Source organism: Streptomyces sp. NPDC001927, assembly GCF_053594455.1.
Window position 1 is genome coordinate 1 of the sequence record NZ_JBSFEN010000002.1, and the last position, 57,671, is coordinate 57,671.

A 57,671-nucleotide genomic window follows, 5' to 3' on the forward strand; every position below is an offset into this window, starting at 1 on the left:
GCAGAAGGTCAAGGCGAACCTCGCCCGATTCTCCAACCGTGAGGCGGTGGCCAAGTGACTCTCATGGTGAAGGCCGAGGGCGTCCACAAGTCCTATGGCCCCGCGCACATCCTCAAGGGCATCGACCTCGAGGTGAACAACGGCGAGGTGTTCTGCCTCATCGGCCCGTCCGGCTCCGGCAAGTCGACCTTCCTGCGGTGCATCAACCACCTGGAGAAGATCAACGCCGGCCGGCTCTACGTCGACGGCGAACTGGTCGGCTACCGGCAGAAGGGCGACAAGCTCTACGAACTGAAGGACAGCGAGGTCGCCGCCCAGCGCCGCGACATCGGCATGGTCTTCCAGCGCTTCAACCTCTTCCCCCACATGACCGCCCTGGCCAACGTCATGGAAGCCCCCATCCAGGTCAAGGGCGAATCACGGGCCGTCGCCCGCGAGCGCGCCGAGCGTCTGCTCGACCGGGTGGGTCTGGCCGACAAGGCCGGGAACTACCCCTCCCAGCTCTCCGGCGGCCAGCAGCAGCGCGTCGCCATCGCCCGCGCGCTGGCGATGGAACCCAAGCTGATGCTCTTCGACGAGCCCACCTCCGCCCTCGACCCGGAGCTGGTCGGCGACGTCCTCGACGTCATGCGCGACCTCGCCGAGTCCGGCATGACCATGATCGTCGTGACCCACGAAATGGGCTTCGCCCGCGAAGTCGGCGACAACCTGGTCTTCATGGACGGCGGCGTCGTGGTCGAATCCGGCCACCCGCGCGACGTCCTGACCGACCCGCAGCACGACAGGACCAAGGCATTCCTGTCCAAGGTCCTCTAAGCGGGCTCGGGAAGGGGCGGTACGAGAGCCTCCGTACCGCCCCTTCCTCGTTCGAGGCTCCGGTCGGCTGAACGGCGGTATGTCGCCTTGCGGCGGCCCGGCCGGGGCCGGACCGTTTTCTCGCCGCGACCGTGCGCCTGATCGGAGACCCTCTGTGGACGCCCCGCCGACGATGACGCTCGGGCCGGACCGGTCGGCCGAGCGTGTCGTGCGGCCGCGGCGCGCGCTCCGCGCGGGGGCCTCGCAGGTGCTGGCCGCGGCCCTAGGGTTCGTCCTGGGGCTGCTGCTGCCAGGGATCGACGGCGGGTACCAGGTGGCCGCGGAGCGGGCCGTCGACGTCCTGAAGGTCGTCGGCCTGGGCGTGCTGAGCGTCGCGACGCTGATCTTCTCGGTACTGTTCCTGGTCGTGCAGTGGGCGGCGGGGAACTTCAGTCATCGGCTCGTCCTGTTCCGGACCGATCCGGTGGTGTGGCGGCTCTTCGCCCTCGTGGTCGGCGTGCTGGTGTTCTCGGTCACGGCGACCCTGGCGATCGGCTCGCACCGCACCGTGTCCGTGGCCGTGCCCGCGACGGCCACGGTGCTGGCCGCGACCGCTCTCGTACAGGTCCGGCGGCTGCAGTTGAAGGCCCTGAAGTCCATCCAGCTCGCCCACGTCCTCGCCGATGTACGCGACCGGGGGCGGGAGGTCCTGCGGGCGATGTACCCGTCGCCGAACGGCACGGACGGCGCCGTGCCCGACGCTCACGAGGCGCGCGCCCTGCCGGAGGTGACGTCGACCGTCGTCTGGGCCGGTGACACCGTCCTCGTGGCGCAGGTGGACTGGCTGCGGCTGGTAGGGGTGGCGACGGGGGCGGACGCGGTGGTGGTCGTGAAGGTGGCGGTGGGGAGCACGCTCTACCCGGGCGACCTGGTGGCCGAGGTCCGCGGTGCCCGTGTGCCCGACGCTGAGGTTCTGCGGGCGGTGGTCGGCGAGATCGAGCGCACCTTCCACCAGGATCCGACGCTCGCCTTCCGGCTCCTCGCCGACATCGGGCTCCGTGCCCTCTCCCCCGCGATCAACGACCCCGCGACCGCCGTCCAGGTCCTCGACGCCGTCGAGGGCCTGCTCCGTCCGCTCGCCTCCGCGGAGCTGGGCGACCGGTCGATCGCCGATGGCACGGGTGCCGTACGGGTGGTCATGTGCCTGCCTGGCTGGGAGGAGTTCGTGCGGGTCGGGTTCGACGACGTGTGCCGTGCGGCCTCGGACGCGCCGATGGTGCTCTCCCGCGCCCGGCACCTGCTCCTTCGGGTGCGCGAGGCGGCGCGGGAGGAGCGCCGGCCGGCCCTGGAGGAGCGACTGGCCTGGGTGGACGAGGAGCTCGCGGGCAGGCACCCGGCGTTCCTGCGCGAGGCCGCCGACTGACCGCTGATCGCCCTACTCGACGGGCTTGTCCAGTCGGCCGAGGCGACGGCGGCCCGTCCCCTCCGGTACCGCCGCGCTCTCCCGCAGTCCGTCGGGGGTGGTCTCCGAGGCGCGCCGGTACCAGCGGCCGTACCGCCCGGCGAGCGCCGGCGCGGAGACGCCGTGCAGCAGGACGCTGAGGGCCACCGTGAACGCGACGACCCGGCCCAGCAATGTCGTACCGGGGACGTGCTCCTCCACCATGAGCAGGCCGAGGACGACCGAGGCGAGTCCTCGTGGCCCGAACCATCCGATGTACGCGACCGTCGGGGCCCGCAGCCCGCTGCCGAGGAGCGAGAGGGCGACGGGCACCATGCGGACGACGGTCAGGCTGAGCAGGGCGTAGACGACGATCTGCCAGGTCAGGTGTTGCAGGGTAGGTCCGAGGAGCACGGCGCCGAAGAGCATGAGGCTGATCGAGGCCAGCAGCCCGCCGAGGTTCTCAGCGAACTCGGGCGTGTCGTCCCGGCCTTCCCGCTTCTCCTCGGGGCCCGTCCCGAAGTGCCGGAGCGCGTGTCCGAAGGCGAAGCCGGCGACCCAGGCGGCGATGAAGCCGCTGCCGTCGACGACCACGGCCAGTTCGTAGGAGGCGACGGCCACGGCGAGGACGTACACCTGTCCCCACTCCCGCGTGACCCAGCCGCGCGCTCGGGCCGCCGCGAGGAGCCGCCCGCCGACGCCGCCGACCAGCAGCCCAAGGACCGTGCTGAGCACCAGCGCCCGCCAGAAGGTGCCGGCCACGCCTTCGGCGGCGTAGGAGGTGCCGGGGATCGCGGCGAGGAAGACCACGAAGAACGGCAGCACCATGCCGTCGTTGAGGCCGCTCTCCACGTTGAGGCCCTGCCGGACGAGCCCCGGCACGCGCGGGTCGGACATGGCGCTCTTGCCCAGCGCGGCGTCCGTGGGCGCGAGGATCACGCCGAGGAGCGCGAGTTCCCACATGGTGAGCCCCGGCAGCAGGGGCCAGGCGAGCAGCCAGCCGACGGCGATGCTCAGCAGGAGCCCGATCCCGAGCAGCCGACGGGGCAGGAAGCCTCCGGTGGTGAGGTCGCGGCGGCGGACGGTCATGGCGTCGGTGAACAGCACGAGCGTCAGGGCGGCTTCGAGGAGCACCATGATCGGCTCGGCGTCCGGTGCGAGGCTCACGAGGTCGAGGACGGCGGGTCCGATGAGGATGCCGAAGCCCGTGAACACGATCGCCGACGAGACCGGCGTCGACGCCAGGCGCCGCGATCCGAGGGCGTACGCGGCGGTGACGCTCGCCACCGCCGCCACCGTCCACGCGCCGCCGCTCATCGCTCCGCTTCCTTCGCGCCGTCCGGCCGCTCGTCCCTCACGTTCCCGATGATGCCGCCCCGGCCGCCGCCGGCTGGTCGGTGTCGCCGTGCCAGGTGGGCCAGCCGAGCAGCCGGGGGCGTTCGGTCACCCAGGCGCGGGTGTCCGTGCCGATCTCCGCGGAGATGAGCGACTCCAGGAGCTGGGAGTAGCGCAGCAGGAGGTCGCGGTGGGCCGGGTCGGCGGCGAGGTTGTGGACCTCGGCCGGGTCCTCCTGGCGGTCGTAGAGGACGACGTCGTTGTCGGCGAAGAGGGCGTCCAGGTCCTCCGGGCGGTTCGGTCGGAGCGGGGAGAAGTACCGGCCGAAGGTGTAGCGCTCGTCGGTGTAGCCGCGGAGGAAGCCGCGCTTGGTCCAGTCGGGGCGCAGCGCACCGGACTGGATCCGTTCGTTGGCGTCCGGGTCGGCGAACTCGAACCAGAAGTTGGCGTCGAGGGTCGTGATCGACTCGACGGCGGTCAGGACGCCCTCGCGTACCGGGGATCCGTCGAGGACGGACAGCAGGGAGTGGCCCTTGAGCGCGGGATACCGGTCGGCGATCTGTGCCTGGTCCACGCCCGCGCAGGCGAGCAGGGTCGGTGCGAGGTCCACGGACGACGCCAGCGCGTCGGTCCGGCCTCCGCCCTGGACATCGGGGTGGGAGAGGAGGAAGGGGACGTGGAAGTTCTCGTCGTAGACCAGGTTCCCCTTCTGCCGCAGGCCGTGGGAGCCGGCCATCTCGCCGTGGTCGGAGGTGAAGGCGACGACGGTGTGGTCCGCCTGCCCGGAGGCCTCCAGCGCGTCGAGCACCAGCTCGACGCTGCGGTCGACGTCGCGCAGCGCGTTGAGGTAGAAGTTCAGGCCGTCGTACCAGTGCGCGTCGTCGGCCACTGGTCCGAAGACGGTCTCGAGCATCCGCGCGAACTCGGCCACGGCGGGGGCGGCGCCGGACAGGTCGTCGTGCAGGCTCGGGGGCAGCGGGAAGTCCCAGCGCTTGCGGTACACGGGGATGTCGGCGGCCGCCTTCGCGACCACGGCGTGGGCGAGCCCGAACGGCAGCTGGACCTGGGGGGAGCCGCCGTAGTCGAAGCTCATGATGTCGTGCGGGTTCACGAAGTTGACGGCCATGAACCACGGGCGGTCCTCCGCCACGACCGGTGCGCGGTTGCGCAGCCAGCGCACGGCCTGCCCCGCGATGACCGGGTCGATCTTCAGCCCGGCCCAGGCCCCGCCGTCGATGTCGCCCCAGTCGTTGAACTCGCTGAACCCGTACGGCTCCAGGGCGTCCGTCGTCGGCTCGGGACGGTCCGGAGTGATGTAGGCGTTCGAGAGGTGCCACTTGCCTTGATAGGTGCAGTAGTAGCCGGCCTCGCGCAGCATCGTGCCGATCGTGCCCAGGGCGGGGTCCAGGGGACGGATGTACGGCATGTTGTCGTTGTCGTAGATCTCCGTGATCGGCAGGTGCTGTCCGGTGTAGAGCACGGAGCGGGCGGAGCTACACATCGCCGAGGCCGAGTAGAACCGGTCGAATACCGTCCCCCGCGCCGCCAGCCGCTCCCGGGCGGGCAGCGAGAACCCGTCGGGGCGTGGGACGACCGCCCGCTCCTCGTCCGTGACGATCAACAGGATGTTGGGGCGACGCGTCATGGCCACCTGCCCTCCGACGTGGTCCGCACCCGTGCGACATGGCCGGACGGCGCAGATGCTCGATCATTGGCCCTCGCCCGAATCTACGGCGCCCCCCACTCCCCCGCCCGCGCGGCGCGGCCACGTGCCGCCGTCCGGGTGACGCCGGAGGGGGTGGCGCTAGCCGCCCAACTCCCGCTCCGCGACGGAACGGAAGCTGTGTGCGGGGCGGCCGGTGACGCGCTGGACGGTGTCGGTGACGCGGTCCTCGGCGCCTTCGGCGATGGACCGGTCCATGGCGGCGAGCATCGTGGCGAACTCCTCGGGCATGAAGGCGGTGAGCCGGTCGCGCAGCTCCGCGTGCGACAGCTGCCGGTGGGTCACGGCGCGCCCGGTGACCTCCGTGACGATGGTGGCGATGTCGTCGTAGCCGAGAGCCTCGGGTCCGGTGAGGACGAGGTCGGTGTCGGGGGCGTGGACGTCGGTCAGGGCGCGGACGGCCACGGCCGCGATGTCCTCGGCGTCGACGAAGCCGACCCGGCCGGTTCCGGTGGCGGTGCTGACGACGCCGTCGGTCCGGATGCTCTGTGCGTGCACATGGTCGCCGGTGAAGTTCTGCATGAACCAGGACGGCCGCAGCACCGCCCATTCGTCGAAGATGCCCGGCAGCGCCTTGTGGACCTGGCCCACGGCGGGCCCGCCCTCGGGGATCGCGGAGGAACTCAGCAGCACCGCGCGCCGAACACCCGCGGCGCGGGCCCTGCGCAGGAAGGGCAGGACGACGCCCGCGGGGTCGGGGTCGCCCACGGGCGGGATCACGTAGACGCGCTCGGCGCCGTCGAGGGCGTCGGCGTGGCTCGCCGGGTCGTACCAGTCGAACCGGACCGGCTCGGCGCCGGCGACGGGCGTGCCCCGGCGGCCGGCCGCCCGGACCGCGTGGCCCGCGGCCGTCAACTGGGCGCACGTGCGGCTGCCCGTGGTCCCGGTGGCGCCGATGACGAGGGTGGTTCCGGCGGCGGTCATCGGCTGCTCCCGGCGAGGTCGACGCCGGCGTCGAGGACGGCGAGCGGGTTCCAGTAGTCGCGGTAGGAGGTGAAGCGCCCGTCCTCGACGGTGACGACGGCGATGTACGTCATGTCGAAGGGGCGGTCGCCCTCCACGAGCCGGCCGACGCCACGCATCTCGACGACGATGGTCCGCGGCTCGGTGGTCTCGTGGATCCGCAGGTCGGCTTCGGGGAAGTCGTGCACGTCGATGCTGTCCGGATAGGGACGCATGTACGCGGCGATCGCCTCGCGTCCGTCGAGCCGCGACGGCATTCCCGGGGGCGCGAAGGGGAACTCCATCACGCCGTCCTCGGCCCAGAGGCCGACCCAGCCGGGGATGTCCTTGTCGAGCAGGAGCCGCAGGCTGTGGCGGTACAGATCCGCGGGTGAGGCCGATGCGGGTACGGACATGGGTATGCTCCGTTCTCAGAGAATACGGACCGGGGGTCCGCTTGCAGAACGATACGGACCAAGGGTCCGCTTTTCAACCGGAGGAGCTCGTGACCCTGCCCCAGCCCGAGCGGAGGACCCGCAAGGACGCGGCGCGCAACCGACAGGCCGTCCTGGAGGCCGCCGACGCCCTCTTCGCCCGCTCCGAGCGCCCCGAGGACCTCACGATGGCCGACATCGCGGCGGCGGCGGGCGTCGGCAAGGGAACGCTCTTCCGCGCCTTCGGCGACCGCGCGGGCCTGCTGCGGGCCCTGTACGAGGCCCGCCTGGAGCCGGTCGTCGAAGCCGTCGAGACAGGCCCGCCACCCCTGGGCCCGACCGCCCCACCCCAGGACCGCGTCCCCGCCCTGCTCGACGCGATCCTCTGCTTCAAGCTCGACAACCGCCCCCTCGCCCTGGCCCTGGAGGAGAGCGGGACGAGCAGCAGCCCGTACCAGGCCGGGCACTACGCGCACTGGCACGACCGGCTCCGGTCCGTCCTGGAACAGCTCCCCGCCCTGCCCAACCCCGCCTTCACCGCCCACGCCCTGCTGGCCGCCACCCGCGCGGACCTGGTCGAACAGCTGGCCGGGAAGGAAGGCGTGCCGCGCGAGCAGCTCAGGGCCCAACTGGCGGAGTACGCAAGCAGAGTCGTCACCACGTGTTAGCGGCACACCCGGGCCTCGGGCCCGGGGCCGTCAGTGGTCCGTATGGACTCGACCGGCGCCATCAAGGTCACGTCAAGGAAGGGACGCAGGCGGGTGGGGGCGGGGATAGCTTCGAGTGCGCGCCTCGGGTGCTTGGTGCATCCGGGGCCTCAGTTGCCGCTCGCGGTCCCTATGGAGGGTCCCATGTGTCTGTTCCAGTACGACGACGATCCGGAGCCTGAAGAACCTGAGCCGGCCGGGCCTCTCTACGTGCCCGTCCGGCCGGGGCGGGCGGAAGTGGTGGTGCGGCTGTTCCGCACCCCGCTCGGAGCCCGTACCGCAGTTGGGTTCACCAGCCAGGAGCGACTGGCCGCCACCCTTGGCGCCGACCAGCCCTGGATCCGGCTCACCGAGTCCGCGCTCCGCGCCATCGCCGAGCCGATCGGCGCGTCGATACTGACCGTCGACCCGACCCTCACCGCACCCGCGGTCACCGTCGGGGCGATCGGATCCCCCGCCACTCCGGTCCTGCCGGCCCCCGGCACAACCACCACCCAGGCCGCCTAGGCCGTCGACACCCTCCGAGGGGTGGGGCGACCTCACCCTTCAGAGATGGTGAACTGTCGAAGAAATAGGGACCGCCCGGCCTTGCCCCTCGCTCGGCCGGGCGGTCCTCTTTTGGGACGACCGTCTCTGTGGCGGGTTCCTCACGCCCGTCCGGGCCCCCGCTTCCGGACTGGGCGTTTTCTGGTAGTGATGGTCAATCACCCACCGACCCACGCCACGGGCGGTCGTCCGCCCCCCATGCCGATCATTCTGCGATCCGTTTCGGTCAGGATCCGCCCTTGCTGACGCGGCCCTGACGGTGTTCGGGTCCGGATTCACGCGTTGTTGACAGCCGACCTGCCGGGTCGCCCGCCTCCCCGACTTGCCTGGAAGGAAAGTCGGGGTTAGCTTTCCTGGTAGGAAAGTAGAGCGGGGACGCGGGAGGGCATGCGACGTGAGCACACCGGTGAGCGCCGAACAGGCATGGAGGGACCTGCAGCGCATCCGCGTGCCGCAGGAGCGGGTGTACGACGAGGTCGAGCGGTCCGCCGCCGGCGGGCGGGGCAGCACCTGGGCCACGGCCGGGCTCATGTGGCTCTTCCTGGCCGGTCTGGGCCTGGACCTGCCCGGGTGGGGCGTGGCGCTGGTCATCGCCGCGTACGCCGCGCTCCTTGCCGTGGTGGGCACGGTCCAGAACCGCCGGAGCCGGGTGCGCCTGCATCACACCCGGTGCACGTGGCGGATGTTCGCCGCGTTCGGCGCCGGGGCGTTGGTCACCGGCGGCACGACCCTGCTGTCCGGCCGTCTGGTCGACTCGCTGGATCCGATGGCCGGCAGTCTGATCCAGGCCACGGTCTCCGCGACGGCGTTTCTGCTGTTCGTCGGGCCCACGAGCCGCTGGGCCGCCCGATCGGTGCGGGGCCGAGGCGTACGGGCCGTGGGCGCGGCGGATGCGGGGGCCGAGCGATGAGTATTCCCGCCGGCTTCGACGAGCTGATCCATCCCGCCACCCGGCTGTCCGTGGTCTCGTTGCTCGCCGCCACCGAATGGGCGGACTTCGCGTTCGTCCGCGACAGCCTCTCGCTCAGCGACTCCGCGCTCTCCAAGCGGCTGCACACCCTGGAGGAGGCCGGCTATCTGGAGCTCCAGAAGGACGGCGGCGGCCGCAAGCGGCGCACCCGGGTACGGCTGACTGACCGCGGCCGCTCCGCCTTCGAGGGGCATGTGGCGGCTCTCCGGGCGATCGTCGAGGGCGCCGGGTTCCCGGCGGCGACCGACGCACCCGCACCGGCACCCCATGCCTCCTCGGGGGCCGGGCGATGACGCTACGGAACACCTCCGCCGAGCCCGTCGTCCACGCGCGCGGCGTGCGGATGGCGTACGGCGACATCGATGTCCTGCACGGCGTCGACCTGGACATCGACCGCGGCGAGGTCTTCGCGCTGCTCGGACCCAACGGAGCCGGGAAGACGACCACGGTCGAGATCCTGGAGGGCTTCCGGAGGCGTTCCGGCGGTGACGTGAGCGTCCTCGGTACGGATCCGGAGCGCGGCGACGACGCGTGGCGCGGCCGGATCGGGCTTGTCCTGCAGTCGTGGCGCGACCACGGCCGCTGGCGGGTCGCCGAGCTGCTGACGCACTTCGCCACGTACTACCCCGACCCCCGCGACCCGGCCGAACTGCTCGCCCTGGTCGGTCTCACCGAGCAGGCCGGCCGGCAGGTGGCCCGGCTGTCCGGCGGGCAGCGCCGGCGTCTCGACGTCGCGCTCGGCATCGTCGGCCGCCCCGAACTGCTCTTCCTGGACGAGCCGACCACCGGCTTCGACCCGGAGGCGCGGCACGAGTTCCACGTCCTGGTCGAGCGGCTGGCCCACGACGAGGGCGTCACCGTGGTGCTCACCACCCACGACCTGGTGGAGGCCGAGCGGCTCGCGGACCGGATCGCCATGCTCGTCGGCGGCCGGATCAGGGCCTGCGGCACGCCCGAGGAGCTGGCCCGGCGGGCCGCCGCCCGGGCCGAGGTCCGCTGGACGGCCCTCGACGGGACGTCCCACCGCCAACGCACCGAGGATCCCTCGCGGTTGGTCTGGGAGCTCCACCGGGACGCGGAAGGGCCGATCGCCGGCCTGGAAGTCCGCCGCCCGACGCTGGAGGACACGTACCTGCACATGGTGCACCGCGAGACGGACGACACGGCCGAGGAGGCACAGGTCGCATGACGAAGACCCCCAGGACGAACGCCTGGCGTGCCGGGCTCCAGCGCGGCCGCATCGAGCTGCGGCACCTCCTGCGCAACGGCAAGGAGATGTCCGGCCACCTGTCCAACGTGGTCGTCGCGGTCGTCATCGCCACGTACATCGACGGCGACGTGGACGGCACCGCGGCCCCGATGGCCCACCTGGTCCTCGCGGGCTTCGCCGCCTATCTGCTGTTCCAGATCGGGCTGATCAACCTCCCGCAGATCCTCGTGACCGAGCGCGAGGAGGGCGTCCTGCTGCGGCTGCGCGCCACGCCCGGCGGGATCCCGGCCTACCTCGTCGCCAAATGCGTACTGATCGTCGGTGTGGCGGTCGGCACCCTGGCCCTGCTCCTGGCGGCCGCCGCGCTCCTCGCGGACGGGCCGCTGCCGCACGGGCCTGGCGGCTGGCTGACGCTGCTGTGGGTGACCGCGCTCGGGCTGCTCGCCGTCGTACCGCTGGGCGCGGCCATCGGAGCCGTACTGCCCAATCCCCGCGAGGCGTTGGCGCTGATCATGCTGCCGATGCTGGGGCTGCTCTTCACTTCGGGGGCGGTGTTCCCGCTCTCCGCGCTGCCCGGACCGGTCCAGCAGGTGGCCTCGGTCTTCCCGCTCAAGTGGACGGCGCAGGGGCTGCGTTCGGCGCTGCTCCCGGACTCGGCACGGACCGCCGAGGCGGCCGGCTCCTGGGAACTGCCCATGGTCGCCCTAGTCCTGACCGCCTGGGCGGTCCTCGGGTTCCTCCTCGCGGTGCCCCTCCTGCGCCGCGCGGCCCGCCGCGAGACCGGCTCCCGGCTGTCCGCGCGGCACCGCAAGGCGGCGCAGAGCGGCGCCCTGCCCGCGTAACGACGGAAATGCCGCCGCCGGTTCCACGAAGCCCATGGGCCCGTGGAACCGGCGGTCGGCGGGGGTCGTCGCTAGAGCAGTCCGTCCGCCACCGCTCCGAGGGAGAGGGCGGGCAGGAAGTTCAGCAGCGCCAGGATCACGGAGGCGGCCGTGGCCAGGACGACGAAGCCGGCGCCCTGCGCGCGCAGGGTGCCCACCGTGACGACACCGGGCTGCTGCTTGGCCAGTCGGCCGGCGAGTGCCAGGACGCAGACCATCGGCAGGTAGCGCCCGGCCAGCATCGCGAACACCATCAGCAGGTTGTGGAAGTCGGTGGCGCCGTTGAAGCCGGCCATCGCGCTGCCGTTGCTGTTGGTGTTGCTGGTGTACGCGTAGATGAGCTCGGTCAGGCCGTGCGCCCCCGGGTTGCCCATCGAGCTCTGGCCGTGCCCGAGGGCGAGCGCCAGACCCACGCAGGCGAGGATCACGGTCGGCGGGATCAGCGCGTAGGTGACGACCCAGCGCATCTCGCCGTAACCGATCCGCTTGCGGAGGTACTCGGGCGTGCGGCCGACCATGAGTCCGCCGATGAAGACGGCCACGAGGACCACGATGATCAGGCCGTACAGACCGCTGCCGGTGCCGCCGGGGGCGATCTCGCCGAGCATCATCGCGGACAGCAGCACTCCGCCGCCGAGGCTGGAGAAGCTGTCGTACGACGCGTTGGCCGCGCCGTCCGCCGAGCCCGTGGCGGCCACGCCGAAGAGGGTCGAGGCGGGGATGCCGAAGCGGGCCTCGGTGCCCTCGTACGGTCCGCCGACCGCCTCGGTGACCGTGCCGGTGTGGGTGGACTGGGCCAGCGTGCCGGCCGCGAGCAGCAGGCCGAAGAGGATGCCGACGACGGTGAGCAGCGTCCAGCTCTGCTTGAGGCTGCCGATCATCCGGCCGAACATGCGGATGCAGGCCGTCGGGATGAGCAGCATGAGCACGATCTCGAACGCGTTGGTCCACGCCGAGGGGTTCTCGAAGGGGTGGGCGCTGTTGGCGTTGAAGACGCCGCCGCCGTCGCCCGAGAAGAGCTTGAGCGCCTCCCACGAGGCGGCGGGCCCGCCGAGCAGGGTCTGTTCGCCGCCCGCGACCGTGGAGACGGTCTGGCCGCCGCCGAGGCTCTGGACGACGCCGCCGGCCATCAGGACGAGGCCGCCGAGGACCGCGATGGGCAGCAGGACGCGGAAGACGGTGCGGGACAGGTCGACCCAGAAGTTGCCGAGGTCGGCGGTCGAGCGCCGGTTCAGGCCCCGGATCAGGACGAGGGCCACGCAGATGCCGACGGCCGCGGACGCGAACGCCTGGACGCCGAGGCCCGCCATGACGGCGAGGTGCCCGGTGGTGGACTCACCGGCGTAGTTCTGCCAGCTGGTGTTGGTGGTGAAGGAGACCGCGGTGTGCAGCGCGAGCCGCCACGGCATGCCCTCGTGCCCCGTGGACCAGGGCAGCTTGTCCTGGAACGTGAAGAGGGTGAAGAGCGCCGCGATGCTCATGACCGTGAAGGCGAGCAGGGCGGTGAAGTAGTGCCGCCAGGTCTGCTCCCGGTCCGGGTCGACGCCGCAGACCTTGTACAGCACCTTCTCCGTACGGCTGTGTCTGCCGCCGTCGAGGACGCGCGCCATGTAGTCGCCGAGCGGGACGTGCAGTCCCACGACCACGGCGAGGATGATCGATGCCTGGATCCAGGCCGCCATGATCAGGCTCCCTGCTTCGGATACGTGCGGTCGAGCGCGATGTTGAGCTCGACGACATTGACGACGGGCTCACCGAGCACGCCGAGCGTGCGGCCGGTGGTGTACTTCTCGATCAACTCGCGGACCTCGGCCTCGCCCGTGGACCGCTCGCGCGCGACGCGCGGCGCCTGCAGGGCGGCGTAGGCCGGGCTGATGTGCGGGTCGAGGCCGCTGGCGCTGGCGGTCACCGCGTCGGCGGGGACCTTCGGGGCGGCCGGGGCGTCGCCGCGGACGGGCGTGGCCACGGCCGTGCTGTAGTCCTCGCCCTCCTTGGCGCACTCGACCGTGACGCCTTCGTACGCGGCGCGGAACGGCTTGGCCGGGCAGACCTGGTTGAGGCTGACGACCCGGGTGACGCGACCGCTGGTGCCCCCGTCGCGGAAGACGCCGAGGACCGCGCCGACGCCGTCGTCCGTGCAGTACGGACGCGAGCCGTCGACGCCCTCGAGTGCGCCGACCGCCTTGCTGCGGCCGCACACCAGGGTGAGCAGGCTCGGCTTGTCCGGGGTGTCGACGATGGACTCGGGGCCCTGGTTTCCGGCGCCCGAGGACGTGGCGTCGTAGCCCGTACCGGCGTTGGACGGCCGGGACTGGAAGTACCGCTCGATCGGGTTGCCCTTGTCGTCGGTGAAGGACTGGCCGATCAGGGACGAGCCGGCGAGCTTGCCGTCGACACCCTTGACCGTGGAGCCCTCCGCCTTGTCTCTCAGCCCTGGCACGTGGGCCGCGGCCGTGAGGGCCAGGGGGTAGAGCAGGCCGGTGAGCACCGTGAGGACGAGGACGACCCGGAGTGCGGCGATGTGCTGGGCGAGCCAGTGCGGGATGCGTGTCATGGTCAGATCCCCGGAATGAACTGGACGAGGGCGAAGTCGATGAACTTGATGGCCAGGAACGGGGCGATGACACCGCCGAGTCCGTAGATCCACAGGTTGCGGGTGAGTAGCGCGGACGCGGACGACGGCCGGTAGCGCAGGGCGAGCGGGATCAGCGCGACGATGACGACCGCGTTGAAGACGACCGCGGAGAGGATCGCGGACAGCGGCGAGTGCAGGTCCATGATGTTGAGCCGACCGAGACCCGGGTACACCGCGGCGAACATCGCGGGCAGGATCGCGAAGTACTTCGCGATGTCGTTGGCGATCGAGAAGGTGGTCAACGCCCCACGCGTGATGAGGAGTTGCTTGCCGATCTCGACGATCTCGATGATCTTCGTGGGGTCGGAGTCGAGGTCGACCATGTTGCCGGCCTCCTTCGCGGCCGACGTACCCGTGTTCATCGCCACGCCGACGTCCGCCTGGGCGAGCGCGGGCGCGTCGTTGGTGCCGTCGCCGGTCATCGCGATGAGCTTGCCGTCGGCCTGCTCGCGCTTGATCAGGTCGAGCTTGTCCTCGGGCGTGGCCTCGGCGAGGAAGTCGTCGACGCCGGCCTCCTCGGCGATGGCCTTGGCGGTCACCGGGTTGTCGCCGGTGATCATCACCGTACGGATGCCCATCCGGCGCAGCTCGTCGAAGCGCTCCCGCAGGCCGGGCTTGACGACGTCCTTGAGGTGGACGACGCCGAGCACCTCGGCCGTGCCGTCGCTCGTCGACTCCGCGACGGCCAGCGGCGTGCCACCGGACGCGGAGACCTGCTCCACGGTCGCGTCGAGCGCGACCGGGACCTCGCCGCCCTGCTCGCGCACCCAGGCGGCGACCGCGGCGGCCGCTCCCTTGCGCAGCCGCCTGCCGTCGGGCAGGTCGACCCCGGACATCCGGGTGGTGGCGGTGAACGGCACCCAAGTGGCGCCTTCGACGACGCGCTCGGTCAACTGGTGCTTCTCGTAGGCGTATTCGACGATCGACCGGCCCTCGGGCGTCTCGTCGGCGAGCGAGGAGAGGAGCGCGGCGCGGGCGAGCCGCTCGACCGGCTCCTGGCCGACCGTCAGGAACGCGCCGGCGCGCCGGTTGCCGAAGGTGATGGTGCCAGTCTTGTCGAGCAGCAGCGTGTTGACGTCGCCGGCGGCCTCGACGGCCCGCCCGGACATGGCCAGGACGTTGCGCTGGACGAGCCGGTCCATGCCCGCGATGCCGATCGCGGACAGGAGTGCGCCGATCGTGGTGGGGATCAGGCAGACGAGCAGCGAGACGAGGACGATGCCGGTGACGCCGTCGGCGGTCAGGGCGGCGGTGTCGTGCGCGGCAGCCATCGCGTCCTTGGAGAAGATCGCCATCGGCTGCAGGGTCACGACCGCGACCAGGAAGACGAAGGTCAGCATGACCAGAAGCAGGTTGAGCGCCAGCTCGTTGGGGGTCTTCTGCCGGTTGGCGCCCTCGACCAGGCCGATCATGCGGTCGAGGAAGCTCTGCCCGGGCTCCTGGGTGACACGGACGACGAGCCGGTCGGAGAGCACCCGGGTACCGCCGGTGACCGCGCTGCGGTCGCCGCCGGACTCCCGGATCACGGGCGCCGATTCGCCGGTGATCGCGGACTCGTCGACGCTCGCGGCGCCCTCGATGACGTCGCCGTCGCCGGGGATCAGCTCGCCGGCGGGGACGGACACGATGTCGCCGCGCCGGAGCTCCGAAGCGGCGACCTCCTCCTCCACGTACGAGCCCTCGCCGGCGCCGGGCTCCCAGCCGGCGAGGCGGCGGGCCACGGTCTGCTGACGGGTCCTGCGCAGCGTGTCGGCCTGGGCCTTGCCGCGGCTCTCCGCGACGGCCTCGGCGAGGTTGGCGAAGATGACCGTGAGCCAGAGCCAGCCGGTGATCAGCCAGCCGAAGCCGGTGGGGTTGAAGAGCGCGATGCCGGTGGTGAGCGTGGCGCCGACCTCGGTCACGAACATGACCGGGTTACGGAACAGGGTCACCGGGTTCAGCTTGCGCAGGGCCTGCGGCAGGGCGCGCCACAGCTGCTTCGGATCGAGCATTCCGGCACCGACCCGGCGCGGACGCTCGGGTGCGGACGGCTGGTGGTCGACCGCGGGGGCGGGGCGTTCCCGCACGGGAGCGGACATCAGAAACGCTCCGGCTTGATCAGGGCCACCACGAGGTAGCCGAGCAGCGCGACGGCCACGATCAGGCCGACGATGTTTTCCACGGTCATCAGAGGACCTCGTACTCAGACAGGAAGGGGACGGACGGGGTGCTGTGTGCACAGCGGTGAGTGGTCCTCCGCCGGGGGACCCGGCGGAGGACCGTGGGAGAGGGAGCTTTCTGACGGCTCTAGAGGCCGATGTCCCGGCGGCTCATGTCGTCGAGCGACTCGCGGCGTACGAGCGTGCGGGCGGCGCCGTCCTTCACGGCGACGACGGGCGGCCGGCCGACCAGGTTGTAGCCGGAGGCCATGGAGAGGTGGTACGCGCCGGCCACCGGCACGGCAAGCAGGTCGCCGGGGTGGACGTCCTCGGGCAGCGGGACCTCCTCCGCCAGCACGTCTCCGGCCTCGCAGTGGCGGCCGACGACGGTGACGAGGCGGGGAGCCGCGGTGGAGTGACGGCCGATCAGGCGGGGTGAGTAGCGCACCCCGTAGAGCGCGGGCCGGGGGTTGTCGCTCATGCCGCCGTCGACGGCGACGAAGGTGTGCGACCCGGTGCGCTTGACGGAGAGGACCCGGTAGACGCAGACGCCGGCGGGGCCGACGACCGCCCGGCCCGGCTCGATCGTGAGCCGGGGCACGGCCAGCTTCACCTTGCCGCAGCCGTCGTGCAGTTCGGCCAGGACGCGGCCCGCCAGCACCTGCACGTCGAGGCTCTCCTCGCCGGGCCGGTAGGCGATGCCGTGTCCGCCGCCGATGTTCAACTGCGGCAGCTCGACGCCGTGTTGCTCCCTGATCCGGGCCATCAGGCCGATCATGCGCCGCACGGCGGCGATGTACGGCTTGACGGAGGTGATCTGCGAGCCGATGTGGCAGTGCAGTCCGACGAGTTCGAGGCGGGGCTGGTCGAGCACCCGGGCGACCGCGTGCTGCGCGGAGCCGTCCGTGACGGAGAGACCGAACTTCTGATCCTCCGTACCGGTCCGCACCTTGGCGTGGCCGCCGGCCGCGATGCCGGGGACGACCCGCAGCATGACCTGCTGACGGGAGCCCTGCGGCACGATCGCGGCGAGGCGCGCGATCTCCGAGGGGCTGTCGACGACGATCCGGCCGACACCGAGGCGTACGGCGGTGTCGAGGTCCTCGGGGCTCTTGGCGTTGCCGTGCAGAACGATCTTCTCGGGCGGGAAACCGGTGGTGACGGCGAGCGTCAACTCCCCCGCCGAGCACACGTCGAGGCCGAGTCCTTCCTCCTGGACCCAGTGGGCCATGGCCCGGCACAGGAACGCCTTGGCGGCGTAGACGACATCCGCCTCGGGGAACGCCGTGCGGTACGTACGGCAGCGCTCCCTGACCTCGTCCTCGTCCAGGACGTAGACGGGGGTGCCGAACCGGGCCGCGGTCTCGGCGAGCGACACACCGGCGACGCTGACGTCCCCGTCGTGCTCGGGACGCGTGGAGCGGGGCCAGATGGACAGGCCGTCGGTCTCGCCCTCGGCGGGCGACGGCACCAGGGGTGACTCGAGCGATACGGACACGACGCCTCCTCAGCCGATCAGAAGGTGGACGCAGGAGACGAGCGCGGCGGCGCCCGTCACACGGAGGACACCGACGTGCTGCGGGTCCCAGTTCCGCCAGGAGCTCTCGTCGTCGCGGGCCTTCGAGACCTCGTGGGTGTTCGAGACTTCGTGAGTCTTGGAGACGTTGTGAGTCTTGGAGCCGTCGTGGGTCTTGGAGACGTCGTGAGGCTTCGAGACGTCGTGGGTCTTCGAGACCGCGGGGGCGCAGAGCTGCGGGTCGACGGTGAGGGCGGTGACGCCGAGGGGCGCGACGAGGGAGCGCAGTGCGGGCTCGGAGAGCCTGATACAGGCGTGGTCCGGGCCGAGTGTGGCGGCGAGTCCGGCCTCGGACGTGAATCCGACGGCCGTGCGGTCACCCAGAGGAGTACGGAAGAGGCGGGCGCTGTAGCCCGCGGGTCCCGACCGGACGGGGACGAGAAGAGGTCCGGCCGGGATCCGTTCGGAAGGCTCGGGGTCCTCGGAGTGTTCGACTTCAGACATGGCAGTGCCCCTCGAAAAGGTGATGAAGTTGCGGTGTCGCCCGGCCGGGTGGCCGTGCGTGCTCCGAGATGAAGCTATGCCCGCCGGGTCGGGATCCAGCCACCCCGCTGACGGGCGCTTGACGCGATTCCCCGGACCCGTAACGCGCTCCTGACGAGTACCGGGCCGGGTTGTGGCGAAGGTGTCCGGAGTGCCTCGGGATACAGCCCCGGTCTCAGGGCGCGCCCTCCGTCAACTGGCGGGCGTCGAAGCGCGACCACCGGCCGAGCCGGCGGTGCGCGGAGTCCAGTTCGCTCAGCAGCGGCGACGGCGGTACGGCGAGCACGGGGCAGGCCGCGTGGGCGACGCAGTACCGGACGACCGACGGGAACATCAGCCGGCGCAGGCCGCCGCGCCGCCCCGCGCCGATGACCAGGAGGTCGCCGGCGCGGTCGGCCGCCTCGACCAGCGCGGGGCCCGGCAGGCCGCGCGCGGTCACGCCCTGCCAGGGCACCCCGGGGCCCGCGCCGCCGAACGCGTCGTCCATGGTTTCGAGCAGCCGCTCCACCGCCGCCCGCTGGAAGTCGACCGCCGGAGGGCACACCAGGCGCCGCTGGGCCAGCTCGCCGTCCGGCGGCAGCCAGGACAGGACGGCCACGAGCTCGGCCCGGGTACGGCGCGCCTCGTCCACGGCCCGGTGCAGCGCCGCCAGGCTGCCCAGCGAACCACTCACCCCGACCACGACGCGCCGGCCCTCGGCACCGCTCATCGCTCCATCACTCCTCGGCTCACGCACCTGCTGACCTCAGTGCTCCCTGAATCAGTGCTCCCTGCATACGCCCGAGGACAGAGAGATGCCATGGCCTCCGGAAGCGCCTGACACTTCTCTGACGCGGGGGTACGTGCCCTCCTACGCGCCTCTACGCGTCTTGACGGGGCCGGCGGGGAGTGGCCGTCGGGAGGGTGAGGAGCATCGTGAAGGCGGAGCCGTTCGCCACGGGTTCGAGGGTGCCGCCCATCGCCTCGATCAGGCCTCGGGAGAGCCGCAGGATCACGGTGTCCGTCCTCGGTCGGCCCGCCTTCACCGGAGGCTCGGCGGGCTCCGCGCTCCCGGCCCGGTCGACGGTCCCGTCGGGGCCCCCGTCCGTCACGCGGATCGCCACCCGCCCGGGCCCGGACTCGGCCGTCAGCCGCGCGGGCACCTCGGACGGGGCGTGGCGCAGGGCCTCCGCCGCGAGGGCGGCCAGGACGCGGGTGAGCACCGCCGCGTCGGCGATCACGTCGGGCAGCCGTTCCGGCAGGCTGAACCGGATCCGCCGGCTGCCGGGGCCGAGGGTGTCCAGGACCTCGGTCAGGACTTCGTCGAGGTCGACGGGGCGCGGGTACATGTCGAGGGATTCGGCGTGCAGCCGGCTGAGGACGTCGAGGTCCCTGACGAGCTGGGCGGCACGGCGCACCGAGGACCGCGCCGTGGCGAGGGCCCCGTCCTCCTCCGCGGGGTGGGTGGCGAGGCGGCCGAGGGCCTCCTCGGCGGTGCGCAGCGGGGCCCTCAGGTCGCGGCTCGCGGCGAGGAGAAGGGAGGCCCGGGTGTGCTCGGCCTCGGCGCGGTGGCCGGTCTCGGCCGCGGCGACGGCGAGCCGGCCGTGCACGTACGCGAGCACCAGCTGCGCCGCGCACGCGCCGAGCAGCAGCCGGTCGTCGCTGCTCAGGCTCCGGCCCCGGGCGGCCAGGGTCAGTCCCTCACCGGCGGGGCACTCCACATCCGCGTCGTAAGGGCGGCGCGGCGGCTCCTCACCGGCGTCGGCGACCACGTGCCAGCGGGGCTCGGCGGGGTGGTCCGTGTCCTCTTCGAGGAGGCTGACCGCGTCGAGGCCGAAGTCCTCCCTGACCTGTTCGAGCAGGGCCGGCAGACCCTCACCGTGCATCAGGGCGGCTGCCAGCCGGCTGAGCGCCCGCGCCTCGGATCTCGCGCGGACGGCCTCGTAGGTCCGGCGCGCGGCCATGCCCGAGGCCATGCCGACCAGGATGGCCGTGGCCACGAAGACGACCAGGGCGAGCACGTCGGACGTGCGCTCGACGTGCAGGGAGTGCAGGGGCTCGGAGAAGTAGTAGTCGGCGAGCAGGCCCGCGGCCACCGCGGCGAGCAGGGCGGGCACGAGCCCGCCGACGAGCGCGATGACGACGATCCCCAGGAGGTAGAGCAGCAGGACGAAGGCGAGGTCCACGTCGTCGCGCATGGCGGCGAGGAACAGGGTGAGAGCGGGCAGCGCGACCGCCGCCAGCACCATCGCCGCCCAGAATCGCCGTCGCCACCCCGGTCCGGTGGCGTGCGGCGGGTGCGGGAGCCGCAGGCGCGGGGAGGAACCGGCGGCCTCCTCGTGGGTCACGACGAGCACGTCGATGGGCCCGGACCGCCGGATCGTGCGGTGCCCCACGCTTCCGTACAGGAAGGTCGAGAGGCGTCCGCGCCGACTGGCGCCCAGCACGATCTGGGTGACGTTCTCGGCCTCCGCGAACTGGATCAGGGTCTCGGGGAGGTCGTCGCCGGTGGTCTGGTGGTAGCTGCCGCCGAGCGACTCCACCAGGGAGCGCTGGGCGGTGAGGGCGGCCGGGTCGGCGTGGACGAGTCCGTCGCTCGGTACGACGTGGACGGCGAGGAGCTCGCTGCCGGGGGTGCGGGCGGTGACGCGGGCCGCCCGGCGGATCAGGGTCTCGCCCTCCGGGCCTCCGGTCAGGGCGACCATGATGCGTTCGCGGGTCTCCCAGGGGTCGGTGATGCCGTGCTCGGCGCGGTAGCGCTGCAGGCCTTCCTCGACGCGGTCGGCAAGCCACAGCAGCGCGAGTTCCCGCAGGGCGGTGAGGTTGCCTACGCGGAAGTAGTGGGTGAGGGCGGCCTCGACGCGGTCCGCGGGGTAGATCTCGCCGTGCAGCATGCGGCGCCGCAGCAGCTCCGGGTCCAGGTCGACGAGTTCGATCTGCTCGGCCCTGCGTGCCACCTCGTCGGGCAGGGTCTCGCGCTGCGGTACGCCGGTGATCTGCCGGACCACGTCGCCCAGGGATTCCAGGTGCTGGACGTTGAGGGTGGTGACGACGTCGATGCCCGCGTCGAGGAGCTCCTCGACGTCCTGCCACCGCTTGGCGTGGCGGGAGCCGGGCACGTTCGTGTGGGCGAGTTCGTCGACGAGGGCGACCTGCGGGTGGCGGGCGAGCACCGCGTCCAGGTCCATCTCGGTGAAGACCGCTCCGCGATGGGTCATGGTCCGCCGGGGGACGGTCTCCAGGCCCTCGGCGAGGGCGGCGGTGGGTCGTCGCCCGTGCGGTTCGACGAAGCCGACGACCACGTCCGTACCGAGCGAGCGCAGCCGCTGGGCTTCCTCCAGCATGGCGTACGTCTTTCCCACGCCGGGGGCTGCCCCCAGGTGGATCCGCAATCGTCCTCGCGGCATCGGCGGGCTCCTGCCGGCTGGTCGCACGCACGCGCTCTCCCTCCATGATGCGCGCGCCCGGGCCGCCAGGAGCCGCCCGCCGCCTCAGTGCTGGTGGGCGCCGCCTGCCGGTTTCTCCTCCGAAGCGGCCGCGCCGTGGCTTCCGTGGTCTCCGTGGCCCGGGACGGTGCCGTCCGGCTTGGCCACCAGGAAGAGGCCGGCCATGCCCATGTCGGAGTGGCTCTGGACGTGGCAGTGGTACATCCAGGCGCCTGCCCCGACGTGTTCTCCCGCGATGACCTGGAATCCGAAGGAATCGGCCGGGCCGGTGATCTTGTTGTCGATGACTCGGCTCACGTCCTCCGGGCCGGCCAGGAGCCCCGTACGGTTGTCCGCCCAGCGATGCCCGTGCATGTGGAACGTGTGGTAGTACTCGCCGTGCGTGATCATGATGATCTCCACCCGGTCCCCCACCGTGGCGAGGAAGTTGGGCGGATCGGCCGCCGGCCGGTTGTTGATCGTCATGTCGTTGAAGACGATCGTGAACTGCTTGTCCGGGAGGATGTCGCCCTTCCGACGCACGATCAGGCCGCCGTACAGACCCTTGCGGATGCCTCCTGTGCCGTGGTCCGTGCCGACGACGTGGTCGTGGTAGTGCCAGTACCCGGCACTGCCGGGGCGCCAGGTGCCGTCGGGGCGGCGGCCCGGCGCGTGGGTGCGCCAGGTGTACGTGCGGGTGGCGCCGGGTTCGACGTGGCTGCCGCTCATCCGCGTGCCGTCGTTGTCGATGTCGTAGTCCACACCGTGCGGATGCAGGCTCACGGCGACGTCCATCAGGTTCTCGAACTCGATGTGGAGGGTGTCGCCCTCGACGATCTCGATCAGCGGGCCGGGCACGGTGGCCTTGCCCTTCTCCAGGCCGTACGCCATCCGGCCGTCGGCCAACTTCTCGGCGTACAGCTTGAGATGGCGTATCTGGCCCCCGGCGGGGGCAGTTCTGGGTGGAGCGGCGGGTGCGGCGTTGGAGGCGGAGGCGAGAGACAACGATGTCACGCCGGTCGCGGCGACGGCCCCGCCCGCGAGCAGGCGACGGTTGAAGCTGCGTCTGTCCATGTCGAACTCTCCGGTCTTCGGGGGAGATTGACGGGTGCGGAGCCCCTGGGGACGGCCCACACGGTAGCGGGACGGCTGTCGTTTATCCACATCCAGGACAAAGTCGGTCCGGTTGCGGTCATAGCCCTTGGCGAACCAAGCAAAGAGGTCTAGCTTCAACGGCTGTTGTTGTGACCTCAGAGGGATGGGTGACCCATGAAGCGCACACCACATCGCCAACCGAGATCAAGAACAGGCCTTGCCGTGGCGGCACTTGGGGCAGGCGTTCTGACGGCCTCGCTGCTCGGCGGAGATCCCGCCTCGGCCAGACCGTATCCGGATCCACCGTCGACCCCGGCATCGACAACGTTGTCTCTCCCGTCTCCGCCGGGCGGCGCGAACGTGAAGGTGCTCGTCTTCCACGGTTCGGCGACCGCCGAGTCCCCGACGGTCGACGCGGGGATAGCGGCCGTCGAGTCCATCGGCCTGACCGGTCCGGCCGCCGGCCGCTTCCGTACGGAGGCCACGAACGACCCGGCCGTCTTCACCGACGCCAGGCGGCTCGGCAAGTTCAACGCCGTGGTGTTCCTGACCGGGGGCGGCGATGTGCTCGACCCGGAGCAGGAGGCGGGCCTGGAGACCTACATGGAGGCGGGCGGCGGATTCGTCGGCGTCCACGAGGCCGCCCGCACCGAGCCGTACTCCTCCTGGTTCACCGGCCTGGTCGGCGCACGGCCGACCGGCGCGCCGAGCAGCACGCAGCGCGCCGTGGTGGAGGTCGGCGACCGTCAGCACCCGGCCACCAAGTCCCTTCCGCTGGAGTGGAAGCGGCCCGACAAGTGGTTCAACTGGGACCGCAACCCCTCGGGCACCGTGCACACCGTGGCGCGGGTCCGGGAGGGCTCGTTCCAGCCGGCGGCCAAGCCGAACGGCTGGGACCACCCGGTGTCCTGGTGCCGTGACTACGACGGCGGCCGGTCCTTCTACACCGCCATGGGCGGCACCGTCGACAGCTACGCCGAGACGGACTTCCGCGACCACCTGCGTGGCGCGATCGCCTGGACCGCGCGCATCTCGCAGGCGGACTGCAAGGCGACGATCGACGCGAACTACACCGCCGAGCGGGTCACCAAGCCCAATCAGCCCGGCCAGAACGACCAGATCGGCGAGCCGCACGGCCTGGTCGCCGCCCCCGACGGGCGGATCCTGTACATCGGCCGCGGCGGCGCCGACTCGAGCGTTCCGGTGGTCACCGACTGGAACAACCCGGACATCGGCAAGGGCAACGGCGAGATCCACGTCTACGACCCGAAGACCAAGCTGGTCACCAAGGCCGGCGCGCTCACCGTCTTCGGCAACAAGGGCGGCGGCGATGAGCTGATCAAGAACGAGGAGGGGCTGCTCGGCATCGAGCTGGACCCCGAGTTCATGACCAACGGCTGGGTCTACCTGCACTACACCCCGCACTCCCGGATCGACCGCGCCGCGCACCTGGGCGAGCGGAGGGTCTCCCGCTTCACCCTCGACCTCGCGACGAACAAGCTCGATCTCGCGAGCGAGAAGGTGCTGCTGAACTGGCCCGTTCAGATCCACAGCTGCTGCCACGCGGGCGGCGGCATGGCCTGGGACTCCAAGGGCAACCTCTACATCGCCACAGGCGACACCAACTCGTCCGGATCCAGCGGCGGTTACTCGGGCAACAACCCCGCGCCGAACTTCCAGGGCGTCTCCTTCGCGGACGCGCGCCGCACCGCCGGCAACACCAACAACCTCAACGGCAAGATCCTGCGGATCCACCCCGAGGACGACGGCACCTACACCCTCCCCGCGGGCAATCTCTTCACCGGCGAGGAGACCGAGGAGGGCGGCGGGAAGACCCGGGGCGAGATCTACGTGATGGGCGTACGCAACCCCGCGCGCATCTCCGTCGACAGGGCGACCGACATCCTCTACGCGGGCTGGGTCGGCCCCGACGCGGGCGCGCCGTCGACGACCTGGGGCCCGGCGAAGTACGACACATTCGCCGCGATCACCAAGGCGGGCAACCACGGCTGGCCGTACTGCATGGGCAACAAGCAGCCCTACCGGGACCGCGGCCTGACCGATCCGAGCAAGCCGCTCGGCTGGTACGACTGCAACGCGCCGAAGAACGAGTCGCCCAACAACGACGGCCTCGTGAACCTGCCGCCGATCACGTCCAACACCATCTGGTACTCGCCCCAGGGCGGCGGCGTCGACTACCCGAGGGACGCCAACGGCATCCCGAGCTACAAGCAGGAGGAGCAGAAGCTGCTGCTCCCGTGGCTCAAGGGCGGCGGGCAGGCGACCATGAACGGTCCGCTGTACCGCTACGACGCGGCGAGCGACTCGACGGTCAAGTGGCCGTCGTACTGGGACGGCAAGTGGTTCGTCGGTGACTTCTACGACGGGGACCAGCCGCGGCACGCCGTGCTGACCGATCCGAAGACGGTCGGCAAGGGCGGACTGCCGGTGCACGCCGAGTCGTTGAAGAAGATCATCCCGGTCGGCCAGGGCGGCATCAGGAACCTGATGGACTGGAAGTTCGCCCCGGACGGTTCGCTGTACGTCCTCGACTACGGGCGCGGCTTCTTCACCTCGCACCCCGACTCCGCGCTGTGGCGCGTGACCTACAAGGGCGGCGGGCCCACCCCGGCCGCGGACCAGCTCGCACGGAAGGCGGCGCAGTGAACAGAAGCCTGTCCATGAGACACAGAGGCCCGAGCCTGTGGGCGGCCCTGCTGGCCGCCCTGGCGATGGTCGTGGGGCTGACCTCGGCCTCCGCCTACGGCAGGACCGACGACGGCCGGCGGTCCGCCGCGGCGCAGGTGCTGACCTGGAAGGCGGGCGATCCGATCGACCGCTACCTGGAGTTCCCGACGACGGCGGTGGCGGGCGCGACGACCATCGTCTTCGAGAACAGCACGGCGAGCGGCAACACGACCGGCATGCCGCACACCCTGACGTTCGACGTCTCCGACCCCGAGTACAACAACGACGTCCCGCTCAACATCCTGGCCAATCCGAGCGACGCGAACGGCGGCCGGCACACGGCCGAGGTGACGCTGACCCCGGGCCGGTACCTCTTCAAGTGCACGATCCCGGGCCACGGCCAGATGCAGGGCATCCTCACCGTCACCGAGGCAGGCAACGAGGACACCACCGCGCCGGAGACGACCGCCAAGGTCGAGGGGGACCGCAACGGCGACGGCGCGTACGTCGGCCAGGCGACGGTCACGCTCGGCGCGACGGACGCCGGTTCGGGCGTCGACAAGGTCGAGTACGCGGTCGGCGCGGACGGCCCGTGGCAGCCGTACACCGTCCCGGTCGTCGTCGACCAGGTCGGGGCGCACACGATCCGCTACCGGGCGAGCGACAAGGCGGGCAACACGGCCGCCGAGAAGACCGCCGCGTTCGCCGTCGTCGCCCCGCCCACCGACGACACGACGGCGCCCGAGACCTCGGCGACCGTGACCGGCGAGCAGGACGACCAGGGCCGCTACCTCGACATGGCCACGGTCACGGTCACCGCGTCCGACACCGGCTCGGGCGTCAACACCATCGAGTACGCGCTCGGCGACGGCGCCTGGCAGCCGTACACCGCGCCCGTGATGGTGCACCAGGCGGGCGCCCACACCGTCCGCTACAAGGCGACCGACAAGGCGGGCAACGCCGCCGCCGAGAAGACCGTGAGCTTCACGGTCGTGACCCAGCCCGATCCCGACACGACCGCCCCGGAGGCCTCCTCCACGGTCGCGGGGCAGCGCAACTCCGACGGCGCGTACATCACCAGCGCCATCGTGACACTGACGGCGACCGACGCGGACTCGGGCGTCGAGCGGATCGAGTACTCGCTCGACGCGGGCCCGTACCTGGAATACACCACCCCGGTGATCGTCGACCGCGTCGGCCACCACACGGTGCTGTACCGGGCGACGGACAAGGCGGGGAACACCTCCACGGCCAGGAACGTCTCCTTCACCGTCGCCGAGGGCGGCGGCGTGCCGGCGCCCAACTGCCCCGAGTTCGACGAGCGGTCGACGGTCATCGTCGGGACGGTCGACACCGGCGTCCCGAACCGGATGACCAACAGCCGCTGCACGGTCAACGAACTCATCGAGGACGAGAAGGACTGGTCCTCGCACGCGCTGTTCCTCAAGCACGTCGACACGGTGATCGACCGGCTGCTCGCCGACGGTGTCATCGACACCCGCGAGCACAGGAAGATCTACCGCGCGGCCAAGCAGTCGGGCATCGGCAAGCCGGGCCAGACCGAGGGGTACCGCGACCTCTTCGACGGCACCGCCGCGTCCTTCTCCAAGTGGCAGCACGTCGGCGGCGGCAAGTTCGCGCTCGGCGCGGACGGGGCCATGACCAGCAGCACCACGGTGCCGGGCATGGGCATGCTGTGGTTCCCGCAGCGGCAGTACGGCGACTTCTCGCTCAAGCTCCAGTGGCGCGACGACGCCCCCGGCGCCGGCAACGCCAACGGCGGTGTCTTCGTGCGCTTCCCGTACGTCCATGACAACCCCGAGGAGTCGCGCCCCGAGTGGGTCGCGATCAAGTACGGCCATGAGATCCAGGTCCTCGACCGGCCCGACGGCGACATGTACAAGTCGGGCTCGATCTACGGCTTCGACCGGGTGGGCCTCGCCGGCGCCGGCGTGACCCCCAAGGGCACCTGGAACGACTACGAGATCCGGGTGGAGGGCCAGCACTACTCGGTCTTCCGCAACGGCAAGCTCATCAACGAGTTCGACAACACCGGCGGTCAGCTCTTCCAGCCGCCGCGGGCCGACGACCCGGGCACCGACGGCCGGCGCTACGCCTCCGGCTACATCGGCCTCCAGGTCCACGGCACGACGGACGTCATCTCGTACCGCAATATCCGGGTGAAGCAGCTCTAGCCCGCGAGAGACGTGAGGGCCCCTCCCCCGTCCCGGGAGGGGCCCTCACCTGTGCTCAGGACGGCAGGTTCTGCTCCGCCCAGACCACCTTGCCGGTCTCCGTGCGGCAGGTGCCCCAGCGGCGGCAGAGCATGTTGATGAGCTGGAGCCCCCGGCCGCCCTCGTCGCTGAGGTCGGCGTGCTGGATCTGGGGCAGGTCGGGGCCGGTGTCGGAGACCTCCACGACGAGCCGCTCGCCCCGCAGCAGCCGGAGCCGGCCGGGGCCGTTGCCGTAGCGCAGGGCGTTGCCGACGAGTTCCGACACGACGAGCTCGCAGACGTCGGCGAGCTCCGCCAGCTCCCAGTCGGCCAGTTGCTCCGTGACAAGCCGCCGCGCCACGGATGCCGCACGCCCCTCCCTGGGCAGCTCCCACTCGCGCAGCTCGTCCGGGGTGCCCGAGGCGGTCGTCGCGGCCAGGAGCACGGCCTCGTCGAAGCGGGGCGCGTCGGCCGGGGCACGCTCGAGGAGGGCGCCGCGTGCGAGGGCGTCGGACGTCAGTCCGCGCGCCGCCGACCGCAGCCGCTCCAGCTGGTGGTCCAGGTCGGTACGCCGGGACTTGACGAGACCGTCGGAGTAGAGGACGAGATGGCCGTCCTCCGGCACCTTCAGCCGGATCGGGTCGTACGGAATCACTCCCGCGCCGAGCGGCGCGCCGACCGGTACGTCCACGAACTCGGCGGCGCCCTGCCCGTCGAGGAGCAGCGGGGGCAGGTGCCCGGCGCTGGCCAGCGTGTACGTCGCGTCGGCCGGGTCGAAGACCGCGCAGAGGAACGTGGCGACCTGCTCGTCCTCCAGGTCACGGGTGGCGAGGTCGAGCCGGGCCAGCACGCGCTCGGGCGCCATGTCCAGGGTCATCAGGGTCCGGGCGACGGCCCGCAGCCGCCCCATGGTCGCGGCGGCGGGCAGCCCGTGGCCCATGACGTCGCCCACCATGAGGGCCGTACGTCCGCCGGGCAGGGCCATGACGTCGTACCAGTCCCCGCCGACGCCGTGGTGGGCGGTCGAGGGCGCGTACTCGGCGTGGACGCGCAGCCCCGGCGTCACCGGGGTCGCGCGGGGCAGCAGGCTGCGCTGGAGCGAGACGACGCGCTCGCGCTCGCGCCCGTACAGCCGGGCGTTGTCGATGTAGACGGCGGCCTGGGAGGCGAGGTGCTCCGCGAGGGCGAGGTCCGTGGTGGAGAACGGCGGTGTGCCGCGGCCGCGGACGAAGTCCGCGCTGCCGAGCAGCAGTCCGCGGGCGATCAGCGGGACGGCGAGGTAGCTGTGCACTCCGGCGGCGCGCATGCTCGCGGCGGCGCTCTCCGTCGGCGCGACCCGGAGGTAGTCGGCCTCTCCCATCCGGCTCACGAGGACCGGCCTGCCCTGGCGCAGGCAGTACCGGTGGAGCAGCGTCTCGTGGGCCTCCTCGGACCGGACGGAGGTCTCGCCGACCGGGGTGGGCTCCAGGGTGGCCAGCTCGTCGACGGCGCACAGGGCGGTGGCCCGCATGAGCGGAACGCCGCTGCCCGTCCACCGTGCGCCCTCGTCGCCCCGCAGTACGCTCTCCAGGATGTCGACGGCGGCCCCGTCGGCGAAGCCCGGCACGGTGAACTCCGCCAGCTCCTGGGCGGTGCGCTCCAGGTCCAGGGTGGTGCCGATCCTGGACCCCGCGGAGTTCAGCCAGGCGAGCCGACCCCGTGTGCTGATCCGGTCGAGGGGAACCTCGCCGGCGCTCGCCGCGAGCCGCTTGCGCGCCCCGGCCGAGCGGAACAACGCCGCACCGTTTCCGGCCGAGGCGCGGCGCGCCAGGCGCCGTCTGCCGTTGCCGCCACTCACTCTTTCGGCCTCCAGACAGGGATTCGACCGCTGTTGGTGCCCAGCATGCACCTCTTCCCGGCCGATTGGGATGATCTCGGCGGGCAGCGTTCGAAGGTGACCCGGCTGTGACGCGGTGCGGGACGCCTGCCGGTCAGCCGAAGTCGGGGATCGGGTGCTCGGGAGCGAGTGCCGCCGCGATGCGCTGGGCGATGACGTGGGCGGTGTGGCCGTCGGATGCGGCGGGGCCCTGGGTGGTCGAGACGGCGATGGCCAGGCGCTCGGACGGGAGGTAGTCCATGGAGGCGGAGTAGCCGAAGAAGAGGGGGTGCTGGGAGATCCAGTCGCCGAGCACGACCACGCCCATGCCGTAGTGGGTGGCTTCGGTGTTCGCCAGGCAGACGGTCGCCGGGCAGGTGGGGGTCTGGTGGCCGAGGCCCACCGTGCCCGGGTTCAGGAGCTGTTGGTACGAGGACGGCGAGAGCAGCTCCCCCGAGCCGATGGCGGCGGCCGAGCGGGCCAGGTCGCAGATGTCGGTGGTCTGGACGGCGCCGGGGGCGGTGGTCCACGAGGGGTTCCAGAAGGTGGACTCCTCGTACGTCCCCCGGTCGGCGGTGAAGGCGTGCAGGACGGGCTCCGGAATGTCGGGCGTGAAGCTGTTGCTGGTCTCGCGCAGCCCGAGCGGGCCCAGGATCTGACGCCGGAGCAGGACGTCGAGCCGGGTCCCGGTGATCTTCTCCAGGGCGGCGCCGAGGAGGAGGAAGTTGGCGTGCGAGTAGCTCCAGTTCGTACCTGGGTCGTACCAGCGCGGCCCGCCGGCCGACAGGGCCACCAACTCCTTCGCGGTCCACTGGCGGAACGGGTCGGCGGAGACGGCCTGCTGGAACTCGGGGAGGGGGACGTAGTCGCGGAGACCGGTGGTGGACGCGGCCAGCATGCGCAGGGTGATCCGCTCGCCGTTCGGAAGGTCGGGCAGCCAGCGCGCGACGGGGTCGTCGAGACCGACCTTGCCCTGGTCGACCAGGCGGAGCAGGGCCGTTCCCATGTAGCTGATCGCCACGTTGCCGTTGCGGAAGTGCAGGGCGGGGTCGGCCGGTACGCCCGTCATCGACTCGCCGAGCGCGGCGGTGACGACCTCACGGCCGTCGACGGTGACGCGCACGGTGACGGACTTGAGGTCCATCTCCGTCCTGGCCTGCTCGGCGACGCGCACGACGTCGCGGGCCGGGCCGTGGGCGGGCACTCGGGAGCCGGCGCACGGCCCGCGGCGGCCGCCGTCGCCCGCCGCTGTGCCGGCGGCGGTGCCCGCGGCCGTGACCGAGGTGCTGAGGGCGACGAGTGCGGTGAGCGCGGCGACGAGGGCACGGCGGGACCGCGCGGTGGAACGGGCTGGAGTCATGGCCGGAGTATCGGCCGGGGGCTCCCGTGCGGCGGGTCGGCGGGCGCCGACCCGCGCGGACGTCACCCGCAAAGTCGCACAGGCGCCCGGAGCGCCGTCAGCGGACGACGTCGAAGACCTGCTTCTGCAGGCCGTTGGCGTACGCCTCGTACTCGACGAGCTTCAGCTTCTGGGCGTCCTTGTCGGTGGTGCTGAACAGGCGCTTTCCGGCGCCGAGCAGGAGCGGGAAGACCAGCAGGTGGTAGCGGTCGATGAGGCCCGCGTCCGAGAGGGCCTGGTTCAGGCTCGCGCTGCCGTGGACGATGATCGGGCCGCCCTCGGTCTCCTTCAGCGCGGCCACGTCGTCGAGCGAGCGCAGGATCGTGGTGTCGCCCCAGTCGGAGACCAGCCGGTCCTCGGTGAGCGTGGTGGAGACGACGTACTTCGGCATCACCTTGTACTCGGCGAACTCCTCCATGGCCGGCCACACCGGGCTGAACGCCTCGTAGCTGACCCGGCCAAGGAGCATCGCGGCGGCCTCCTGCTGCTCGCGCCCCTTGATCTCGTAGGCCTCCGGGAGGAACTCGGTGTGCTTGAAGGTCCAGCCGGAGTTGCGGTACCCGGGCTCTCCGCCCGGCGCCTCCACGACGCCGTCGAGCGAGATGAAGGCCGTTGAGATCAGCGTGCGCATCAGAGTTCCCTTGCTGTCGTGGGCGTGGGTGGGGCGAGGCCCGTCAGGGTGATCATTCCACCCGGGCGAGCACCAGTCGCAGCGCCACCCGGCCGCCCGCATACTGGGACGGGCGGGAATCCTCCCCGCAGGAGGGCCTGTGGACCCGAGACTCCGAAGCGTCTCCCACCGCTCCTGGGGCGACGCCCCCGACGGCACCGCGTGGCGGCTCGTGCGCGCGCTCCCGTTCCTCCTGGCGGGCCTCGGCATCGCCTTCCAGCTCGCCACCCCCAGAGAACTGACCGGCACCCCGCTCTTCGTCTCGGCACCCCTGATCGCGGCGCCGCTCTTCACCGGCTGGGCGACCGCGCTCTTCGGCGCGTTCGGCCTGGTCGCCATCGTGCTCCTGCACCGATCGATGCCCGTGATGCCCGGGAGCGGCGCGGTCCTCGGCCTTGTGACGGAGGCCGCCACCGTCGTCTTCGTCACGGCGATCGCCGTTCTCCTCAACCGTGTCGTGCGGCACAGCCGCGAGCGGCTCGCGACGGCCCGGGGCGTGGCCGAGGCGGCCCAGCGGGCCGTCCTGCCGACTCCGCCCCAGCGCGTCGACGGCCTCCGGCTGGGCGCCCGCTACGAGGCCGCCCAGGAGGACACCCTGATCGGCGGGGATCTCTACGCGGCGAGCGCCTCGCCGCACGGTGTCCGTCTCCTGATCGGCGATGTCAGGGGCAAGGGGCTCGGCGCGATCGAGACGGTCTCCGTGCTCCTGGGGGCCTTCTGGGAGGCGGTGGACAGGGAGCCGGAGCTCGCCGCCGTGATGGGGAGCCTGGAGCGCGCCCTGTCCCGGGAGGGCGCGCGCCGCAGCGGCATCGACGACCTGGAGGGGTTCGCCACCTGCGCGCTCGTGGAGATACCGCCGGGTCACGAGGTCGTGCGCGTGCTCTACCACGGGCACCCCGAACCGCTGCTCCTCGCCGACGGCGGCGTCACCGGCCTCACACCCCGGGAGTTCGCCCTGCCGCTGGGCCTCGGGGGCGTCGGCTCCGGGCCGGCCACCGCCGACGTCTGGGCGTTCCCGCCCGAGGCCATGCTCCTGCTCTACACGGACGGGCTCTCGGAGGCCCGTGACGCCTCCGGAATCATGTACGAACCGGCGGATCGGCTGCGCGGGCGCGCCTTCTCCTCGCCCGAGCGGCTGCTCACCGCGCTCGTGACCGATGTCCGAGGCCACTCCGACGGCGGCGCGTCCGACGACATGGCCCTGCTCGCCGTCCAACGCCCTTCGCGGCCGCCTCCGCAACGCCCGGCCCGCGCAGGCCGGCCCCTTCGCGGTCAGTCCTTGTAGTCCGGGCAGGTCCGGTCGAGCAGGCGCAGCATCGCCGCCCAGGCGAGGTCGTAGGCGTCGTCGTCCTGGAAGTCCGCGGAGGCCTCGCCGGCCAGCTGTCGGGCCGTGTACGCGCAGATCTCGGCCGACGGGACGGTCAGGGCGCCGCCGCCCCCCTGCGCCGTGACCTGGATCTCGCAGGCCCGCTCCAGGTAGTACATCCGCAGGAAGGCCTGGGCCGCGCTCTCGCCGACCGTCAGGAGACCGTGGTTGCGCAGGATCAGCGCCGGGTGCGTGCCGATGTCGGCGACCAGGCGCTCCTGTTCGTCGAGGTTGAGGGCGACGCCCTCGTAGTCGTGGTAGCCGACGCGGTCGTAGAACTCCATCGACATCTGGTTGAGGGGGAGCAGTCCGCCCTCCTGCGCGGCGACGGCGCAGCCGGCCTTGGTGTGGGTGTGGAGCACGCAGTGGGCGTCGGTACGGGCCGCGTGGATGGCGCTGTGGATCACGAACCCGGCCGGGTTGACGGGGTACGGGGTCGGCTCGACCGGGTTCCCGTCGAGGTCGATCTTGACCAGGTTGGAGGCGGTGATCTCCTCGAAGAGGAGCCCGTAGGGGTTGATCAGGAAGTGGTGGTCGGGTCCTGGCAGGCGCAGCGAGATGTGGGTGAAGATCAGGTCGGTCATCCGGAAGTGCGCGACGAGCCGGTACACGGCGGCGAGTTCGCGGCGCAGCCTCAGCTCCTCGGCGGCGTCCGCGCCGGGCGTGGTCGACGGGAGGGGTGCGGTGACGGTCATGCGGGGGCTCCTGCGGTGGTGGGGTCGACGACGGGCGTGAGGGGGCGCCCGGTGCGGTGCCAGGCGACGATGTTCTCGGCGGGGCGGCACACGTAGCCGCGGCGCGAGGTGTCGGACAGGAAGGCGCTGTGCGGGGAGAGCTGGATACGGGGGTGACGGCGCAGCGGGTCGTCGGCCGGCGGCGGTTCGACCGGGAGGACGTCGAGGGCCGCACCGGCCAGGCGGTGGGAGTCGAGAGCCGCCAACAGCGCCTCGGGATCGACGAGTTCACCGCGTGCGACGTTCACGAGGAAGCCGCCGGGGCGCATCCGCTCGAGGAGCGCGGCGTCGACGAGGCGGTGGGTGCCCGGGGTCAACGGGACGTGCAGGGAGAGGACGTCGGAGGCGGCGGCGAGTTCGCCGAGGTCCTCGTACCGCTGGACGCCGGCCGGCCAGTGGGCGGGGTCGGCGTGCGGGTCGAAGGCGGCCACGCGGCCGAAGACGGGGGCCGCGAACGTGGCCAGTGTCCGGGCGATCCGGCCGAACCCGACGAGTCCCAGCGTCAGTTCGCTCGCACGGCGCGGCAGAGGGCCCTGATCGACGAACTCCGCGTTCCAGCCGCCGGCCCGGACGACGGCGTCGGCCTGCGGGAGCCGCCGCACCAGCGAGAGGGCGGAGGCGAGGGCGTGGACGGCCACGTCCTCCGTCGCCACGTCGGGCAGGTTCGTCACCCACAGGCCCCGCCGCCGGGCCTCCTCCGTGTCGACCATGTCGTACCCGGCGGACATCGTGGCGAGGATCCGCACCCCGCGCAGCCGGTCGAGCAGCGCGGCGTCGATCCGCGCGTAGCCGACGATCAGGGCGTCGGCGTCGCGGGCGGTCTCGGCGAGGACGTCGGGGTCCCGGGTCCCCGCGACGCGGACCTCGAATCCGGCGTCCACGAGCAGCCGTACCCCCGGCCGCGGGTCCAGGTCCTCGGTGTCGGTGAACACGGCGACCGGACGACTGGCAACGGGACGGCTCACGGGACTCCCCTCTTCGCAGTGATGGACGATTCGTTCGCTCGAATCGCCAACAAGCTACGTTTCAGCAGTTTGCGATGTCCAGGGCCGCCGATATCACATACTTGTGACGCGCGTCACGATCGATTCAGCACCGACCGCCGGTGGCCGAGAATGACGACGGAACGAACAGAGGAGAACCCCCTGTGGACCTGGACCACATCGACCTGGCCATCGTGCGCGAGCTGCAGACCGACGGACGCCTCACCTACGAGGCGCTCGCCCAGCGCGTCGGACTGTCCCGGCCCGCGACGCGCGCCCGCGTGCAGCGCCTCCTGGAGCCGGGAACCGTACGGGTCGTCGCCGTCGTCCACCCCGCGGTCCGCGGGCTGACCGCGTCCGCGCACCTGTCGATCGACGTGCGCGGCGCGGCGGAGCCCGTGGCGCGGGCGATCGCCGCGATGCCGCAGGCCCCCTTCGTCACCCTCACCGCCGGCCGGCACGCCATCATGGCCGAGCTGCGCACCCCGGGCTTCGACGCGCTCGACCGGACGATCGAAGCCGTGCGCTCGGTACCGAACGTCGCGGGGGTCGATCCGCTGATCAGCACCCGCCACCTCAAGGACCCCTACCTGATGGCGGACGATCCGACGGTCTCGGACCTCGACGAGACCGACTTCCGGCTCCTCGACGCCCTCGAACAGGACGGCCGCCTGCCGTTCGCCGATCTCGCCGAGCGCGTCGGGCTCTCCCCCGGCGCCACCCGCGCGCGCACGCTCCGGCTCCTGGAGGGCGGCGTGGTCAAGGTGCTCGCGCTGATCCGGCCCGAGGTCCTGGGCCTCGGCCTCCTCTGCGGGTTCGCCGTGCGCGTCGAGGGCGCGCGCGAGCCCGTCGCCCGGGAGCTGGCGGCCTGGGACCAGGTCTCCTTCCTCTCCGCCTGCGTCGGGCGGGCGGAGCTGGTCGGCACCATCACCGCCGAGTCCCTCGGGTCGGCACGGGCGACGCTCGACGCCGCGCGCGCCCTGCCCGGCGTGCGCGGGGTGGAGAGCTGGGTCCACCTGGAGCTGGTCAAGGAGCGGTACGACCTCGGCACCCCCGCCGCGTAGCGAGACGGCCGACCGCGACGCCGTCGGCCGCGACACCGTCGGCCGCGACACCCCCGCCACAGACGATCCGTAAGCGAAACGAGTCCACACCTCCGAAGAGTTTTTTCCGTTCACCTCTGGCCAACGCGTCGTTCGTTCCCTATCGTCCTCACGAACGATTCAGCCGTTCTGGCACCCCCTTGGCCGAAAGCAGGCTCCCCTCATGCACCACCCCCTCCCCAGGACCCGCGCCGAGCGCACCCTCCTCGTCACCGGCGCGGCCGTCGCCGTCCCGGGCACCGACGTGCGGGCCGAGGCCCTCGCCGTCCGCGGCGACCGTGTCGTCCACGTCGGCACGGCCGCCGACGCCCGCGCCGCCCTCGGCGGCAGCGCCGACGAGACCCTGGAGCTCGACGGCGGCCTGGTCCACCCGGGCTTCGTCGACGCCCACTGCCACCCCGTGATGTACGGCCAGGCGCTCGCCTGGGTCGACTGTCGCCCCGAGCGCGTTCCGGACATCGACACCCTCGTCGCCGTGCTGACCGAGGCCGCCCGCGAGCTGCCCGCCGGCGTACCCGTCCGCGGCTTCGGCTACGAGCACCGCCGGCTCGCCGAGCGTCGGCACCCCACCTGTCACGACCTCGACCGGATCGCCACCGACCGCGAGGTGTACGTCATGAACGCCTCCGGCCACGGCGGCGTCGTCAACTCCCACACTCTGCGCGCCTGCGGCATCACGGCCGGCACCCCGGACCCCGAGGGCGGATCCATCGGACGGCTGGAGTCCGGCGAGCCGGACGGGCAGCTGTGGGACGCCGCCTGCGACCTGCTCACCGGCCCCGGCGGCGTGAAGATCGGCAACCACGGCCCGAACTTCCACCTCTCCGAGCCCGACGCGATCATGGCCGACCATCTGATGCGGGCCCAGGAGACGTTCCTGGCCGCCGGTGTGACGACGGTCGGCGACGCCCAGGCCTCGCGCCGGGAGATGGAGACCTATCTGCGGGCCCGCGCCGACGGCTCGCTGCGCATGCGGGTCTCGGCGTACCTCACCTCCGCGCTGGTCGACACCGCCCTCGACCTCGGCGCGGTGCGCGGCTTCGGCGACGACCTGTTCCGTGTCCAGGGCGTGAAGTTCTACGCGGACGGGACGCTCGGCGGCTGGACCGCGTACTTCCCCGAGGGGTACGCCGCCGACTGCTGCCACCACGGGCAGCTCTACCACTCGGCCGAGGAGTACGCGGAGATCGTCGCGAAGGCGCACCGGGCCGGCCTCCAGACCGCGACCCACGCGCAGTCCCCCTTCGCGATCGGCATGGTCCTCGACGCGATCGAGAAGGCCCAGGCGGACGTTCCGCGCCCCGACATGCGCCACCGCATCGAGCACTGCGGCCTGCCGACCGACGAGCAGATCACGCGCATGGGCGAGCTCGGCGTCGTCCCCGTCATGCAGCCGCAGCACCACCTCCGTACCGGCGACGGCACGCTGACGGCGGTCGGCGACCTCGGCCACCGGTACAACCCGGCCGGGCCCTGCCTGCCCGCCGGCGTCCCGGTCGTGTTCAGCTCCGACGCGCCCGTCGCCCCGCCCGCCCCGCTGGAGGCCGTCTCGGCGGCGGCGACCCGCCGTACCGTCCTCGGCACGGTCCTCGGCGACGAGTCGCTGCGCGTGTCCGTCGCCGAAGGTCTGCACGCCCACACCGGTGCCGCCGCGGCGGCCCTGCACCGCGAGCACGCCGTCGGCGCCCTCGCGCCCGGGATGCTCGCCGACTTCGTCGTCCTCGACGCGGACCCGCTGCTCGCCGACCCGGCCGCGCTCGCCTCGATCGGCGTCCGCGAGACCTGGATCGGCGGCGAGCGCGCCTGGGCGGCACCGGGCCGCTGAGGCGTCGTAGCTCGTGGCGCCCAGCAGCTCCCCCGCTCCCGGCCGCCCCGCTCCCTCCCCGCGCCCCACTCCCCCGCACCACCGTCACCGCGTTCCCCCGCCGTACCCCCGTCCCCACAACTCCCCCTGCTCACCGCCCAGCCGGAGGCCCCTCGTGTCCCAGTCCCCAGCGGCACGCCCGCAGAACCCGATGAGAGCCGCGCTCGCCGCCCTCGTCGGCACATCCATCGAGTGGTACGACTTCTACGCCTTCGCCACCGCCGCCGCGATCGTCTTCGACGACGTCTTCTTCCCCGCCGACATGCCCCCGGCGCTGCGGACCCTGTCCGCCTTCGGCACCTTCGCCGTCGGCTTCCTGCTCCGCCCCCTCGGCGGGATCGTCTTCGGGCACATCGGTGATCGGGTCGGCCGCAAGAAGACCCTCGTCATCACGCTGCTCATGATGGGCGTCGCCTCCTTCGCGATCGGTCTGCTCCCGACGTACGCCCAGGTAGGCGTCCTCGCTCCGATCCTGCTCATCGTGCTCCGCCTGATCCAGGGCATCGCGATCGGCGGCGAGTGGGGCGGCGCGGTCCTCGTCGCCGTGGAGAACGCGCCCAAGGGCCGGGCCACCTTCTTCGGTTCCTTCGCCCAACTCGGCTCCTCCGTGGGCGCCCTGCTGTCCACCGGCGCCTTCTCCCTGATGAACCTCTGGGGAGACGAGGCCTTCGACAGCTGGGGCTGGCGCGTGCCGTTCCTCGCCTCCGCGGTCCTCGTCGTCATCGGCCTCGTCATCCGGCTGAAGCTGGAGGAGGCCCCGGTCATGGAGGAGATCCGGGCCCAGAACACCGTCGAGACGAAGCTCCCGCTCGTGGAGGTCCTCCAGACCTCCTGGCGCACCGTCCTCGTCGGAGTCTTCGCGCTCGCCACCGCGACCGGCGGCTACTACGTGGTGACCAGCTACCTCCTGGCGTACGGGACGGGCGAGCTGGAACTCTCCGAGTCGATGCTCCTGAACGGCCTCTCCCTGGCGGCCTTCCTGGAACTCGTCGTCACCCCCGGCCTGTCCTGGCTCGGTGACCGCATCGGCGCACACAAGGTCGTCGTGGCGGGCCTGGCGGGCGTCATCGTCCTGTCCGTCCCGCAGTTCCTGGCGCTCGGGACCGGGAGCGTGGTCCTGATCTACCTCAGCATGCTGGCGATGCGGCTCGTGATGTCCGCGCTGTACGGCCCCATCGCGGCGATCCTCGCCGAGGGCTTCGAGCCCCGGGTGCGCTACACCGGCATCTCGCTCTCCTACCAGATCTGCAACATGATCTTCGGCGGCTTCGCCCCGCTGGCCGCGGTCTCGCTCACCGCGCTCGTCGGCGGCCACTACTGGCCGGCCGCGGCCCTGCTCATGGCCATCTCCGCGATCGGCATCTGGTGCACGCTGCGCCTGCGCCGACTGGGCGCGCCCGAGGCGGGCGACGTGGCACCGCGCCCGGCGAAGGCGACCGTGCCGGTGGCGTGACCGGAGGGGCCGGCCGGGGTCATGGGCATCCGTGCCCATGGCCCCGGCCGCGTCTCATGTCCGGCGGCGCGGATTGGACGTTCCACCGAGGGAGTTCGGCGTCCCTGGTCGGGAACGCGCCTTGTTCGTCGAGGGCTTCGGCGTTTTGGATGGCCAAGATCGGATGGATCCGCGGCGGTTTCGGATCCGAGACAGGCACGGAAAGAAGCTCATGGCATCCATGCTCGACGGCTGTACGCCCTGGCCCGAGGAGTTCGTCGACCGTTACTGGTCGGTCGGGCTCTGGCGCGGCAACACGCTGGACAACCTCCTGCGCGGCTGGGCCCTGCAGTACGGCCCTCGGACCGCGCTCGTCCACGGCGACACCCGCCTCACGTACGCGGCCCTGAACCGGCGTGTGGACCGCAGGGCCGCCGGGTTCCGGCTGCGGGGCCTGCGGCCCGGGCAACGGGTGGTCGTCCAGCTGCCGAACGTTCCCGAGTGCGTCGTCACCGTGTTCGCGCTGATGCGCGCCGGGGCGGTCCCGGTGTTCTGCCCGCTCGCGCACCCCGCGTCCGGGGTGGCCGAGCTCGTGCGGCTCACCCAGGCCGTCGGCTACGTCGCCGCCTCGACCCACCCGTTCTTCGACCACACGGCGCTCGCGGCGGACATCGCGGCCCGTTGGCCGTTCCTCCGGCGGGTGTTCACCCTGGAGGCGCCCGGGGAGTCGTCCCCATACGGCGGGCTTACGACCGACCCGGCCGGCTGCCAGTACAGCCCGTTGGGCTCCGTCGACGCCGCGCCCGAGCCGGCGCTCGCGCAGAGCGCCGACCAGGTGGCGTTCTTCCTGCTCGCCGACGGTGACGCGGACGGTGACGTCGAGGCTCCGTTGCTCGTTCCGCGCACCCACAACGACTTCGCCTATCAGGCGCGGGCGGCCGCCGAACTGGTGTCGCTCACCGAGGACGACGTGTATCTCGCCGTGCCACCCGCGGAGTCTCCGTTCACGCTCGGCTCCCCCGGAATCTTCGGCACTCTGTCGGTCGGCGGCACCGTCGTCCTGGTCGACGCCCAGGAGCCCGCCGCATGCCTTCAGGTCGTCGAACGGGAGCGGGTCACACTCACGTCGGTGACGTCCGAGACCGCCCGGCTCTGGCTCGACGCCCAGCCCACCGTGCGGGCCGACATGAGCAGTCTGCGGCTCATCCAGATCGAGGGCGCGCCCGCGGACCCGGTGATCGCCGAACAGGTCGGCTCCGCCTGGGGCTGCCGGCCGCAGCAGGTCTTCGGCATGGCCGAGGGGGTGCTCCTCCTCACCCGGCCCGCCGACCCCGACGGGGCCGCGCTCGGCACGCAGGGGCGGCCGCTCTCGTCCGACGACCAGATCCGGATCGTCGACGCCGACGGCGTGGCCGTGCCCGACGGCGAGTCCGGGGAGCTTCTCGTCCGTGGCCCGTACACGCCGCGCGGCTACTACCGGGCGCCCGAGCGGAACGCCCGCTCCTTCACCGCCGACGGCTACTTCCGCACCGGCCACCTCGCGCGGCGGACAGCGGACGGCGACGTGGAGGTCACCGGACGCCTCTAGCGCCTCCAAGGCCGCAGGGACACCGGGAGACGCCGAGCCTTGACCTGGACACGACATGAGCGGTTCACTCCCCTCAGGATCTGGTCCAGACCAGCACTCGAATCACGCACCCGAATCGAGGCCCCCCATGTCCCTGCTCTCGCGCGCCCGCCCCCGCACCGCGCGGCTGGTGGCGCTCGCCACCGCCGCGGTGACCCTCGCCCTCGGCTGGGGGCCCGCCACCTCCGCCGCGCCCGGCACCGCCGAGCGGCTCGCCCCGGCGGCGGGCGTCCAGGCCGTCAGCTTCGAGGACAATTTCGACGGCCCGGCCGGGGCCGGCGTCGATCCCGGCAAATGGAACATCGAGACAGGCGACAACGGCGGCAACAACCACGAACGCCAGTGGTACACCCCCGGCGCCTCCAACGCCGCGCTCGACGGCCAGGGCAACCTGGTGATCACCGCCCGCCGCGGGAACCCCGGCAACTACCAGTGCTGGTACGGCCGGTGCGAGTACACCTCCGCCCGGCTGAACACGGCGGGCCGCTTCACCCAGACGTACGGGCACGTGGAGGCCCGGATGAAGGTGCCGCGCGGGCAGGGCATGTGGCCCGCGTTCTGGATGCTCGGCCACGACATCGGCCAGGTCGGCTGGCCGAACAGCGGTGAGATCGACGTCATGGAGAACGTCGGCTACGAACCCTCGACCGTCCACGGGACCCTCCACGGCCCCGGCTACTCCGGTGGCGGCGGGATCGGCGCCGCGTACACCCTCTCGGGCGGGCGCGCCTTCGCCGACGACTTCCACACCTTCGCCGTCGACTGGTCGCCGGGCTCCGTCACCTGGACCGTGGACGGGCAGGTCTTCCAGCGGCGTACCCCCGCCGATCTCGGCGGCCGCCAGTGGGTGTTCGACAAGCCCTTCTTCCTGATCCTCAACCTCGCCGTGGGCGGTGACTGGCCGGGCAACCCGGACGGTTCGACGCCGTTCCCGAACCACCTCGTCGTCGACTACGTCCGCGTCACCACCTCGGACGGCTCAGGGGGCGGCCCCACCGGCGCCTTCACCGGTCTGGCGGGCAAGTGCCTGGACGTGGCGGGCGCGCAGACGGGCAACGGCACCCAAGTCCAGCTCTACACCTGCAACGGCACCGCCGCCCAGCGCTGGACCCTGCCGGGCGACGGCACGGTGCGGGCCCTCGGCAAGTGCCTGGACGTCGACGCGGCCTCCACGGAACCCGGCGCCAAGGTCCAGCTCTGGGACTGCAACGGCAGCGGCGCCCAGCGCTTCGACTACAACGGCACCACCCGTGACCTGGTGAACGTACCGGCCGACAAGTGCGTGGACGTACGCGACAACAACGCGGCCGACGCGACGCGCGTCCAGACCTGGTGGTGCAGCGGCAACCCCAACCAGAAGTGGACCTTCACCGGCTGACACAAAGCCTCGGCATGCGGGGCGCGGCGGAAGTCGCGAGACTGGTCCCATGGCGCACAAGGCATTCCTGGAGGGCGGCCCGGCCGACCTGCCGGCCCGGGTCGTCCCGATCGAGACCCCCGGCCAGGACCTGAAGATCCCGCACCTGGGCGGCTACGAACACTTCAGGGAGACCCCCCGCCGGGAGGACACGGCGGAGGGCACCCTGCGGGTGTACGAGTGGTGGGAGCGTACGGAGATCGCCGAGTAGGACCGCTCCGGACGGATCTCGGCGGTGTCGGCGATTCGGCCAACACCGCGTCGGCGCACACCCGTTGCAGCACCGGGGTGGGTGCATCGGGCACGCTCCGACATGCGCGTGATCCCGGGGTTCGACGTCCGGCTCAAACACAGGTGTTCGAAACTTCGAGGGGCTCGTTGAGCATCACGACCCAGTCGTGATCGAGCAAGGAGCCCCTTTGACCTCAGCGAACACACCCGAGCAGGCGAACCCCAGTAAATCGACGGAAGAGTTCCGGTACCGCGACGAGTCGCGGCTCAAGGCCGGCGCCCAGATGACGACCGCCACGATGGCCCGCCGGCTCCCCGCACTCGTGGCGCGGTCCCTGCGGATGGCCTGGACGGTGGACCGCGTCGCGACGGCCGGGCTGCTGGTCTGCCAGATCGGCACCGGCGTCCTCGCCGCCCTGGGCCTGCTCGCCGTCACCGGCACCATCACCGCGCTCATCTCCTCGGGCGACATCACCGACCGGCTGCGGGAGGCCGCCCCGCAGCTGGCGATCATCGCCGGCGCGACCGGGCTGCGGGCGCTCCTGGGGACGGCCGTGGTCTGGCTGACCGGCCGACTGCGGCCCGTCCTCGCGCGGGAGGCGGAGCTGACGATGATCGAGGCCGCACTCGGCGCCGAGCTCGCGGCGAACAACAAGCCCGGGTACAACGACTTCTACGACATCGCCGACCGCGGCGCCCAGGTCACCCCCGACCTCGTCGCCGAGGCCCAGGACGTGCTCGCCGCCACCGCCACGCTCGTCGCCGGGGCGACCGTACTGGCCGTACTGCACCCCGCGCTGCTCCCGCTGCTCCTCCTGGCGTGCCTGCCGCAGGCCGCCGCGTACGTACGCGCGGCACGCGTCCTGTACCTGGCGGGCCTGGAGACCTCCGGACGGCGCCGCATGCTGCGCAAGCTCCGCTGGCACACGGCCTTCACGGAGTCCAGCGAGGAGATGCGGGCCTGTCTGGCCGGCCCGTTCCTCGTCGAGCGCTACCGCGGCCTCGCCGCCGAGGTCAACGCCGCCGAGCGCAAGGCCGCGGACACCGGTGCCTGGATGGGTCTGGCGGGCGCGGCGGGCGGCGGGGTCGCGTCGGCCACGGTCTGGGGCGTGCTCCTGTGGCTCCTGGCCTCCGGGCGCATGGACCTGGCGGCCGGAGGCGGGGCGGTCTTCGCGCTCCAGACGGCGACCAGTTCCGTGCGCGGCATCATCAACGGCGGGGCGCGGCTCGTGCGCACCGGCTGGTACGTCCAGGACTGGCAGCGGTTCCTCGACAACGCCCACGGCCAGGCGATGACGTCCTCGCGCGGTACGAAAGTGCTGTCGGCGCCGCCGGAGCGGTTCGAGGCCCGGGACATCACCTACCGTTACGAGGGTGCGCCGAGGGACAGCCTCAGCTCGGTGTCCCTGCATGTGAAGCGCGGTGAGATCGTGGCGCTGGTCGGGGAGAACGGCTCGGGCAAGACCACGCTCTCGCGGCTGCTCTGCGGCCTGCTCCTGCCGACGTCGGGTGCGGTGGCGTGGAACCACACGACGACGGAGACGCTCGATCCGTGGCGGGCGTGGCAGCATGTCGCGCTGGTGCCGCAGAAGTACACGTACCTGCCCCTGACCCTGCGGGACAACATCACCTTCGGGCAGGGGGACACCAGCGACGCGGCCGTGCTCGCCGCGTGCGAGGCGTCGGGCGCGAGCGACATGCTGCCCGGTCTCCGGTCCGGGCTCGACACGCTGCTCACGGCGGAGTGGTTCGGCGGCCAGCAGCTGTCCGGGGGCCAGTGGCAGCGCACGGTCCTCACCAGGGCGTTCCACCGCCAGGCGGCGCTCCTCGTGATGGACGAGCCGACGGCGGCGCTGGACGCCCGCGCCGAGCACCACATCTTCGCCGGCCTCCGGGAGCTGGCCAAGGACCGGGCGGTCCTGCTCATCACCCATCGCCTCGCCAATGTGGCCGTCGCCGACAGAATCGTCGTCCTCGACCGGGGCCGGGTCGTCCAGGAAGGCACGTACGACCAACTCACCCGGCAGCCGGGCCTGTTCCAGGACCTGTGGGAGCTCCAGCAGCGCTTGAGCGGCGAGGCGGGCTGATCGAGTAAGGGGTTGCCCGGGGGCCGTGGCGGAGGATGCAATGTCCGGCATGGTCACCCAGATCCCGTCGTACAAGATCGGCGCTCTCGTCCCCCTGACCCGGCCCGGCTGGGCCGAGGCGGGCCACCACCTCCTCGCCGGGCTCGAACTGGCGGTCGGTGAGGTCAACGAAGCCGGCGGGGTCGCCGGACGCCCGCTCAAGCTGGTCGTCCGGGACACCGCCGCCGATCCTGAGCGGGCCGCGGCGGCCGTGGACGAACTGGACCGGCTCGGCGTGGTCGCGCTGTCCGGGGAGTTCCACAGCGTCGTCGCTCGCGCCGTCGCCGCCCGGGCCGACGCCCTCGGCCTGCCGTTCCTCTGCTCGTCGGCGGTGCTCGACGCGCTCACCGACCGGCCGACGGAGTTCGTCGCGCGGGTCGCCCCGGCGCAGTCCCACGGCTGGCGGATCTACGCGGACTTCCTCCTCGGCGCGGGCCACCGCCGCATCGCCGTCGCGGCCGAACCGAGCGTCTACTGGGCGTCCGGCACCCGCGTCCTGCGGGACCACCTCGCTCCGCGCGGCGGCGACCTCGTCGAACTCGACCTGCGCGCGCTCACCCCCTCGGCCGTGTGCGACGCCCTCGTCGACCGCCGCGCGACCGCCCTCGTCCTCCTGGCCGGCCACCCGGACCCGGCGGTGTCGATCGTCGAGGCCGTCCGCCGCGACCCCCGCCTCGCCGAGCTCCTGATCGGCGCCCCCGCCGGACAACCGGAGCTCGCCTCCTGGTTGACGCGCCTGGGCAAGGACGGCGCCGCCGTCCCCTTCCTCCGCTACCTGCCCGAGCGCCTCGGCCCGCAGGGCGCGCGCGTCGAAACGGCCCTCCGCGAACGCCTGGGCGAAGCGCCCTCCTTCGTCGCCTTCGAGGGGTACGACACCCTCACCGTCCTCGCCGCAGCCCTGCGTTCCCACGGCACGGACCGGGCCCGCATCGCCGCCTCCTGGCCGCACATCACGGCCGAAGGCACCCGCGGCCCGATCCGCTTCTCCCGCACCCCGGGCATCGGCGTGTGGCAGTGGACGTGGCCGCCCGTCCAGGTCGTCGACCGGGATCCCGCGGACCCGGACCGCTTCCGGGTCCTGCACACCGGCTGAGGGCGCCATCCCTGGGGACCGATGACGCCGTCGCCTTGTGCACGGCGCACAAGCCGCGCCCCGCGCGGGTGGGAGTCGGCACCGGATCGTGTGCGGCCGCTGGTCCGGTCTCCGGGGCGGTGCTGCGATGTGCGCCGACCCGGAGCCGCCGGGTCCCTCGTCCTCCGGGAGCCCCCATGTCCCTCCGTCACCGACTGCGGCGCACCGCACGCGCCGTGGCGCTCTGCGCCGCCGGCGTCCTCGTCGCCACCGGCCTCACCGCCGCGACCGCCGGACCCGCCGCCGCGTCCTCCACCGCCGATGTCGTCGCCGAGGCCCAGGCCCTCCAGGCCGTCGGGCTGCCCGGTGCCAACGACTGGTCGTGCAGGCCGAGCGCGGCCCACCCCCGCCCCGTGGTCCTCGTCCACGGCACCTTCGTGACCGGCACCCTGAATTGGATCGAGCTCGCCCCGCTCCTCAAGGCCAAGGGCTACTGCGTCTTCGCCCCCACCTACGGCCGGTTGCCGCACATCCCCGTCATGGCGGCGATCGCACCCGTGGAGCAGTCCGCCGCGCAGCTGAAGACCTTCGTCGACGGCGTCCTCGCGGCGACCGGCGCGAGCGAGGTCGACATGGTCGGGCACTCGCAGGGCGGCCTGATGCCGCGCTACTACCAGAAGTTCCTGGGCGGAGCGGAGAAGACCAAGCGGTTCATCGCCCTGGCGCCGACCAGCCACGGCACCACCCTGTCCGGCTTCGCGACCCTGCTCCAGAGCGTCGAGGGCGCGCCCGAGGCCCTCCTGGAGAGCTGGTGCCAGGCGTGTCTCGACCAGGCCCCGGGCTCGGACCTCCTGAACCGGCTCAACGCCGGCGGTGACACCGTGCCGGGTGTCTCGTACACGGTGATCGCGACCCGGCTCGACTTCATCGCCACGCCGCCGTCCTCGCAGTTCCTGGTGGGGCCCGACGTCCGGAACCTCTACACCCAGGACCTGTGCTGGTACGACCTGGCGCAGCACGCCACGCTCCAGGTCGACTCCGAAGCGCTGCACGAGGTCATGAACGTTCTCGACCCCGCGCACGCCACCCGCACGGGCTGCCGTGTCCTGCCCTGACGCCCGCGCCCCGCTACGCCGACGTCGCCGGCGGGTAGCTCGGGCGGGCCGGGATCGGCGCCGCGCCGTGCGGCGTGGGCAGGGGCGGCAGGGCGGGCCGGTGCAGCCAGGCCGTCAGCAGGTCGTCCACCGGCTCGGTGGCGTAGCGGGCCACGTGGGCGGTGAAGCCGCTCGTGGTCACCACGCCGTGCCGGTGGACGGTCGCCCAGTCGCGCAGCATGCGGAAGAAGGCGCCGTCGCCCAGGGCGCAGCGGATCGCGTGCACGGTGAGGCCGCCGCGCTCGTAGAGCCGGTCGTCGAACATCAGCTTCCGGCCGGGGTCGGCGAGGATCAGGTCCTGCGGCTGACCCGCGAGCAGCCGGTGCGCGATGGCGGCCATCTCCTGCGCCGGACGGCCGCCGGACCGCTCCGACCAGAGCCACTCGGCGTACTTGGCGAGCCCCTCGTTCAGCCAGATGTGCCGCCAGTCGGCGATGGTCACGCTGTTGCCGAACCACTGGTGCGCGAGCTCGTGGGCGACCAGGCGCTCGGAACCACGGGCGCCGTCGACGTGGTTGGCGCCGAAGAGGGAGAGCCCCTGGGCCTCCACGGGGACGTCGAGGTCCTCGTCGGCGACGACGACCGTGTACTCGCCGAAAGGATACGGCCCGTACAGCTCCTCGAAGAGCTGCATCATCGCGGGCTGCCGTGCGAAGTCGCGGGAGAACCGCGACAGCAGGTGCGCCGGCACATGGGCGCTCTGCTGCACACCGCCGAGCCCGGGGTCGCCGAGCAGCACCGTCTGGTGCATGCCGATGGAGAGGCCCACGAGATAGCTGGAGGTCGGCGCGGACTGCTCGTACACCCAGGTGGTGGTGGAGGACCTGGTGGTACGGGTGAGCAGCCGGCCGCCCGCGACCACGGTGTACGCGGACGGGGTGTTGACCGAGATCTGGTACGAGGCCTTGTCGGCGGGGCGGTCGTTGCAGGGGTACCAGGAGGGCGCGCCGATGGGCTGGCTGGCCACGAGCGCGCCGTCGGTCAGCTCCTCCCAGCCGAGGCCGCCCCAGGGGCTGCGCACCGGCTTGGGGTTGCCGGAGTAGTGCACCTCGACGGTGAACGCGGCGCCCGCGGGCAGCGGCTTGGCCGGCCGGAGACGGAGCTTGCCGGCCCGGTGGGCGTAGTGCGGGGCCTTGCCGTCCACGAGGATCCGGCCGACCTTGAACTCGCCCAGGTTCAGGTGGAACTCGGTGAGCGGGGCCCGGCCCGCTATCGCGCTGATCCGGGCCGTCCCGGCCAGCCGGTTGGGGCCCGGCCGGTACTCCAGCGCCAGTTCGTACCGGTGCACTCGGTATCGGGAGTCGCCGTTGGCCGGAAAATACGGGTCCGACGCCGTTGCCTGCTGGCCGCTCACTGCCGCTTACGCTCCCTGCCCTGTGCTGTGCTCGTACCGCCCGTCAGGGCCGCCACGCCTCGATCGGATTGCCCAGCCAGCGGCTGTCGGCGGGGACCGATTCCCCGGCCATCACCAGCGACGCGGGACCCAGCGTGCTGCGGGCCCCGACCGAACTGCCGGGCAGGACGATTCCGCCCGGGCCCAGGGTGGCACCCTCGCGGAGGACCACAGTATCCGTCCTCAAGATCCGATCGTGGAAGAGGTGTGTCTGCAGGACGCAGCCCCGATTTACGCTGGCCGCGGCGCCGAGCACCACCAGGTCGGTCTCCGGGAGCCAGTAGCTCTCGCACCACACGCCCCGGCCGATCCGTGCCCCGAGGCCGCGCAGCCACAGGGTCATCACGGGTGTGCCGGGCACCGAGCCGATCAGCCAGGGCACGGCGAGGACCTCGACGAAGGTGTCGGCGAGCTCGTTGCGCCAGACGAAGCCGCACCAGAGCGGGTGCTCCCCCGTCCGGTGCCGGCCGACAAGCAGCCACTTCGCGGCCACCGAGACGAGGCACGCGGCGACGCCGGCGGCGAGCAGGACGGCGCCGGAGAGCAGCGCGGCGCCCAGGACGCCGAGCCCGTCGGTCGTGGCCAGGGCGCAGAAGGCCGCCACGGTCACGACCGCGAGCGCGGACGAGCAGAACACCGGGACGAGCCGGCACAGCTCGACGAGGCCGCGCGCCCAGAGCAGCCGCGCGGGCGGGTCGTACGTCCGGCTCTGGTCGGAGTCGGCCGCCGAGCGCGGCAGCTTGACCGGCGGCAGACCCAGGTACGAGCTGCCCTTCTTGGCCTTCTTCGGGGTCGCGGACAACACGCCGACCAGACCGTCGTCCGGCACCGTGCGGCCGGGCGCGGTCATGCCGGAGTTGCCGAGGAACGCCCGGCGGCCGATCTCGGAGTGGCCGATCCGTACCCAGCCGCCGCCCAGCTCGTAGGGGGCGGTCAGGGTGTCGTCGGCGAGGAAGGCACCCTCGCCGACGGTGGTGAGGCTCGGCAGGGCGAGCACCGTGGACACCTCGGCGCCCCGGCCGATCTTCATGCCGAGCAGCCGCAGCCACACCGGGGTGATCAGGCCGGCGTAGAGCGGGAAGAGCGTCTCGCGCGCCAGGTCCATCAGCTGGCTCACGGTCCACGCCTGCCAGGCGACCCGGCTGTGCGTCGGGTGGCTGCCGGTGCGCAGCCCCAGGCTGAGGAGCCGGACCGCGACCAGGACGAACGCGGCGTACGTGAGTCCGTAGGCGAGGGCGGCGGGGACCACCGCGATCAGCGCGCCGGTCAGGGCCTCGGCGAGGCCGGCGTCGGCGGGCACGAAGTGGCTGACGACGAGCAGCGCGGGCAGCCCGGCGAGCACGGGCAGGGCGGTCAGCAGGAGGCCGGTCGCGCCGTAGGTGGCCCGCCAGTGGACGGCGCGCGGCGGGCGCTCCTTGGGCCAGTTGCGCTTGGCCTTGCCGAGCTTGACGGCGGGGGCGCCGGCCCAGCGCTGGCCGGTCGGGATCGTGCCCGCCACGGCGGAGCCGGGGGCCACCTCGGCCCGCTTGGCGACTCGGGCCCCGGGGAAGAGCAGGCTGCGGGTGCCGACGACGGCGCCCGCGCCGACCTTGACCGGGCCGATCTCCAGGTGGTCGCCGTCCAGCCAGTGGCCGGAGAGGTCGACCTCGGACTCGACGGCGCAGCCGCGGCCGAGCTTGAGCATGCCGGTGACCGGGGGCAGTGAGTGCAGGTCCACGTCGGGGCCGACCTTGGCGCCGAGTGCGCGGGCGTACCGCTCGAGCCAGGATCCGGTGAGGGAGGTCGCGCCGACGTACTCGGCCAGCCGCTCGGCCGTCCACAGCCGCAGGTGGACGCTGCCGCCGCGGGGGTGGCGGCCGGCCTTCACGCCGCGCAGCAGCAGCCGTGCGCCGCCCGCGGCGATCGCGATCCGGCCCGGCGGGCTGAAGAGGAGGGCCGCGCCGGCGGCGACGAGCCACCAGGAGGCGGTCGGCGCCCAGGGGTAGGCCCCGAACCAGTGCAGGACGTTGCCCAGGGCCAGCAGGGCGACGGTCCAGCGCAGGCCGATCACGGTGAAGAGCGGAAGCAGCAGGGCCGACTGGACGACCTTGGTCCGCAGCGGGACCGGGGCGATCGTGCGGGCCGCGCCGTCGTCCTGGACGGACTTCTCCAGGCGCCGGGCCAGCTTGCGCAGGGTGGGCTGCTGGTAGATGTCGAGGACGGCCGCGCTCGGGTAGCGGGTGCGCAGCCGGGTGGTGAGCTGGGCGGCGGCGAGGCTGTTGCCGCCTATGGCGAAGAAGTCGTCGGTGGCGCCGGTGACGGCCACGCCGAGGGTCTCGCTCCACTGCTCGGCGAGCCAGGCCTCGGTGCCGTACAGCTGCTCGACCGGTCCGGTGGTCTCGACCTCGGGAAGCGGCCAGGGCAGCGCGTCCCGGTCGACCTTGCCGGAGGTGCGGGTCGGCAGCTCGGCGACCGGGGCGAGCAGCGGTACGAGGGCGGCCGGCAGCTCGGCGCGCAGCTTCTCGACGGCGGCCGCGTGGTCCCAGCCGTCCTGGGTGACGAGGTAGCCGACGAGCAGCTGGTTGCCGCTGCGCGCGGTGCGTACGGCGGCGGCCGCGCCCGCGACGCCGGGCAGCGCCTGCAGGGCGGCGTCGACCTCGCCCAGCTCGATCCGGCGGCCGCCGAGCTTGATCTGCTCGTCGCCGCGGCCGAGGAAGACCAGGCCTTCGGGTTCGGCGCGGACGAGGTCGCCGCTGCGGTAGGCCCGCTCCCAGCCGAGGGACTCCAGCGGGGCGTACTTCTCGGCGTCCTTCTCGGGGTCGAGGTAGCGGGCCAGGCCCACACCCCCGATGACGAGCTGGCCGCTGCCGCCCATCGGCACCGGCTCGCCGGACTCGTCGACGACGGCCAGTTCCCAGCCGTTCAGCGGGAGCCCGATGCGAATCGGTTCCTCACCGGTCAGGAGGGAGGCACAGGCGACGACGGTGGCCTCGGTGGGGCCGTACGTGTTCCAGACCTCGCGGCCCTCGGTGACAAGCCGCTGGGTCAGCTCGGGCGGGCACGCCTCGCCGCCGAAGATCAGCAGCCGGACCTCGTCGAGGGTCTCCGGCTCCCAGAGCGCGGCCAGCGTCGGCACGGTCGAGACAACGGTGATCTCCTGCTCCACCAGCCAGGGGCCGAGGTCGGCGCCGCTGCGGACCTGGGAGCGCGGTACGGGCACGAGGCAGCCGCCGTAGCGCCAGGCCAGCCACATCTCCTCGCAGGAGGCGTCGAAGGCGACGGAGAGCCCGGCCATGACCCGGTCGCCGGGGCCGATCGGCTCCTCGGCGAGGAAGAGGTCGGCCTCGGCGTCCACGAAGGCGGCGGCGCTGCGATGGCTGACGGCGACGCCCTTGGGCTTGCCGGTGGAGCCGGAGGTGAAGATGATCCAGGCGTCGTGCTCCGGTCCGGGCCGCCCCGCGGGTGCCCCGGACCCCGCTCCCTCGATGACGTCGACGCGCTGTCCCGCGCCGAGCACCGCGCGTACCCCGGCCTCGCCGAAGACCAGCTCGGCCCGCTCGTCGGGGTCCTCGGCGTCGACCGGTACGTAGGCGGCGCCGGCCGCGAGGACGGCGAGGATCGACGCGTACAGCTCGTTGGTGCCGGAGGGGACGCGGACGCCGACCCGGTCGCCGAGGCCGACCCCGGCGGCGGCCAGGGCGCGGCGCCTGCGCTCGACCTCGCCGGCGAGCGCCCGGTAGCTCAGCCGGGTCGTGCCGTCGTCGAGGGCGAGCTCGTCGGGGTGGGCCCGGACGGACTCCTCGAAGATGTCGAGCAGGGTGCGCGCGGGCGCCGCGGGCGCCGCCGAGAACCGGGCGTGCTTCCCGGTCTCCTCACGCGTGTCCGCGTCGTCGAGGAGGGTGAGCTCACCGCTCTGAGGTGTGGCTGCCATCGGCCCTCGCGTCTCGTTCCCGGCGTCATCCGGGTCGTCGGCGGAGCCCGGGTCTGCCCAGGTTGTTCCGTTCCGACGCCAAACAGCCCGCCAGTCTAGTCCTTCAAGGTGGAATTTCTTGTCGACGCCTTGCGCATGGCCGGGAAGGAGCGGTATTGGGGGCGCTCCTGCAGGGACCTGCGAGCGGTCACAGGGGCTGTCGTCGGGGCCGTCAGCGGGGCGGGTTCCAGGCCTCGGCGGCCCTGTCGAGTTCCTCGTCCAGGGCCATGGCCGCCGTGATCAGGGCGAGGTGGGTGAAGGCCTGCGGAAAGTTCCCGAGCTGTTCCCCGGTGGGGCCGATCTCCTCGGCGAAGAGCCCGACGTGGTTGGCGTACGTGAGCATCTTGTCCATCGCGTACCGGGCCTGGTCGAGCCGGCCCGCCCGGGCCAGCGCCTCGACGTAGAGGAAGCTGCAGAGGGAGAACGTGCCCTCGGAGCCGCGCAGGCCGTCCGGGGACGCCTCGGGGTTGTAGCGGTAGACGAGGCTGTCCGTGACGAGCTCCCGGTCCATCGCGTCCAGGGTGGCCAGCCAGGAGGGCGCCCTCGGCGAGATGAAGCCGACCAGGGGCATGAGCAGCAGGGACGCGTCCAGGACCTCGCTGCCGTAGTGCTGGACGAACGCGTTCCGATCCGGGTTCCAGCCGCGTTCCATCACCTGGACGAGGATCGCGTCGCGCTGGGCGATCCAGCGCGGCAGATCGGCGGGCCTGGCGTACTCGGTGGCGAGGCGGATGCCCCGGTCGAGGGCGACCCAGCACATCATGCGGCTGTACGTGAAGTCCTTGCGGCCGCCGCGGGTCTCCCAGATCCCCTCGTCGGGCCGGTCCCAGTGGTCGGCCAGCCAGTCGAGGAGCGCGGAGAAGCCCTTCCACCCCTCGTACCCGGCGAGTTCGGCGAGGTCCGACGAGTGGGTCATCGCGTAGGCGAACTCGCCGTAGACATCGAGCTGGAGCTGGTCGGCCGCGCCGTTCCCGGCCCGTACGGGAGCGGAGTCGCGGTACCCCGAGAGGTGGTCCAGGATCTCCTCGGACAGCTCGGTGTCGCCGTCGATCCGGTACATGATCTGCATCGGTTCGCCGTTGCGCGGGCGGGGTCCGTGGAAGCGGGCGCCGAGCCAGCGGCGGTAGGCGTCGGCCTCCTCGATGTAGCCGAGATCGAGCAGGACGCGCACGGAGAGTGACGCGTCGCGGATCCAGGTGTAGCGGTAGTCCCAGTTCCGCTCGCCGCCGATCTGCTCCGGCAGGCCCATGGTGGGGGCGGCGATGGGGGCTCCGGTCGGGGCGTAGATGAGCAGCTTCAGGGTGATGGCCGAGCGGTTGACCATGTGCTGCCAGCGGCCCCGGTAGCGGCAGCGCCGGATCCATCCGTGCCAGTACGTGTGGGTCTCCCGCAGCTCCTCCTCGAGCGCCGGCGCGGTGACGGGTCCGGGGGCGGGGGCGCCCGGGGAGGCGGTCTCCAGGACGATCCCGGCGCGCTCGCCCTGCCGGAGGGTGACGGTGGCACGGACGTCCTGGCCGTCGGCGTCCAGCGGGACGGAGCTGCGCAGGTACATGTCGAGGCCGGGGCCGTGGAAGGTGGCGGAGCCGCCGTCGAGGGTGAGGGTGTGCTCCGCGCGGCCGTAGTCGAAGCGCGGCCGGCACGCGACCTCGAAGGTGAGGGTCCCGCGGACGACACGCAGGACCCGGACCAGGCGGTGCCGGTCGGTGACCTCGCCGGGCCGCTCGGCCACCGGCATGAAGTCGACCACCTCGCCGACCCCTTCCGGGGTGAGGAAGCGGGTGATCAGGACGGCCGTGTCGGGGAGGTAGAGCTGGCGGACCGTCATGTCGTCCGTGACGGGCGCGATCGTGAAGTGGCCGCCGCGTTCCTCGTCGAGCAGGGCGGCGAAGATGCTCGGCGAGTCGAAGCGGGGCGCGCAGAACCAGTCCACCGCCCCGCCCGCGGAGACGAGGGCGGCGCTCTGGAGGTCGCCGATCAGTCCGTGGTCCGCGATCGGTGGGTAGCCGGGCACGCACGACCTCGCTTCCGCCGCTGTCCTGTTGCGGACCACGCAACCCGCCGTCGCCCGCTTCGGCAACACGGGGCGCCCGACCGGGCGAACGGGCTCGCGCCGACTCCCTTCCCACCAGTCCGACCAGTCGGTACGTTGCGGGGAGCGCCGAGCCGACCGCCGATCCGACCGTCGAGCCCCCTGGAGGCCCCTGTGTCCGCACCCGCCCCCTCGATCGCAGGCCACTGCGACCCGCGCTTCGCCGCCGTACGGGAGGTCTTCGAGGCCAACTTCCGTACGCGGGACGAACTCGGCGCCGCGGTCGCGGTCCAGGTCCACGGGGAGACCGTGGTCGACCTGTGGGGCGGCTGGGCGGACGCCGCCCGTACGCGCCCCTGGGAACGGGACACCGTCGTCAACGTCTGGTCGACGACGAAGGGCGTGACCGCGCTCTGCGCCCACCTTCTGGCGGACCGGGGTCTGCTCGACCTGGACGCGCCGGTGGCCTCGTACTGGCCCGAGTTCGGCGCGGCGGGCAAGGAGCAGCTGCCGGTGCGCTTCCTGCTCTCGCACCGCGCGGGCCTCTCCGGACTGCGCGAGCCGCTCACGCTGGCGGAGTTCTACGACTGGGAGGTGACGACCGCCCGGCTCGCGGCGATGGAGCCGTGGTGGGAGCCCGGCACGCGCTCCGGCTACCACGCGCTGACGTACGGCTTCCTGGTCGGCGAGGTGATCCGGCGCGTCACGGGGCGGCTGCCCGGCGCGTTCCTCCGCGAGGAGATCACCGGGCCGCTCGACATCGACTTCACCATCGGCCTGCCGGACAAGGAGGCGGACCGGGCGGCCGAGCTGGTGCACCCCCGGGTCTCCGCGTCGAGTGAACAGGCCGCTCTCTTCGCCCAGTTGGAGCCCGCGGCACAGGCGGCCCTGGCCAACCCGCCGGTGGGCGTCGCCGAGGCCAACACCTCCGCGTGGCGGGCCGCCGAACTGCCGGCGGCCAACGGCCACGGGACGGCCCGCGCGGTGGCCCGGCTGTACGGCGTGTTCGCCGGGCGGGGCCGGTCCGATGGGCGCGTGATCCTCTCCGAGGCGGCCGCCGAACGGGCCCGCGAGGGCCAGGGATCGTGCCGGGACCTCGTGCTCGGCGCGGGCTTCGCCCACGACACGGAGTGCGCCCTCGGCCTCTGGCTCAGCGGCCCCAACGCCTCCTACGGCCCCAATCCGCGCGCCTTCGGCCACGACGGCTTCGGCGGCTCCTGCGGCCTGGCGGACCCCGAGGCCGGGGTCTCGCTCGGCTACGTCATGAACCGTATGGGCCCGCACATCGCGGACGACCCGCGCAAGATGGCGCTGATCAAGGCGGTGTACGCGGCGCTGTGACCGTCCCGGTCACGCCTGCGGCGGGGGCAGCGGGGCGCTGGCGACGCCCTTGCTCCGGCCGCTGAGTTCGGCGTCCAGGGTCGCCTGGGCGTCGCGCATGTGCTCGGCGTAGACGGGTTCGGACATCCGGCGCCAGGCGACGTCCGGGTCGACCTCCTCGACCCGGCTCACCACCCACCAGATGTTCCCGAAGGGATCGCGCACGCGACCGCCCCGGTCGCCCCACGCGCTGTCGGCGATCTCCGTCACCACCGTGGCTCCCCGCGCGACGGCGGCGGCCATGGCGGCGTCCGCGTCGGGCACGTAGACCCGGAGCAGCGAGGGCATCGGCGGCCAGTCGGCGCGCCGGTCGAAGGCGAGCACGACGGTGTCGCCGACCCGGATCTCGCCGTGCCCGATCGTGCCGTCCTCCAGGGGCACCCGGGCGAGTTCCTCGCCGTCGAAGGCGGCCGCGACGAAGTCGAGCAGGGCGCCGGTGTCGTCGGTGACCACCCAGGGCGCGACGCTGGTGTATCCCTCGGGCACGGCAGGCGCGGTACGGCTCATCGAAATCATCCCTTTCCCGGACTGGGCTCCTGGGACGACCGTAGGACGCGATCAGGTCGGATTCTGTCCTACATGCGGAGCTGGGCCTGCTTGAGCATCCGTACGGATCCCGCCTATGGGCCGCCCATGAACTGGGAGCACCGGTAGGGGCCGACGGGTGCGCCGTCTCCGATCAGGGTGACCTCGACGTCGTCGGGGTGGATCCGGGGCTGCAGGACGGACTGCGCCCGGGCGAGGGTGCACACCAGTTGGCCGTTGACCAGGTCGTCGCGCCGCGTGCCCGAGAAGGCCGAGCCCGGGGAACGCAGGGTCACGCGGGTCGCCTCGCCCGTGACCTGGTAGGAGATGCCGCTCACGAGGGTCGTCAGGCCGCGCTCCTGTTCCTGTTCGGTGGGTCCTGCGACCAGCAGTTTGAGGGCCGCGCCGAGTTCGGTGATCTCCAGGTCGGGGCGGGAGACGCCTTCGAGGTTCCCTGCGCCGGAGACGTAGTAGAGGCGGAGCCCCTTGGTGAGGCCGGTCGGCGGTTCGCCCGCGCCGATCACACCGCTCGGCTGCACCCCGCAGGACACCACCGCCAGGGCCAGGAGCGGGCTCAGGAACAGAGAGGCCGCGCGCGGGGTCATCCGGTGGTCCCTTCGGTACGGCGCAAGGGCAGCCGCAGGGTGAAGACCGCCCCGCCCTCCGGCCTGTTCGCGGCCTCGATCGTGCCGCCGTGCAGACGGGCGTTCTCCAGGGAGATAGCCGTTCCCAGGCCGCTCCCCTCGGACCGTGTGCGTGCCGCGTCCGCCTTGTAGAAGCGGTCGAAGACATGGGCGAGGGCATCGGGCGACAGCCCGGGGCCGCGGTCGGCGACGGTGACGGTCGCCGAGCCGTGGCCGGGACCTGAGCCGGGTTCCGAGCCGCGATCCGAGCCCGGGTCGGACGCGAGCGTGACCGTGACCGGGGGTGCCCCGTGCCGCAGCGCGTTGCCGACCAGGTTGGCGATGATCACGTCGACGCGCCGGCGGTCCACCGATCCCCGTACCCCGTCGGGGAGTTCGACCCGCACCTCGTTCGTCCAGCCGCGCAGCGCGAGGGTCGCCCGGATCGCCTCACCGAGGTCGGTGTCGGCGAGACGCAGCCGCGCCGCGCCGGAATCGAAGCGGGACATCTCCATCAGGTCGTCGACGAGCCGGGAGAGCTTGGCCGTCTCCGCGCTGACCGTGCGCGCGGCCCGGGCGGTGTCCGGAGGGAGCTGGTCGGCGTCCTCCTCGAGGACGGTGGCGACCATGGTCATCGCGGCGAGCGGGGTGCGCAGTTCGTGCGACACGTCGGCGACGAAACGCCGGGCACGCTCCTCCTGATCCCTCAAGTGGGTCACGGAGGACTGAAGTTCGTCGGCCGTCTCGTTGAAGTCCTGGGCGAGGTTCGCGAGTTCGTCGCGCCCCTTGACCGCCACCCTGATCGACAGGTCGCCCTCGGCGAGCTTCCGGGTCGCCCGCCCCAGGTCCCGTACCGGACGCAGGACGGCGCGCGCCGAGAGCAGGGCGAGGAGCGCGGACAGCACGACGACGGGGACGACACCGTCGCGTACCGCCGACAGCAGAGCCGCCGTGTCGTCCTGCTCGGGGCGGAGGGAGGTGATGGCGTAGATCTCCAGGCCCGAGGCCTCGCCGTTGTCGCCGAAGGTGACGGGCGTGCCGACGGCCAGATACGGGATGTCGTCACGGGTGACGCGCTGGAAGCTCATCGATCCGCGCGTGCGGACGGCCTCGCGCAGCTGGGGCGTGATCCTGCTCAGGTCCGCGAGCCCGTCGGACGCGCCCTGCAGCTCCCGGTAGCGGCTGATGACGACGGGGGCGCCGTCGAGGCTCTGGGAGACGCGCTCGGCGAGCTCGGTGAGCGTGCGCTCGGTGGGCGGCAGGTCGACGTCGGGGGCGATGCCGGCCACGCGGTCGTGCAGGCTGTCCTGGAAGGAGTCCTGGGCGCGCTTGAGGATGGCGGTGCGCGCCTCGCGGTAGGCGAGCGCGGTCGCGGTGGCGGAGCCGATCAGCGTGACGAGGACGAAGGTGACGAGGAGCCGGGTCCGCAGGCTGCCCAGCCAGGGGCGACGACCGCGCCCGGACGGGATCCGGGACGGCGCCGTGCGGTCCCAGGACGGACTCGTGCGCTCCCCGGACAGCGG

At 72.4% G+C, this 57,671-nt stretch carries 45 protein-coding genes (1 of these 45 running past the window's edge); 21 read left to right on the forward strand and 24 right to left on the reverse strand.

Going from position 1 to position 57,671, the window contains the following annotated elements; genetic code table 11:
• The first annotated feature begins 54 nt into the window (after positions 1-54).
• Both ACWCO8_RS04610 and ACWCO8_RS04615 read left to right on the forward strand, forming a co-directional pair.
• Positions 55-816 (forward strand): amino acid ABC transporter ATP-binding protein, encoded by a 762-nt coding sequence (locus ACWCO8_RS04610; protein ID WP_393497911.1) that lies wholly within the window; start codon positions 55-57, stop codon positions 814-816.
• Positions 817-970: 154 nt separating this feature from the next.
• Positions 971-2,218 (forward strand): DUF2254 family protein, encoded by a 1,248-nt coding sequence (locus ACWCO8_RS04615; protein ID WP_451030899.1) that lies wholly within the window; start codon positions 971-973, stop codon positions 2,216-2,218.
• A 12-nt stretch (positions 2,219-2,230) separates the two neighbouring features.
• Here ACWCO8_RS04615 and ACWCO8_RS04620 read toward each other — a convergent pair whose 3' ends face one another.
• The 4 genes from ACWCO8_RS04620 to ACWCO8_RS04635 form a co-directional block, all read right to left on the reverse strand.
• Complete coding sequence (locus ACWCO8_RS04620) at positions 2,231-3,553, reverse strand: cation:proton antiporter (protein WP_451030900.1); 1,323 nt, start codon at positions 3,551-3,553, stop codon at positions 2,231-2,233.
• Positions 3,554-3,590: 37 nt separating this feature from the next.
• Entirely contained in the window at positions 3,591-5,216 is a 1,626-nt protein-coding gene (locus tag ACWCO8_RS04625) for a sulfatase-like hydrolase/transferase (protein ID WP_451030901.1), read from the reverse strand.
• Positions 5,217-5,375: 159 nt separating this feature from the next.
• Entirely contained in the window at positions 5,376-6,218 is an 843-nt protein-coding gene (locus ACWCO8_RS04630; protein WP_451030902.1) for an NmrA family NAD(P)-binding protein, read from the reverse strand.
• Positions 6,215-6,652 (reverse strand): nuclear transport factor 2 family protein, encoded by a 438-nt coding sequence (locus ACWCO8_RS04635; RefSeq protein ID WP_451030903.1) that lies wholly within the window; start codon positions 6,650-6,652, stop codon positions 6,215-6,217. The genes ACWCO8_RS04630 and ACWCO8_RS04635 overlap by 4 nt, the downstream gene beginning before the upstream one ends.
• An 89-nt stretch (positions 6,653-6,741) precedes the next feature.
• Here ACWCO8_RS04635 and ACWCO8_RS04640 point away from each other — a divergent pair, with 89 nt between their 5' ends.
• The 6 genes from ACWCO8_RS04640 (at position 6,742) to ACWCO8_RS04665 (ending at position 10,945) form a co-directional block, all read left to right on the forward strand.
• Entirely contained in the window at positions 6,742-7,338 is a 597-nt protein-coding gene (locus ACWCO8_RS04640; protein WP_451030904.1) for a TetR/AcrR family transcriptional regulator, read from the forward strand.
• Positions 7,339-7,521: 183 nt separating this feature from the next.
• Complete coding sequence (locus tag ACWCO8_RS04645; RefSeq protein WP_451030905.1) at positions 7,522-7,884, forward strand: SAV_915 family protein; 363 nt, start codon at positions 7,522-7,524, stop codon at positions 7,882-7,884.
• 433 nt (positions 7,885-8,317) lie between these two features.
• Complete coding sequence (locus ACWCO8_RS04650) at positions 8,318-8,833, forward strand: hypothetical protein (protein WP_451030906.1); 516 nt, start codon at positions 8,318-8,320, stop codon at positions 8,831-8,833.
• On the forward strand, positions 8,830-9,186 hold the full coding sequence (locus tag ACWCO8_RS04655; RefSeq protein WP_451030907.1) for a transcriptional regulator: 357 nt from the start codon (positions 8,830-8,832) through the stop codon (positions 9,184-9,186). The genes ACWCO8_RS04650 and ACWCO8_RS04655 overlap by 4 nt, the downstream gene beginning before the upstream one ends.
• Positions 9,183-10,082 carry an ABC transporter ATP-binding protein gene (locus tag ACWCO8_RS04660; RefSeq protein ID WP_451030908.1) on the forward strand — a complete coding sequence of 300 codons (900 nt, stop codon included), beginning with the start codon at positions 9,183-9,185 and terminating at the stop codon, positions 10,080-10,082. The genes ACWCO8_RS04655 and ACWCO8_RS04660 overlap by 4 nt, the downstream gene beginning before the upstream one ends.
• The gene (locus tag ACWCO8_RS04665; protein WP_451030909.1) at positions 10,079-10,945 is read left to right on the forward strand and encodes an ABC transporter permease; all 867 of its coding nucleotides are present in this window, start codon (positions 10,079-10,081) and stop codon (positions 10,943-10,945) included. Before ACWCO8_RS04660 ends, ACWCO8_RS04665 begins: the two co-directional genes overlap by 4 nt.
• A 71-nt stretch (positions 10,946-11,016) precedes the next feature.
• On the opposite strand, the gene kdpA is transcribed toward ACWCO8_RS04665, so the two are convergent.
• From kdpA to ACWCO8_RS04710, 9 genes are all read right to left on the reverse strand, one after another.
• The gene (gene kdpA / locus ACWCO8_RS04670) at positions 11,017-12,666 is read right to left on the reverse strand and encodes a potassium-transporting ATPase subunit KdpA (protein ID WP_451030910.1); all 1,650 of its coding nucleotides are present in this window, start codon (positions 12,664-12,666) and stop codon (positions 11,017-11,019) included.
• Between the two features lie 2 nt (positions 12,667-12,668).
• Positions 12,669-13,538, reverse strand: a complete 870-nt coding sequence (locus ACWCO8_RS04675) for a potassium-transporting ATPase subunit C (protein WP_451030911.1) — start codon at positions 13,536-13,538, stop codon at positions 12,669-12,671.
• A 2-nt stretch (positions 13,539-13,540) separates the two neighbouring features.
• Entirely contained in the window at positions 13,541-15,697 is a 2,157-nt protein-coding gene (gene kdpB, locus ACWCO8_RS04680; protein ID WP_451030912.1) for a potassium-transporting ATPase subunit KdpB, read from the reverse strand.
• The gene (gene kdpF, locus ACWCO8_RS04685; RefSeq protein WP_384509140.1) at positions 15,697-15,786 is read right to left on the reverse strand and encodes a K(+)-transporting ATPase subunit F; all 90 of its coding nucleotides are present in this window, start codon (positions 15,784-15,786) and stop codon (positions 15,697-15,699) included. The genes kdpB and kdpF overlap by 1 nt, the downstream gene beginning before the upstream one ends.
• A 119-nt stretch (positions 15,787-15,905) precedes the next feature.
• Entirely contained in the window at positions 15,906-17,255 is a 1,350-nt protein-coding gene (gene lysA, locus ACWCO8_RS04690) for a diaminopimelate decarboxylase (protein WP_451030913.1), read from the reverse strand.
• A 9-nt stretch (positions 17,256-17,264) separates the two neighbouring features.
• Positions 17,265-17,777 (reverse strand): SAV_915 family protein, encoded by a 513-nt coding sequence (locus ACWCO8_RS04695; RefSeq protein WP_451030914.1) that lies wholly within the window; start codon positions 17,775-17,777, stop codon positions 17,265-17,267.
• A gap of 214 nt (positions 17,778-17,991) precedes the next feature.
• Positions 17,992-18,525: a universal stress protein gene (locus ACWCO8_RS04700; RefSeq protein WP_384509132.1), complete on the reverse strand. Its 534-nt coding sequence runs from the start codon at positions 18,523-18,525 to the stop codon at positions 17,992-17,994.
• 151 nt (positions 18,526-18,676) lie between these two features.
• The gene (locus ACWCO8_RS04705; RefSeq protein WP_451030915.1) at positions 18,677-21,202 is read right to left on the reverse strand and encodes a DUF4118 domain-containing protein; all 2,526 of its coding nucleotides are present in this window, start codon (positions 21,200-21,202) and stop codon (positions 18,677-18,679) included.
• Positions 21,203-21,286: 84 nt separating this feature from the next.
• A complete protein-coding gene (locus ACWCO8_RS04710) occupies positions 21,287-22,294 on the reverse strand; it encodes a multicopper oxidase domain-containing protein (protein WP_451030916.1) in 1,008 nt (335 codons plus the stop codon).
• Between the two features lie 195 nt (positions 22,295-22,489).
• Here ACWCO8_RS04710 and ACWCO8_RS04715 point away from each other — a divergent pair, with 195 nt between their 5' ends.
• Both ACWCO8_RS04715 and ACWCO8_RS04720 read left to right on the forward strand, forming a co-directional pair.
• Entirely contained in the window at positions 22,490-24,982 is a 2,493-nt protein-coding gene (locus ACWCO8_RS04715) for a ThuA domain-containing protein (protein WP_451030917.1), read from the forward strand.
• A gap of 14 nt (positions 24,983-24,996) precedes the next feature.
• Complete coding sequence (locus tag ACWCO8_RS04720) at positions 24,997-27,198, forward strand: OmpL47-type beta-barrel domain-containing protein (RefSeq protein ID WP_451030918.1); 2,202 nt, start codon at positions 24,997-24,999, stop codon at positions 27,196-27,198.
• A gap of 55 nt (positions 27,199-27,253) precedes the next feature.
• Here the strand turns inward: ACWCO8_RS04720 and ACWCO8_RS04725 are convergent, their stop codons facing one another.
• The 3 genes from ACWCO8_RS04725 to ACWCO8_RS04735 form a co-directional block, all read right to left on the reverse strand.
• A complete protein-coding gene (locus tag ACWCO8_RS04725) occupies positions 27,254-29,053 on the reverse strand; it encodes an ATP-binding SpoIIE family protein phosphatase (protein ID WP_451030919.1) in 1,800 nt (599 codons plus the stop codon).
• A 133-nt stretch (positions 29,054-29,186) separates the two neighbouring features.
• Positions 29,187-30,431, reverse strand: coding sequence for a serine hydrolase domain-containing protein (locus ACWCO8_RS04730; protein WP_451030920.1), 1,245 nt, complete (start codon positions 30,429-30,431; stop codon positions 29,187-29,189).
• Positions 30,432-30,528: 97 nt separating this feature from the next.
• Entirely contained in the window at positions 30,529-31,101 is a 573-nt protein-coding gene (locus ACWCO8_RS04735) for a dihydrofolate reductase family protein (RefSeq protein WP_451030921.1), read from the reverse strand.
• 139 nt (positions 31,102-31,240) lie between these two features.
• On the opposite strand from ACWCO8_RS04735, the gene ACWCO8_RS04740 reads away from it, so the two are divergent.
• Complete coding sequence (locus ACWCO8_RS04740) at positions 31,241-32,425, forward strand: PP2C family protein-serine/threonine phosphatase (RefSeq protein ID WP_451030922.1); 1,185 nt, start codon at positions 31,241-31,243, stop codon at positions 32,423-32,425.
• Here ACWCO8_RS04740 and ACWCO8_RS04745 read toward each other — a convergent pair.
• Together ACWCO8_RS04745 and ACWCO8_RS04750 are read right to left on the reverse strand one after the other, a co-directional pair.
• Positions 32,413-33,201, reverse strand: coding sequence for a class II aldolase/adducin family protein (locus ACWCO8_RS04745; protein WP_451030923.1), 789 nt, complete (start codon positions 33,199-33,201; stop codon positions 32,413-32,415). The genes ACWCO8_RS04740 and ACWCO8_RS04745 overlap by 13 nt on opposite strands.
• Complete coding sequence (locus ACWCO8_RS04750) at positions 33,198-34,205, reverse strand: C-terminal binding protein (protein WP_451030924.1); 1,008 nt, start codon at positions 34,203-34,205, stop codon at positions 33,198-33,200. Before ACWCO8_RS04750 ends, ACWCO8_RS04745 begins: the two co-directional genes overlap by 4 nt.
• A gap of 182 nt (positions 34,206-34,387) precedes the next feature.
• Between ACWCO8_RS04750 and ACWCO8_RS04755 the strand changes: the two genes are divergently transcribed.
• The 9 genes from ACWCO8_RS04755 (at position 34,388) to ACWCO8_RS04795 (ending at position 46,210) form a co-directional block, all read left to right on the forward strand.
• Positions 34,388-35,287, forward strand: a complete 900-nt coding sequence (locus tag ACWCO8_RS04755; RefSeq protein ID WP_451030925.1) for an Lrp/AsnC family transcriptional regulator — start codon at positions 34,388-34,390, stop codon at positions 35,285-35,287.
• Positions 35,288-35,489: 202 nt separating this feature from the next.
• Positions 35,490-37,151, forward strand: a complete 1,662-nt coding sequence (locus tag ACWCO8_RS04760; RefSeq protein ID WP_451030926.1) for an amidohydrolase — start codon at positions 35,490-35,492, stop codon at positions 37,149-37,151.
• 154 nt (positions 37,152-37,305) lie between these two features.
• Positions 37,306-38,643: an MFS transporter gene (locus ACWCO8_RS04765; RefSeq protein WP_392095515.1), complete on the forward strand. Its 1,338-nt coding sequence runs from the start codon at positions 37,306-37,308 to the stop codon at positions 38,641-38,643.
• A 211-nt stretch (positions 38,644-38,854) separates the two neighbouring features.
• A complete protein-coding gene (locus tag ACWCO8_RS04770) occupies positions 38,855-40,210 on the forward strand; it encodes an AMP-binding protein (RefSeq protein ID WP_451030927.1) in 1,356 nt (451 codons plus the stop codon).
• Positions 40,211-40,337: 127 nt separating this feature from the next.
• A complete protein-coding gene (locus ACWCO8_RS04775) occupies positions 40,338-41,627 on the forward strand; it encodes a ricin-type beta-trefoil lectin domain protein (protein ID WP_451030928.1) in 1,290 nt (429 codons plus the stop codon).
• 49 nt (positions 41,628-41,676) lie between these two features.
• The gene (locus tag ACWCO8_RS04780) at positions 41,677-41,877 is read left to right on the forward strand and encodes a DUF5988 family protein (RefSeq protein ID WP_451030929.1); all 201 of its coding nucleotides are present in this window, start codon (positions 41,677-41,679) and stop codon (positions 41,875-41,877) included.
• Between the two features lie 208 nt (positions 41,878-42,085).
• Positions 42,086-43,984, forward strand: a complete 1,899-nt coding sequence (locus ACWCO8_RS04785; RefSeq protein WP_451030930.1) for an ATP-binding cassette domain-containing protein — start codon at positions 42,086-42,088, stop codon at positions 43,982-43,984.
• A 40-nt stretch (positions 43,985-44,024) separates the two neighbouring features.
• The gene (locus ACWCO8_RS04790; protein ID WP_451031425.1) at positions 44,025-45,116 is read left to right on the forward strand and encodes an ABC transporter substrate-binding protein; all 1,092 of its coding nucleotides are present in this window, start codon (positions 44,025-44,027) and stop codon (positions 45,114-45,116) included.
• A 176-nt stretch (positions 45,117-45,292) separates the two neighbouring features.
• Positions 45,293-46,210 carry an esterase/lipase family protein gene (locus ACWCO8_RS04795; RefSeq protein WP_451030931.1) on the forward strand — a complete coding sequence of 306 codons (918 nt, stop codon included), beginning with the start codon at positions 45,293-45,295 and terminating at the stop codon, positions 46,208-46,210.
• A 13-nt stretch (positions 46,211-46,223) separates the two neighbouring features.
• On the opposite strand, the gene ACWCO8_RS04800 is transcribed toward ACWCO8_RS04795, so the two are convergent.
• From ACWCO8_RS04800 to ACWCO8_RS04810, 3 genes are all read right to left on the reverse strand, one after another.
• The gene (locus ACWCO8_RS04800) at positions 46,224-47,603 is read right to left on the reverse strand and encodes a M1 family metallopeptidase (RefSeq protein ID WP_451030932.1); all 1,380 of its coding nucleotides are present in this window, start codon (positions 47,601-47,603) and stop codon (positions 46,224-46,226) included.
• A gap of 43 nt (positions 47,604-47,646) precedes the next feature.
• Positions 47,647-51,552: a Pls/PosA family non-ribosomal peptide synthetase gene (locus tag ACWCO8_RS04805; RefSeq protein WP_451030933.1), complete on the reverse strand. Its 3,906-nt coding sequence runs from the start codon at positions 51,550-51,552 to the stop codon at positions 47,647-47,649.
• Positions 51,553-51,763: 211 nt separating this feature from the next.
• Positions 51,764-53,602, reverse strand: coding sequence for a glycoside hydrolase family 15 protein (locus ACWCO8_RS04810; RefSeq protein WP_451030934.1), 1,839 nt, complete (start codon positions 53,600-53,602; stop codon positions 51,764-51,766).
• 192 nt (positions 53,603-53,794) lie between these two features.
• Here ACWCO8_RS04810 and ACWCO8_RS04815 point away from each other — a divergent pair, with 192 nt between their 5' ends.
• Positions 53,795-54,961, forward strand: coding sequence for a serine hydrolase domain-containing protein (locus tag ACWCO8_RS04815; protein WP_451030935.1), 1,167 nt, complete (start codon positions 53,795-53,797; stop codon positions 54,959-54,961).
• 9 nt (positions 54,962-54,970) lie between these two features.
• On the opposite strand, the gene ACWCO8_RS04820 is transcribed toward ACWCO8_RS04815, so the two are convergent.
• From ACWCO8_RS04820 to ACWCO8_RS04830, 3 genes are all read right to left on the reverse strand, one after another.
• Complete coding sequence (locus tag ACWCO8_RS04820) at positions 54,971-55,507, reverse strand: VOC family protein (protein ID WP_451030936.1); 537 nt, start codon at positions 55,505-55,507, stop codon at positions 54,971-54,973.
• Positions 55,508-55,620: 113 nt separating this feature from the next.
• Positions 55,621-56,130, reverse strand: coding sequence for a GerMN domain-containing protein (locus ACWCO8_RS04825; RefSeq protein ID WP_451030937.1), 510 nt, complete (start codon positions 56,128-56,130; stop codon positions 55,621-55,623).
• A protein-coding gene (locus tag ACWCO8_RS04830) for an ATP-binding protein (RefSeq protein WP_451030938.1) crosses the window boundary here: on the reverse strand, positions 56,127-57,671 show its 3' portion. The gene runs 33 nt beyond the window's last position; only the last 1,545 of its 1,578 coding nucleotides appear in the window; its start codon lies beyond the right edge, outside the window; its stop codon occupies positions 56,127-56,129. Before ACWCO8_RS04830 ends, ACWCO8_RS04825 begins: the two co-directional genes overlap by 4 nt.

Coding starts and splice junctions, on each gene's coding strand:
- ACWCO8_RS04775 (WP_451030928.1), top strand. CDS start 40,338: ATGTCCCTGCTCTCGCGCGCCCGCCCCCGCACCGCGCGGCTGGTGGCG.
- ACWCO8_RS04820 (WP_451030936.1), bottom strand. CDS start 55,507: ATGAGCCGTACCGCGCCTGCCGTGCCCGAGGGATACACCAGCGTCGCG.
- ACWCO8_RS04735 (WP_451030921.1), bottom strand. CDS start 31,101: ATGCGCACGCTGATCTCAACGGCCTTCATCTCGCTCGACGGCGTCGTG.
- kdpA (WP_451030910.1), bottom strand. CDS start 12,666: ATGGCGGCCTGGATCCAGGCATCGATCATCCTCGCCGTGGTCGTGGGA.
- ACWCO8_RS04630 (WP_451030902.1), bottom strand. CDS start 6,218: ATGACCGCCGCCGGAACCACCCTCGTCATCGGCGCCACCGGGACCACG.
- ACWCO8_RS04660 (WP_451030908.1), top strand. CDS start 9,183: ATGACGCTACGGAACACCTCCGCCGAGCCCGTCGTCCACGCGCGCGGC.
- ACWCO8_RS04625 (WP_451030901.1), bottom strand. CDS start 5,216: ATGACGCGTCGCCCCAACATCCTGTTGATCGTCACGGACGAGGAGCGG.
- ACWCO8_RS04760 (WP_451030926.1), top strand. CDS start 35,490: ATGCACCACCCCCTCCCCAGGACCCGCGCCGAGCGCACCCTCCTCGTC.
- kdpF (WP_384509140.1), bottom strand. CDS start 15,786: ATGACCGTGGAAAACATCGTCGGCCTGATCGTGGCCGTCGCGCTGCTC.
- kdpB (WP_451030912.1), bottom strand. CDS start 15,697: ATGTCCGCTCCCGTGCGGGAACGCCCCGCCCCCGCGGTCGACCACCAG.
- ACWCO8_RS04665 (WP_451030909.1), top strand. CDS start 10,079: ATGACGAAGACCCCCAGGACGAACGCCTGGCGTGCCGGGCTCCAGCGC.
- ACWCO8_RS04620 (WP_451030900.1), bottom strand. CDS start 3,553: ATGAGCGGCGGCGCGTGGACGGTGGCGGCGGTGGCGAGCGTCACCGCC.
- ACWCO8_RS04825 (WP_451030937.1), bottom strand. CDS start 56,130: ATGACCCCGCGCGCGGCCTCTCTGTTCCTGAGCCCGCTCCTGGCCCTG.
- ACWCO8_RS04730 (WP_451030920.1), bottom strand. CDS start 30,431: ATGACTCCAGCCCGTTCCACCGCGCGGTCCCGCCGTGCCCTCGTCGCC.
- ACWCO8_RS04645 (WP_451030905.1), top strand. CDS start 7,522: ATGTGTCTGTTCCAGTACGACGACGATCCGGAGCCTGAAGAACCTGAG.
- ACWCO8_RS04790 (WP_451031425.1), top strand. CDS start 44,025: ATGTCCGGCATGGTCACCCAGATCCCGTCGTACAAGATCGGCGCTCTC.
- ACWCO8_RS04795 (WP_451030931.1), top strand. CDS start 45,293: ATGTCCCTCCGTCACCGACTGCGGCGCACCGCACGCGCCGTGGCGCTC.
- ACWCO8_RS04780 (WP_451030929.1), top strand. CDS start 41,677: ATGGCGCACAAGGCATTCCTGGAGGGCGGCCCGGCCGACCTGCCGGCC.
- ACWCO8_RS04655 (WP_451030907.1), top strand. CDS start 8,830: ATGAGTATTCCCGCCGGCTTCGACGAGCTGATCCATCCCGCCACCCGG.
- ACWCO8_RS04700 (WP_384509132.1), bottom strand. CDS start 18,525: ATGAGCGGTGCCGAGGGCCGGCGCGTCGTGGTCGGGGTGAGTGGTTCG.
- ACWCO8_RS04715 (WP_451030917.1), top strand. CDS start 22,490: ATGAAGCGCACACCACATCGCCAACCGAGATCAAGAACAGGCCTTGCC.
- ACWCO8_RS04720 (WP_451030918.1), top strand. CDS start 24,997: ATGAGACACAGAGGCCCGAGCCTGTGGGCGGCCCTGCTGGCCGCCCTG.
- ACWCO8_RS04675 (WP_451030911.1), bottom strand. CDS start 13,538: ATGACACGCATCCCGCACTGGCTCGCCCAGCACATCGCCGCACTCCGG.
- ACWCO8_RS04805 (WP_451030933.1), bottom strand. CDS start 51,552: ATGGCAGCCACACCTCAGAGCGGTGAGCTCACCCTCCTCGACGACGCG.
- ACWCO8_RS04770 (WP_451030927.1), top strand. CDS start 38,855: ATGGCATCCATGCTCGACGGCTGTACGCCCTGGCCCGAGGAGTTCGTC.
- ACWCO8_RS04745 (WP_451030923.1), bottom strand. CDS start 33,201: ATGACCGTCACCGCACCCCTCCCGTCGACCACGCCCGGCGCGGACGCC.
- ACWCO8_RS04710 (WP_451030916.1), bottom strand. CDS start 22,294: ATGGACAGACGCAGCTTCAACCGTCGCCTGCTCGCGGGCGGGGCCGTC.
- ACWCO8_RS04635 (WP_451030903.1), bottom strand. CDS start 6,652: ATGTCCGTACCCGCATCGGCCTCACCCGCGGATCTGTACCGCCACAGC.
- ACWCO8_RS04695 (WP_451030914.1), bottom strand. CDS start 17,777: ATGTCTGAAGTCGAACACTCCGAGGACCCCGAGCCTTCCGAACGGATC.
- ACWCO8_RS04705 (WP_451030915.1), bottom strand. CDS start 21,202: ATGCCGCGAGGACGATTGCGGATCCACCTGGGGGCAGCCCCCGGCGTG.